Raw genomic sequence first — 57,671 nt, 5'->3', positions numbered from 1 at the left:
ACGCCGCCGAGGCCGCCGCCGCGGGCGCCGACGTCCTGGTCAACAACGCCGGGCTGCAGCTGGTCCGCCCGATCGAGGAGTTCCCGCCCGACGTCTTCCGCACGGTCCTCACCGTGATGCTGGAGGCGCCGTTCCGCCTCATCCGCGGCGCCCTGCCGCACATGTACGGGCAGGGCTGGGGCCGCATCGTGAACATCTCCTCCGTGCACGGCCTGCGCGCCTCGGCCTACAAGTCGGCGTACGTCGCCGCCAAGCACGGCCTGGAGGGCCTGTCCAAGACCGCGGCCCTGGAGGGCGCCCCCCACGGCGTCACCTCGAACTGCGTCAACCCCGGCTATGTGCGCACGCCCCTGGTGGAGAAGCAGCTCGCCGACCAGGCCCGGGCGCACGGCATTCCCGAGGAGCGGGTGCTGACCGAGGTGCTGCTGCAGGACAGCGCCCTGAAGCGGCTCATCGAACCGGAGGAGGTCGCCGCCGCCGTGGCCTACCTGTGCGGCCCGCAGGCTTCCTTCATGACCGGCGCCTCGCTCGTCCTGGACGGTGGCTGGACCGCACACTAGTGCGACCACAGGCGGCCGTGTGCCGGGTGCGCCCCGAGTTCTCCACAGGGCTGACGGGCCGGCCGTGCGATGAGGAATCCTGTGAGCATGTCCCGCGATCACGCGCAGTCCACCGAGCGCCCCGGCGAGGGCCCGCCGGCGCCCCCGGGCGCCGCGGAGACCCCGTTCCTGGAACTGCTGGCCCGCGGCGCGTCCGCCGACGCCTATGAGCAGCCGGTGCTGCTGGCCCGCGCCGAGGGCCGCCCGCCCGAGTGGATCGCCGCGCTCGAACACGCCAAGCCGCTCGCCCTGCGGGTCCGCTCGGAGCTGGAGGGACGCCGCCGCCGGGAGGCCGAACTGTCGGCGCTCTTCGAGACCGCCCACGACCTCGCGGGACTGCGCGACCTGGACGCCGTGCTGCGGGCGATCGTGCAGCGCGCCCGCTCCCTGCTCGGCACGGACGTCGCCTACCTCAGCCTCAACGATCCCGCGCGGGGGGACACCTACATGCGGGTGACCGAGGGCTCGGTCGCCGCCCGCTTCCAGCAGCTGAGGCTCGGCATGGGCGAGGGCCTCGGCGGCCTCGTCGCCCAGACGGCCCGCCCGTATGTGACCGACGACTACTTCAAGGACGACCGCTTCCAGCACACCACCGCCATCGACGCCGGCGTGCGGGACGAGGGCCTGGTCGCCATCCTCGGCGTGCCCCTCACGCTCGGCGACCACGTGATCGGCGTGCTCTTCGCCGCCGACCGGCGGGCGCGCGTGTTCGAGCGCGAGCAGATCGCGCTGCTCGGCTCCTTCGCCGCACTGGCCGCCGCCGCCATCGACACCGCCAACCTCCTCACCGAGACCCGTTCGGCCCTGGCCGACCTGGAGCGCGCCCACGAGATCATCCAGGACCGCAGCGCCGTGATCGAACGAGCCTCGGACGTCCACGACCGGCTCGCCGCGCTGGTGCTGCGCGGCGGCGGGGTGCACGAGGTGACCGCGGCCGTCTCCGAGGTCCTCGACGGCACGGTCGAGTTCACCGACGCCACCACCGCCCCCGCCCGGGCCCTGGAGGCCTTCCGCACCGAGAACCACGCCGTGCGGCACGGGGACGACTGGTACGCCGCCGTCACCGCCGGCGGCGAGCTGCTCGGCGCGCTGGTGCTGCGCGGCCACCCCGCCCTCGACCCCGTCGACCAGCGCACCCTGGAGCGCGCCGCGATGGTCACCTCCCTGCTGATGCTCGCCCGCCGCTCCGCAGCCGAGGCCGAACAGCGCGTCCGCGGCGAGCTGCTCGACGACCTCCTCGACGCCCGCGACCGAGACCCCCGCCTGCTGCGCGAACGCGCCTCTCGGCTGGACGCCGACCTCGACGCCGCCCACGTCGTGCTCGCCGCCCGCCTCGACGGCGTCACCGCCGACGCAGATGTGGAGGCGGACGCCCGCCGCCGCCTGTGGTCCGCCGCCTCCCACCTCGCCGCGACCCGCCACGGACTCGCCGCCGCCCGCGACGGCGGAACCGTCCTGCTGCTGCCCCTGGAACCGGGCGACACCGCCACCGGCCTGGCCCGCCGCACCGCCCGCCACCTCGGCACCGCCGTGCACGACGCGGTCACCGTCGGCGCCTCCGCCCCGGTCGAGAGCCTGCGCGACGACCGGGACGCCGTGCCCACCGCCTACCGCGAGGCCCGCCGCTGCCTGGACGCCCTGCGCCTGCTCGGCCGCACCGGGGACGGCGCCGCCGCCGAGGACTTCGGCTTCCTCGGTCTCCTCCTCGCCGCGGACCGGGACGTCGAGGGCTTCGTCGACCGCACCATCGGCCAGGTGGTGGCCTACGACGAACGCCGCGGCACCGACCTGGTGCGCACCATGGACGCCTACTTCGCGTGCGGCATGAGCCCCGCCCGCACCAAGGACGCGCTGCACGTGCACGTCAACACGGTCGCCCAGCGCCTGGAGCGGATCGCCCGCCTCCTCGGCGAGGACTGGCAGAGCCCGGCCCGCGCCCTGGAGATACAGCTCGCCCTGCGCCTGCACCGCCTGGCGGCCCCCGAACACCGCTGACCCCCGCACGCCGGAGGCGCACGGGGGCCGGCGGTCCGGGAACGGACCCGGGCATCACACGGTGCGGGCGTCCGCCTTCCGCGCCGTCGCCGCCGCGTCCTCCACGGACGCCGGGACGACGTCGGCGAGATCCCGGTTGCGGGTCTCCTTCGCCGCCGCCACGGCCACGATCGTCACCAGCGCCGCGGCGATCACGTACAGCGAGATCGGCGTCGAGCTGCCGTAGTCGTTCAGCAGTGCGGTGGCGATCAGCGGGGCGGGCGCACCGGCCGCGACCGAGGCGAACTGCGCGCCGATGGAGGCGCCGGAGTACCGCATCCGCGTCGCGAACATCTCGGAGAAGAACGCGGCCTGCGGTGCGTACATCGCCCCGTGCAGCACGAGGCCCACGGTGACGGCGAGCAGGAGACTGCCGAAGCCGCCGGTGTCGATGAGCGCGAAGAACGGGAACATCCACAGTCCGACGCCGGCCGCGCCGATCAGATAGACGGGACGGCGGCCGATCCGGTCCGACAGCGCGCCCCACAGCGGGATGACCGCGAAGTGCACGGCCGACGCGATGAGCACCGCGTTGAGCGCCGTCTGCTTGGAGACGCCGACCGAGGTGGTGGCGTAGACGAGGATGAACGCGGTGATGACGTAGTAGCTGATGTTCTCCGCCATGCGGGCGCCCATGGCCACCAGGACGTCCCGCCAGTGGTGGCGCAGTACGGCGACGAGCGGCATCGTCTCCGCCTCCGCGGTGGCGTCCGCCTTGCGCGCCTCGGCCGACGCGAGCGCCTGCTGGAAGACGGGAGACTCGTCGACGGACAGCCGGATCCACAGACCGACGATCACCAGCACACCGGAGAGCAGGAACGGAATGCGCCAGCCCCAGCTGGTGAACGCGGCGTCGGACAGCACGGCGGTGAGCAGCGACAGCACGCCCGTCGCCAGCAACTGCCCGGCGGGCGCGCCCGTCTGCGGCCACGACGCCCAGAACCCGCGCCGCCGCGCGTCCCCGTGCTCCGACACCAGCAGCACGGCGCCGCCCCACTCGCCGCCGAGCGCGAAGCCCTGCACCAGCCGCAGCACCGTCAGCAGCACGGGTGCGGCGCTGCCGATCGTCGCGTGCGTGGGCAGCAGACCGATCGCGAAGGTCGCCCCGCCCATCAGCAGCAGGCTCAGCACCAGCAGCTTCTTGCGCCCGAGCCGGTCGCCGTAGTGCCCGAACACCAGAGCGCCGAGCGGCCGTGCGGCGAAGCCGACCGCGTACGTCAGGAAGGACAGCAGCGTGCCGACGAGCGGGTCGGACTCGGGGAAGAACAGCTTGTTGAAGACGAGCGCCGCGGCGGAGCCGTACAGGAAGAAGTCGTACCACTCGATGGTCGTCCCGATGAGGGACGCGGCGACGATGCGCTTGAGATTGGACGGGGCCGGCGGAGCGGCTGCGGGCGACGACATCGGCACCACTTCCTGGCGTTTCGACGGGGACGGTTGTTTGTCGCCACACCGTAGGAATCCGCAGGTCAGGCGCACATGTGGTGGGACAACATAGTTCGGGGGTTGGCTATGCGCGTGGCCACCATGCCGACGTGGGGAGAGGCGGCTCAGGGGGCAGTGGTGGTCGAAACGAACGCTGTCCCGGATGCGGGATTCTGACCGAGCACCAGGAGATCCGCGTGCCCGTGGACGTCGGCCGTGGTGCCGACGAAGGGCGAGGGGTGTACCGGGTGCACGTCTGGGGGTGCGTGCACCGCAAGGTCGACGCCTTCCTGCTCCACGGCTCTCTGCCGGACCGCGGCGGCTCGTGCGGCGCGGAGGAGAGGACGAGTGAACGGCGGCGCGCATCGCAGCGTTTCGCCGTGAACATCCCGAATGCCCAGTAAGCGAATCGGACCTATGGTGCTGTCATGGAGCACTCACTCAGCCCTGCGGCCCTCGCCGAGCTGCGCCGCCCGCGCCCCTACCCCGCCGTGTCGGTGCTGACCCCGACGCACCGGCGTGAGCCGGACAACGCCCAGGACCGGGTGCGGCTGCGCAATGTGGTGGCCGAGGCCAAGCGGCAGTTGGAGGCCGACCCGGCGGTCACCCGCGAGCGGCGCGCCGACGTGGTCCGCGAACTCGACGAGGCCCTCGGAGAGGTCGATCTGACGTACGCCGAGGACGGTCTGGTGATCTTCGCGGCGCCGGGCGAGCACCAGGTGTGGTCGCTCGCCCGCCCCGTGCCCGAACGCGTGGTGCTCTCGGACACCTTCCTCACCCGCAACCTGGTCTCCGCGCAGGCCACGGAGCGGCCGTTCTGGGTACTGTCGGTCTCCGCCGACCGGGTCGCCCTGTGGAACGGCGGCGGGGGCCGGGTCGCCGAGGAGCACGTCGGCGGCTTCCCGCTCACCCGGCGCGAGCGGGACTTCGACCCCGAGCGCCAGGAGCGCCAGGGCGACACGCCGAGCAGCTACCGCGACGAGGACACCCGGCACTTCCTGCGGGAGGCCGACGCCGCGATGGCGCGGATCCTGCGGGACAGCCCGCGCCCGCTGTACGTCACCGGGGAGCGGGCGGCGCTGTCCCTGCTGGAGGAGGTCGGCACCGTCGCACGGGACGGCGTGCACGTCCCGCACGGCGGCCTCGCGCACGGTTCGCCGGAGGCGGTGTGGCGGGCGGTGCGGCCGCTGGTCGCCGCCGAGGAACTGAAGAACCTCGACGCCGTGACCCGGGAGTTGGAGGCGGCCCGCGGTCAGCGGGAGTTCGCGGCCGGCGTGGACGAGGTGTGGCGGCACGCCCAAGAGGGCCGGGTGCGGCTGCTGGCCGTCGAGGAGAACTTCCGGACGACCGTGCGCGACGACGGCGGCCATCTGGTCCCTGCCGGGAGCGAGGACCTGGACTCCCGCGAGGACATCGTGGACGAGATCGTCGAGCGGTGCCTGGACACCGGCGCCGAGGTGCGTTTCGTCCCCGACGGCGCCCTCGGCAACGCCGGCGGGATCGCCGGCGCGCTGCGTTACTGAGACGCCGCCCGTCACCAGCGCCTGCGCGGGGAGGCCGCCGCCGACGGCCTGGGCGACCATGTGGCGCCGGTCGGCATCATGCCGATCGCGGCCGAGCCCGGGCGGTTCGCGGCCGTCGCGGCGTACGACCGCGCCGGTGCGCGCTGCGGCTTCTCCCTCCGGGCGGGGCCCGACGCCTGCGGGAACATATGCCGGGGCATGACGAGCGGGCCCGCCACACCAAGGCGCGAGGTGTGTACGGGCCCTCCCTCGACCTTCGGCCGGGGCGCCCCCGGGGAGCCGGGCCGCGGGAACGGTCAGACGGTGGTCTTCACCGACTCCTCGTTCGTGTCCTCAGTGGTCTCACCGGCGTTGCGGGCGCGGACGAACTCGAGGAAGGAGTTCAGCTCGCGCTTGACGACAGGGGCGAGGAGGTAGAGGCCGATGATGTTGATGACGGCCAGCATGAACAGCACGGCGTCGGCCATGTCGATCAGGGTCTGGAGCGTCAACAGCGAGCCGGCGACGGCGAACAGGGTGTAGAGGACCTTGAACGTCAGCTCGCTGCCCCTGCTGCGGCCGAAGAGGTGGGTCCAGGCCTTGAGGCAGTAGTAGCCCCAGGTCAACACGGTGGAGATGGCGAACAGCAGCACCGCGACGGTGAGGATGTACGGGAACCACGGCATCACCGTCGCGAAGGCGTCGGACGTGATGGTGACACCGCCGATGGACTCGCCCGCGCGCGCCTCGGCCCAGCTCGCGGGGTTGGCGATGACGATGGTCAGCGCCGTCATGGTGCAGATGATGACGGTGTCGATGAACGGCTCCAGCAGGGCGACCAGGCCCTCGCTCGCCGGGTGCTTGGTCTTGACCGCGGAGTGGGCGATCGGGGCGGAGCCGAGACCGGCCTCGTTGGAGAACGCGGCCCGCTTGAAGCCGATGATCAGTGCGCCGAGCACACCGCCGGCCACGCCCTCGGGGTTGAAGGCGCCCTCGACGATGGTGGCGACGGCCGCCGGGACGGCCGTGACGTGGAACAGGATGACGACCAGGCAGGCGGCGATGTAGATGCCCGCCATCGCGGGGACGAGCTTGCTCGTGACGTTGGCGATGGAGCGGATCCCGCCGAGGAGCACGATGCCGACGAGCGCGGCGACGAGGACGCCGAAGAAGACCGCGCCGGCGGAGGAGCCCAGCATGCCGTCCTCGCCGCCGGTGACGGACACCAGCTGCGCGTAGGACTGGTTCACCTGGAAGAGGTTGCCGCCGAAGAGGCCGAAGAACAGGACGAAGAAGGAGGCGAGGAGCGCGAGGACCTTGCCGAGCTTCCTGCCGTTCTTGCCGAAGCGGTCCGCCAGGCCCTTGGGCAGGTAGTGCATCGGGCCGCCGGAGACGGTGCCGTCGGCGTGGACCTCGCGGTACTTCACGCCGAGGGTGACCTCGACGAACTTGGTGGCCATGCCGAGCAGGCCGCACAGGATCATCCAGAACGTGGCGCCGGGACCGCCGATCGAGACGGCGACGGCCACACCGGCGATGTTGCCCAGGCCGACCGTGCCGGAGACGGCGGCGGTCAGGGCCTGGAAGTGGTTGACCTCACCTGCCGACCCCTTCTCGTCGTACTTCCCGCGGACCACGTCGACGGCGAGCCTGAACTTGCGGATCTGGACCAGTCCGAACCAGGCGGTGAAGACCAGACCGGCGACGACGAGCCAGGCGACGATGAGCGGGAGCTCCGTACCGGCGACCGGGACGGAGTAGAAGACCACTTCCCCGAGCCAGGTGGCTATGGGCTCGAAGAATCCGCTGACGGCCTCGTCGACGGATGTGGTGAGGGAGTCGAGTGACACGGTGGTTACCTCGATGGCGCAGGACCGGCGCATGAGTCTGCGCCGGCGGGATGTGCGGTCTTGGAGCGAACTCCGTTGTCCGATCGGCGACCCCGGGGCCATGCTCGACGGACTCGAAGCGTGATCACCCTGGTCGTGCTGCCGACGCGCGTCGGCGGCTCCGCGCTGTGACGAGGGGTGGTGCCACCTGCGGAGTTGCGCTGTTCTACCACGACCTTTACGACTTCTTTAGTGATGCACATCACATAACCGCGAGTAGTCCTCGAAAGTCCCAGCGAGCGCAATCAGACCGTTATCCGGAGAGCCCGGTCCGTTCACCGGACGGCTCTGTGCTCCGTCGGCTTTTTGCCGTGCGCCTTTCGCCTCCCCGGGGGCGCCGAGCGGGGGTCCTTGCCGGACGAGGGGCCGCGGCGGTCGCCGACTGCACCCCCGCTCACCGTCCCGAACGCACGGCGCGCCGCCGGGCGTGGGGGAGAAGTGGCGGTCCTGTGCCCGGCCCCGCGCCGGCGATCGTCCGGCTCCGAATCCGCGAGGCGCTCGGCGAGACCACTCGGCGTGCCCGGGGAGGCGGAATCGCCGCATCTCAGCATCGCCGTATACCCCCAGGGGGTATATAGTGGCGGTGTGGCCGCCACCGGCCACACTGGAAGTCGAATGGGGATGAAAGGTCATGGACCACAGCGCGCACCACGCCGGGGCCGCCCCCGCGGGCGGCAACGGCCACCACGGTCACCACGGCCGCATGGAGCACGGCGGCCGGGGCGGGGGCGCTTCCTGGTCGACGGCGGTGCGGGCGACGCTGCACTGCTTGACCGGGTGCGCCATCGGCGAGATCCTCGGCATGGTCATCGGCACCGCCCTGCTGTGGGGCAACGTGCCCACCATGATCCTCGCGATCACGCTGGCCTTCGTCTTCGGCTACTCGTTCACCCTCTTCGCGGTGATCCGCGCCGGGCTCTCCCTCAAGGCCGCGATCAAGGTGGCGCTGGCCGCCGACACCGTCTCCATCGCGGTCATGGAACTGGTCGACAACGCGATCATCGCCCTCACGCCGGGGGCGATGGACGCGCACCTGTCCGACGGGCTGTTCTGGTCGGCGCTGCTCGGCGGCTTCGCCGTGGCGTTCGTGATCACCACGCCGGTCAACAAGTGGATGATCGGCCGCGGCAAGGGCCACGCCGTCGTCCACGCCTATCACTGACCTCGCGCGCTGTTCCCGCGCTCGTCGATGTGACAGCCGCAATCATTTGGGAGCGCTCTCACGGCTCGCCGTCTGCGTCTATTGTGGTTGTACAGATCCAGCCAGATCCCTCGCAGAGCGATCGCAGACGCACAAAAGGAGCGCCCGCCTTGCCGGAGCAGACCGTGAGGCCCCGTCCCACGCTGGAAGCCGTCGCGGCGCGCGCCGGCGTGTCCCGTGCGACGGCCTCGCGGGTCGTCAACGGGGGCGCGGGCGTGCGTCCCGCGCTGGTCGACAAGGTGCGCCTGGCGGTCGAGGAACTGGGTTACGTGCCCAACCACGCGGCCCGCACCCTGGTCACCCGGCGCAACGGCGCGGTGGCGGTGATCATCGCCGAGCCGGAGTTCCGGGTCTTCTCGGACCCGTTCTTCGAGCAGCAGATCCGGGGCATCAGCCGGGAACTGACCGCCCATGACGCGCAACTGGTGCTGCTGTGGGCGGAGGGCTCCGGCGATCACGAGCGGATCGGGCGCTATCTGGAGGGCGGGCACGTCGACGGTGCGCTCGCCTTCTCCCTGCACGACGACCGGCTGCCGGCGCTGATCGCCCGCACCGGCGTTCCGGCGGTCCTGGGCGGCCGGCCGGCCGCGGGCGACGGTCTGACCGTGCCGTTCGTGGACTGCGACAATCGCGGCGGCGCGCGGGAGGCGGTGCGTCACCTGGTCTCCCTGGGCCGCGGGCATGTCGCGCACATCGCGGGCCCGCGCGACCAGACGTCGGCGGTGGACCGGATCCACGGTTACCGCGACGTCCTGGTCGACGTCGACCCGCAGCTGCTGTGCCAGGGCGACTTCACCGAGGCGAGCGGCGCCCGCGCGATGGCCGAGCTGCTGGAGCGGCGGCCCGAGACCGACGCGGTCTTCGCCGCCAACGACACGATGGCCCTGGGCGCGCTGCGCACCTTGCGTGAGCGCGGGCTGCGGGTGCCGCAGGACGTGGCGGTGGTCGGCTTCGACGACATGGAGCCCGTGGCCCTGGCCGCGGATCCGCCGCTCACCACGGTCCGCCAGGACATCGAGGGCATGGGCCGGATCATGGTCAGACTGCTCATGCGGCTGCTGGACGCGCCGGGCGGCGACGTGCCCGACTCCGTGATCACCCCGACCACCCTGGTCCGCCGGGCCTCCGCCTGACGGGACCCGGCCGGCCGGCTCGCGGGGGCACGGGCAGGGGTGTGCCGGCCGGAGGCCGAGGGGCCGAGCCCGCAGCCCCAAGACTGCCTGCCCGGTCCACCCGGTCCCCGTCCGCACGACGCGCGGGCACCTGGAGCCTCGTCCCGCAGCGGCCCACCGTGGACGTCCGTCCGCACGACAACGGCGGGCACCGGGCCGGAGCCCGGTGCCCGCCGTCACTCACTGTGCCGGGGCGGTGCGTGCGTCACTCGTAGGGGATGACCACCACGGACGTGTCCGTGCCGGTGCGCAGGCGCGCGTCCGCGTTGCCGATCGCGCTCCACACCTCCAGCCGCACCGTTCCCCCGCGCAGGTTGCCGAGGGCGCCCGTGGCGGACTTCAGGCCGCGGGCCTGGCTGTACTCCTCCCAGCCCGTGACCGGGTCGGTGGCGAAGTAGTTGTACGTCTCGATCCGGTCGAAGGTGCCGTCACCGGTGAGGTCGTAGCTGACGCGGGCCTGCTGGCCGAGGCCGACCGCGGTGCCGGCGTCCACCGGGAGGCGGAAGGCCGTGGACGCGCCGCTCTTGAGGGTGGCGTTGACGCCCTTGACCTCGTAGACGAGCGGCTTGTTGGGCGTTCCGTCGTAGTTGCGGCCGCCCGCGGAGGGGATGGTGTCGCTGCCGGCCGTGGCGCCGGTGGCCGTGGTGAGCGTGCCGCCGGTGCGGAGCTGGAAGGTGTTGCCGGTGGACGGCTCGGGGTTCTGGCCGCCGGAGTCCGTGCCGGTGCCGGTCGCGGTGGACCGCGCGGGCACCGACAGTGTCTTGCCGTCGGAGAAGGTGACCGTGCGGGCCGTGGAACCGTAGTTGTGGGCGGCGTAGGTGCGAACGCCGTTCTTGCTGAACACCGCGGACGTGGGAAGGTCGCCGGTGACCGAGGGGTCGGGGGCGCCGAGCGCGTCCAGGGTGGTGATCCAGTGGTAGGTGTGGGCCTTGGACTCGCCCTGCTCCGGGGTGTATCCGGCGTTGCCGGCGTCCCACTTGGACTTCGCGGTGGCCGGGTCGGCCAGCGACTCGAACTCCCAGAGGATGTCGCGCCATTCGACGGCGGGGCCGCCGTTCTCGCGCTCCAGCTCGGCCAGGTTGCGCCGGATCGCCGCCTTGTGGCCGCCCAGGTGCAGGGATCCGCCTGCGGTCACGGGCAGGACGTTGATGCCGTGGATCTCCTCGGGGTTGGCGGTCCACCAGGTGGAGTAGGACCCGCCGCTGCCCCAGACCATGCCCACGGTGTCGTGGGTGAAGGAGCCGGGGAAGACCTGCTGGTCGGCGTCGAACCAGTACTGCGCGATCGCCTCGCCCTCGGTGGCCAGCAGGTAGCTGCCGAGGTCGCGCAGGGCGGTGTCGCCGGTGGCCGAACCCCACAGCACCAGCGCCGCGCTGAGGTTGGTGGACTCGGAGGAGGACTCCTGGTTGTTGCCGGCGGCGAAGCCCTGGTGGCCGGAGGCCCAGCTGTGCCCGGCGTAGACGTCGAAGCCGCGCAGGAACGGGAAGGCGCTGTCGCTGCGGCTGGGGTTGGCGCTGTCGCGGATCAGGGTCTTGACCATGCCGCCCCAGGCGGAGTCGGCGGCCCAGGCGGCGTCGTACTGGGCGACGATCGCCGCCGCGTAGACGTAGTAGCCGTAGTGGAAGTGGTGGTCGTTGAGCTCCGCGTCGCTGCCGTAGGAGGCGGGGTAGCCGATGAGGGTCTTCCACGCCTTGTCGTAGGAGAATTCGCTCGCGCCGCCCGCGGTGAACCACTCCTGGAGCCGGCCCTTGAGCAGGCCGATGAACTTGTCGCGGACCGCGGTCTCACCGATCTGGTCGGCGAGCGGCACCAGCTGGGCGAGCTTGCCGAGCGCCTTGCCGGTCCAGTAGGTGTCCGTGGCCCCGCTGAACGGGTCGGACGCGTTGGCGACCTCGTTCAGGTACGTGCGCAGGCGGGCGGTGTCGACCGCGCTGTTCCTGGGCAGGCCCGGTAGGACCGGGGCGACCTTCTGCCGGGTGGTGAAGGACGCGCTCTCCCTGACCTTCATGGTGCCGCGGGGAGAGACATAGGTGTACGGCGTCAGGGCGTCGGTTGTGTGGAGCCACTGGTGCCGGTACAGGGCCTGGAGGGTGCCGCGCTCGGTGCCCTCCTTGGCCTCGGTCGTGAGCTTGTAGGTGGCGCTGACCGTGCCGCCGGAGGTGCTCCAGTCGACCTGCGACCCGGTGACGAAGCTGAACGCGTACTTGCGGAACGTCGCGAGCGCGTCGGTGGAGGGCAGCACGGCGACGGAGAAGTAGTCCTTGCCGCCCAGGCCCGCGGTGATCGTCGTGCCGGAGACGTTCCAGTCGGTGCCGGTCGGCGAGAACAGGGCGTAGTGGTGACCGCCGACCGTGATGCCGAGGACGTTGCCCTGGTCGGAGAAGACGCTCGGCGTGGCGGCGGTGGTGATCTGGGCGTTGCCGCCGGTGCCCTGGGCGTAGACGAAGGGCAGGCCGTGGCCGATGGTCGTGCGCAGGGTGCGGGCGCCGTCGGACCAGTAGGGGGTGACCGTCCAGTCGGACCAGGAGTCGGCCTTGGTGTCGGGGGAGTTGAGCCCGCTCAGGCCGAGGGTGAGGTCCCGCTTGTGGGTGTACTCGTACTGGCGGCCGTCGCCGACGATGGCGGGGCTGGTGGGGTAGCCGACCTCCAGTCCGCCGGAGACGGCCTGGTAGGTGAGCGGGTGGCCGTACATGGGGGTGGAGTACGGGTTGTCGCCGTAGCGCTGGAAGGCCAGCGAGGACCACCAGTCGTTGGTGGGCACGGGCTTGCCCTGGGCGGCCTGCGTGACCTTGGGGGTGACGGGCGTGCCGGTGTTGGTCGTGGGGCCGGTCGTGCCCGACGGCCGGGTGTCGGAGTAACTCCCGGCGCCTACGGTGATGGTGGCGGCTGCCGCGGGCGTGGCGGCCGGGCCGAGGCCGACGCCGGCCAGTGCGGCGGCGAGGACCAGTGCGGCGGCCGGCCGTGGTCGGGGAGCTGGCATGGGGAACACCTCATGTCATCGCGGGTGACGGGGACTCGTCGGCGGCACTGCCGCGGGGCCACCGGCGGGCGCGGTCTGGCGCCCTGGGGGAGTGGTGGAACCGCAACGGAACCGTCGGTGGGGCGAGTTCGAGACCCCGGCCTGAGAGCGCTCTCAGGTGGGCGAAACGTAAGACTCCTGAAATCCGCTGTCAATAGATCGCGCACGCCTTGGATGCTATGGGTGCAAACCGGATATTCCGGTGCGTGGCCGCTTCGTTGCCATTTCAAGACTTGACGGGACGCTGGACGGGCGGGCACGCTCCCCCCACGTTTTGAGAGCGCTCTCAAGAACCGCGGCGCTCGTTCCACCCCGGAGCCAAGGAGGCTTCCCATGCCCATTGCCCGAGCCGCCAAAAGGGCCACCGTCCGTCTGGGGGCGGTCGCGCTCGCCGGGGCGCTCCTCGCCGCCTGCGGAGGTTCGTCGGACAGCGCCTCCACGGCCGACGGAAAGGTCACCATCACCGTCGACCTCTTCGGCTCCTTCGGCTACAAGGAGTCCGGGCTCTACGCCGAGTACGAGAAGCTCAACCCGGGCGTGACCATCAAGCAGACCGACACCGAGGACGAGGCCGACTACTGGAAGTCCCTCCAGACCCGCCTCGCGGGCGGCGGTGGCCTCGCCGACGTCCAGGGCATCGAGGTCGGCCGGATCGCCTCCGTCGCCCAGCAGCAGGCCGACAAGTTCGAGGACCTGCGCAAGTACGGGGCCGACAAGCTCAAGGGCGAGTTCGCCGAGGCCAAGTGGGCGGCGGCCACGGGCGCCAACGGCGAGGTGCTCGGCCTGGGCACCGACGTCGGCCCCGAGGCGATGTGCTACCGCACCGACCTCTTCGAGAAGGCCGGCCTGCCCACCGACCGCACGGAGCTGGCCCAGAAGTGGTCCACGTGGGAGGGCTACCTGGACCTCGGCAGGCAGTACCAGAAGAAGGCCTCGGACAAGAGCGCCTGGATCGACAGCGTCGGCAGCCTCTACTCCGTCATGATCGGTCAGGAGAAGGAGCGGTACTACGACGCCTCCGGGAAGCTGATCTGGGAGACCAACCCGGCCCTGAAGGAGGCCTGGAACACCTCGGTCGAGGCCGCGCAGGACGGGCTGAGCGCGAAGCTCGACCAGTGGTCGCCGCAGTGGAACCAGGCCTTCGCCGCCGGCTCGTTCGCGACCCTGCCCTGCCCCGCCTGGATGCTCGGCTACATCAAGGGCCAGGCCGGCGAAGCCGGCAAGGGTACCTGGGACGTCGCCGCGCTGCCCGGCGGCGCGGGCAACTGGGGCGGCTCCTACCTCGCCGTGCCCCGGGCCGCGAAGAACAAGGAGGCGGCGTACAAGCTGATCGCCTGGCTGACCGCGCCCGAGCAGCAGGCCAAGCTCTTCCAGAAGCACGGCAGCTTCCCGTCCGCCACCGGCGCCATCGAGAAGATCGCCGACGCGAAGGACCCCTACTTCTCCGACGCGCCGATCGGCCAGATCTTCGGTGACGCCGCCAAGGAATCCCCCGTCCAGGTCCTCGGCGTCCACGACCAGAACGTGAGCCAGCAGATCACCAACGCCCTGAGCGAGGTCGAGCGCAAGGGCCTGGCCCCCGACAAGGCGTGGGAGAACGCCAAGAAGGGCGTCGCGAACATCATCGGCTGACCCGGGAAGCCGCCGCCGGGCCGGGCGCCGTCCGGCCCGGCGGCGGCCACCGGCCTGCCGAAGCCACCCCGCACCCCTGTTCCGACCACCCGAAGGGCCGCACCGTGACCCTCACCGCCTCTGCCCCACCGGCCTCGCCGAAGCAGGCGGCGCCGTCCGGGCCCGCCGCCGCCCGGCGGGCCTGGCAGAAGTTCTCCCCCTACGCCTACATCGCCCCGTTCTTCACCCTGTTCGCCGCCTTCGGCCTCTTCCCGCTGATCTACACGGCGTTCGTGTCGCTGTACCGCGTGGAGCTGCAGACCCCCGGCGACATGCAGTGGCGCGGCCTGGACAACTACACCGCGCTGCTCCAGGACGACTACTTCTGGCTCGCGCTGCGCAACACGTTCACCATCGGCGTGCTGTCCACCGTGCCCCAGCTGGTGATGGCGCTCGGGCTCGCGCACCTGCTCAACTACAAGCTGCGCGGCCGCACCTTCCTGCGCACCGCCATGCTGCTGCCGTACGCCACCTCCGTCGCCGCGGCGACGCTGGTCTTCGCCCAGCTGTTCGGCCACGACTTCGGGCTGGTCAACTACGTCCTCGGACTCGTCGGCATCGGCCCCTTCGACTGGCAGACCGGCACCGTCGCCTCCCAGATCGCCGTCTCCACGATCGTCATCTGGCGCTGGACCGGCTACAACGCGCTGATCTACCTGGCGGGCATGCAGTCCATCCCCGCCGAGCTGTACGAGGCCGCCGAGATGGACGGCGCCTCGCGGTGGCGGCAGTTCTTCCACGTCACCCTGCCCGGACTGCGCCCCACCATCGTCTTCACGGTCGTCGTCTCCACCATCGGCGCCACCCAGCTGTTCGGCGAGCCGCTGCTGTTCGAGGGCTCGATCTCCGGCGGTATCTCGCACCAGTACCAGACGCTCGGCCTCTACATGTACGAACAGGGCTGGGGCTTCTTCCACCTCGGCCGCGCCGCCGCCGTGGCCTGGATGATGTTCCTGCTCATCGTGGTGCTCGTCGGGGCCAACGCCCTCGTCGCGCGCCGCCGCTCCCGCAAGGAGGCCGTCCGATGACCGCACTGGCCACCCCGCCGGCTGCACCGCCCGAGCGCCCGACTCGGGCGGAGCGCCCGCGGCGCCGCTCCGGCGCGGGCCGCACCATGCAGGGCGGAAAGCTCGCCTACGCCATCCTGATCATCGCCGTGCTGGTCTCCGCGTTCCCGTTCTACTGGACGATCGTGGCCGCCAGCCGCTCCAACGCCGACATGGCGCGGGTGCCGCCCTCGCTGCTGCCGGGCCCGAACCTGATGCGCAACTTCGAGGCGGTGCTGGAAGAGGCCGACATCGGCAAGGCGCTGCTCAACTCGCTGATCGTGTCCGGCTCGATCACCGTGGGCACCGTGCTGTGCTGCACGCTCGCCGGGTTCGCCTTCGCCAAACTGCGCTTCCGGGGACGGGGCGCCCTGCTCACGATCACCGTGGGCACCATGATGATCCCGCCGCAGCTGGGCGTCATCCCGCTGTTCATGCTGATCGCCGAACTGCAGTGGGTCAACCAGCTCCAGGCGGTGATCCTGCCCGGCCTCGTCTCGGCCTTCGGCGTCTTCTTCATGCGCCAGTACCTGGTGCAGTCGCTGCCGGACGAGCTGATCGAGGCGGCCCGCGTCGACGGCGCCTCCACCGCCCGGATCTTCTGGTCGATCGTGGTCCCCGTCGCCCGGCCCGGCATGGCCGTCCTGGGCCTGCTCACCTTCATGGCCGCCTGGAACGACTTCTTCTGGCCCATCGTCGCCCTCTCCTCCTCCGAGCCGACGGTCCAGGTCGCCCTGCGCCAGCTCGGCGGCGGTTATGTCCACGACCAGTCCGTCATCATGGCCGGCACCCTGCTCGGCACGCTGCCGGTGCTCCTGGTCTTCGGCCTGCTGGGCCGGCAGATCGTCGGCGGCATCATGCAGGGCGCCGTCAAGGGCTGACGCGCGCGTCACGCCATGCCGCCCCGCGCCGGCCGTCAAAGGCCGACCCGCGCCAGGCCGCCGCCCCGCCCCGCGCCACCGGCATCGCGCGGGCCACGGCCGCCGCACCCCACCACCCGAGCCCCCTCACCACCTTGGAGCCCCCACCTCATGACCGCGCTCGACGCACGCCCCCACACCACCGCGACGCTCACCTTCCCGGCCGGCTTCCGCTGGGGCACCGCCACCGCGGCCTACCAGATCGAGGGCGCCGCCACCGAGGACGGCCGCACCCCGTCCATCTGGGACACCTTCAGCCGCACGCCCGGCAAGGTGCGCAACGGCGACACCGGCGACATCGCCGCCGACCACTACCACCGCGTCGACGAGGACGTCGCCCTCCTGCGCCGCCTCGGCGTCACCGACTACCGCTTCTCCATCGCCTGGCCCCGCGTCCAGCCCACCGGCCGGGGCCCCGCCGTCCAAAAGGGCCTGGACTTCTACCGGCGGCTCACCGACGAACTGCGCGACGCCGGGATCCGGCCCGTGGCCACCCTCTACCACTGGGACCTGCCGCAGGAGCTGGAGGACGCGGGCGGCTGGCCGCACCGCGAGACGGCGTACCGCTTCGCCGAGTACGCGGGCCTCATGGCCGAGGCGCTCGGCGACCGGGTGGCGACCTGGACCACCCTCAACGAGCCCTGGTGCGCCGCCTTCCTCGGCTACGGCAACGGGGTCCACGCGCCGGGCCGCACCAGCGCGCTCGCCTCGCTGCGCGCCGCCCACCACTTCAACCTGGCGCACGGACTGGCCGTACGGGCGCTGCGGGCCGCGCTGCCCGCCCCGGCGGAGGTGTCGCTGACACTCAACCTCCATGTGGCGCGCGCCCACACCGACGCGCCCGAGGACGTGGACGCGGCCCGCCGGATCGACGCGGTCGGCAACCGGATCTTCCTCGACCCGGTCTTCCACGGGCGGCTCCCCGCAGACCTGGTCCGCGACACCGCGCAGGTCACCGACTGGTCCTTCGTGGCCGACGGCGACCTGAAGACGGCCTCGGCCCCCATCGACTCGCTGGGCGTCAACTACTACTCGCCCGCCATGGTCGCGGCCGGCACGTCCGAGTCGCCGTCCCCGTGGGCGGGCGCGGAGCAGCACGTGCGCTTCGTGCCCCTGCCGGGGCCGCGTACGGCGATGGACTGGCCGGTGGACGCCGACGGACTGCACGAACTGCTCGTGCGGCTCAGGGACGACCTGCCCGGAACGCCGCTGCTCGTCACGGAGAACGGTGCCGCCTACGACGACTACGCGGACCCCTCCGGCGAGGTGAAGGACCCCGAGCGCGTGGCCTACCTGCACGCCCATCTGGCCGCGGTGCACCGGGCCATCGCGGACGGCGCCGATGTGCGGGGCTACTTCCTGTGGTCGCTGCTGGACAACTTCGAGTGGGCCTACGGCTACAGCAAGCGCTTCGGCATCGTCCACGTCGACTTCGCCACCCAGCGCCGCACCCTCAAGTCGAGCGCCCGCTGGTACGCGGACGCCATCGCGCGAAACGGTGTGCCGGCCCTGTGAGACCGGCCGCGTAACGACAGCTCACCACGCCGTCGACAACCCCGGGACCAAGATGAACTGATGGGCGCTCAACTGCCCGGTACGGGGCGGTGACCATCGCCGCGGGCGCCCCCTGCCAAGGCGCCGGCGGCGACCGGGAGCGGGTGGACCGACACCGTCGGTCCACCCGCTCCCGGCTTTCCGCAGCGGACCGGACGGCGCCGACCGCTCGCCGCGGATCTCCGCCTGCGTCGGCCCGCTCGCGGCGGACTCGGCTGAACCGATTAAGGAGAAAGCGCTTGCACAACCGTTGACACCCAAGGCTCGCCGACACCAATCTGTGGCACACGGCTCAAAGAAAACCAGCCAACTGCGACCCCCATCGCGGCAGTTGGCCTCACGTCCCTTGAATATTGAACCGGTTTAACCGGCGTATCCCCGGGTGCCGCCCCTGCAACCCTTCGGCGTCCGCGACGAACGCCGCAGCCGGTGAAAGGAACGCACAGTGAGCACACGGAACACCCACCGGGCGAGACGCGGCCGCACGGCCGCCTCGCTCGCGGCGGCCACGGCGTTGATCGGCGGCGGCCTCACGGTCGTGATGACGACCGGTTCGGCGTCGGCGGCGCCGGCGGCCGGGTCGTACACCCTGAAGAACGCGAACAGCGGTCTGTGTCTGACGGTGCCCGGCGCGAGCGCCTCCGCGGGCGTCCAGCTGACGCAGGACGCCTGCACCGGGGCCGCCGCGCAGACCTGGAAGCTCACGGCGTCCGGCAGCGGGTACACCCTGACGGCCGCGAACAGCGCGAAGTGCGCCGGTGTCCGGGACGCCTCCACCAGCGCGGGCAAGCCGGTCGAGCAGCAGAACTGCGCCGGCACGGCGACCCAGGTGTGGAAGCTGACGCAGGTCGGCGGCGACACGTACCAGGTGATCAACAGCAACGGCGACAAGTGCCTGAACGTCAAGGACAGTTCGAAGGCCGCCGGCGCCCTGGTCCAGCAGAACTCCTGCGACTCGGTCACCAGCAAGCGCTGGACCTTCGCCGCGTCGGGGACGGTCCCCACGGATCCGACGACTCCGCCGCCGACCGACCCGACCACGCCGCCGCCCACCGACCCGACGACGCCGCCCCCGTCGTCGTGGCCGACGGCCAACGGCAGCCAGGCCGTCTCGTCCACCATCGAGGTCTCCGGCACCTACGACGGCGGAATGAAGCGCCTGTACGGCAGTGGCGCCCTCGGCAGCGGCGACCAGAGCGAGAGCCAGCCGCCGATGATCCGGCTCGCCGACGGCGCGACCCTGCAGAACGTCATCCTGGGCGCCCCCGCCGCCGACGGCGTGCACTGCGCCGGCGCCTGCACGCTCAAGAACGTCTGGTGGGAGGACGTCGGCGAGGACGCCGCCACCTTCCGCGGCAGCTCCGCCTCCACCGTCCGCACGATCGAGGGCGGCGGTGCGCGGAAGGCCTCCGACAAGGTCTTCCAGCACAACGGCGCCGGCACCCTGGTCATCCGGGACTTCCAGGTGGAGGACTTCGGCAAACTGGTCCGTTCCTGCGGCAACTGCTCCACGCAGTACACCCGCCACATCCAGATCCTGAACACCAAGGTGACGGCCCCGGGCGACACCCTGGTCGGCATCAACACCAACTACGGTGACACGGCGCGCTTCTCCGGCATCACCATCCACCGGGACTCCGGCCGCGACATCGACATCTGCACCAAGTACCGGGGCACCACCAGCGGCGAACCCACCAAGATCGGTACCGGCCCGGACAGCACGAACTGCCTCTACAGCACGTCCGACATCCGTTACGTCGACTGACCCACCGCGACACCCGTCGGCCCTCGCGGCCCGGCGGCCCGGAAAGCCCTTGCGGCCCCGGCCGGACTCCCGTCCGGCCGGGGCCGCTGGCGTTTCCCGCAGCGCGATCGCAAAACGGTCCGCGCCGAGTCGACTCGTCTTTGTCGAGCAATTACGAAAACAGCGCGATATCTTGCGTCCGCTTGTCGCGGGTGGTTGAGTGTGGCCCGCCCCACAACGCACCGGCGATGGGGAGACCTCCACGTTCAGCCCGAAGGGGAGCACTCATGAGAAGTGCCCGGTTCCGCCGTACGCGCCGCGCCGGCGCGGTCACCATCGTTTCCGCGCTCACGCTCACCGCGCTGGCCGCCTGCGGCACGAGCAGCAGCGACAACGGCAGCGGTGGTTCCGGGGGCGGTGCGTCGTCCGACCCCGCCGCTCCGTTGGACCCGAAGACCGAGGTGACGCTCACCATCGACTGCATGCCGCCGACGGCGAAGGCGGCCGAGCTCCGGCAGTGGAAGCAGGACGTCGCCGAGTTCAACAAGACGTACCCGAACGTCACCATCGAGGGCCGCTCCACCCCGGGCCAGTGTCTGGAGCCCCCGCGGTTCACGGCCATGCTGAAGGCGAAGTCGCAGCCCGACGTCTTCTACACCTACTTCACCGACCTGCCCCAGGTGCTCTCCGAGGACGGCGCGCAGGACATCACCGCGTACGTCAACGACAGGACCGTGCCGCTGCTCAAGGACATCGACCCCGACGTCCTCGATTCGCTGAAGCAGGACGGCAAGCTCTACGGCCTGCCCACCAGCAACTACACCATGGGCCTGCTCATCAACCGCAAGCTCTTCGAGCGGGCCGGCCTCGACCCCGACAGCCCTCCGCGCACCTGGGAGGAGGTCCGCACCGCGGCGAAGCGGATCGCCGGACTCGGCGACGGCATCGCGGGCTTCGGCGAGTACAGCGCCGGCAACACCGGTGGCTGGCACTTCACCGCGCAGCTCTACAGCATCGGCGGCGACGTCGTCGACGCGAGCGGCGAGAAGGCGGCGTTCAACGACGAACTGGGCAGGCAGGTCGCCCGGAACCTGCACGCGATGCGCTGGCAGGACGACAGCATGGGCAAGACCCAGCTGCTGAAGTGGGGCGACCTGCAGAAGCAGATCGCCACCGACAAGCTCGGCATGTACCTCGCCGCGCCCGACGACATCCAGTACATGGTCCAGCAACTCGGCGCCCGATACGAGAACTTCGGCATGGGACCCATCCCCGGCCGGCAGAACACCCTGGCCGGCGGCAACAGCTACATGATCAAGAAGGGCATCTCCCCGGACAAGATCAAGGCCGCGATCGCCTGGCTGAACTTCAAGAACCTCACCGTCGGCAAGGGCCAGTTCGACTGGAGCCGCGCCAAGGCCGACAAGCTGCCGGTCGGCATTCCGCAGCCCAACTTCTGGCTGAACGAGTCCAAGGCCGAGGACGACGCGGCCCGTGCCGAGCACGCCACCATGCCGGTGGAGAACTTCAAGACCTTCATGGACAACCCGGTCCCGGGCAAGGCCGAGCCGCCCAAGGCGCAGGAGATCTACAAGGTCCTGGACAACGTGATGTCCGGCATCCTCACCAACGAGGACGCCGACGTCGACAAGCTCCTGTCCACCGCCGAGTCGCAGGTCGACCAAGTGCTGGCCAACCAGTGACCGACCGGGCGGGACGGGCCGCCGTGCCCGTCCCGCCCGCCCGGCAGCGAAGACGGCAGACCAGTACGAGGAGTGACGATGCCGGCCCCCGGCCCGACCCTGAGCAAAGCGGCGCCACCCCGCCGCTCCGTGCCGCCCCCGGCGGCCCCCGCGGCACCCGGCGCCGCGTTCGCCAGGAACCTGCGCCACAACCTGACGGCCCATGGATTCCTGATCGGCGCGGTCGTCTGTTTCGCGCTGTTCTCCTGGTATCCGATGGTCAGGGAGGTCTTCCTGGCCTTCCAGAAGACCGAGAGCGGGCAGACCGACTGGGTCGGGCTGGACAACTTCGCCACGGTCCTGAACGACCCGGCCTTCTGGCAGGCCTGGCGCAACACCCTGCTGTTCACGGTGCTCGCCCTGATCCTCGGCTTCGCGGTGCCGTTCGCCGCCGCGATCGTCATCAACGAGTTCCGGCACGGCCAGGGCTACTTGCGGCTCCTGGTCTACCTGCCCGTGATGCTGCCCCCGGTCGCCTCCGTCCTCCTCTTCAAGTACCTCTACGACCCCGGATACGGGCTGCTCAACGAGCTGTTCGGCGTCCTCCACCTGCCCGAGCAGCAGTGGCTCCAGGACCCCGACCTGTCGATGCTGTCCGTCGTCGTCGCCTCGACCTGGATGAACATGGGCGGCGCCACGCTGATCTACCTCGCCGCCCTCCAGGGCATCCCCGGCGAGCTGTACGAGGCGGCCGAACTGGACGGGGCCGGCCTGCTGCGCAAGATCTGGCACGTCACCATCCCGCAGACCCGCCTGATCCTGTCGCTGATGCTGCTCATGCAGGTCATCGCGACCATGCAGGTCTTCGTCGAGCCCTTCCTGCTGACCGGCGGCGCCGGACCCGAGGGGTCGACCACGACCGTCGTGTACCTCATCTACCAGTACGCCTTCAACTTCAACGACTACGGCGCCGCCGCGGCCCTCGGCCTGCTCCTGCTCGTGCTGCTGTCCGGATTCTCGGCGGTGTACGTCAGGCTCAGCCGCGCCCAGGACGAATAGAACCGGGGGGACCACCATGTCCACACGCACGCTCGTCTCGCCGGCCGTCCTCGCCAGGCCGCGCGGCAGGGCCGTCTACTGGACGGTCTTCGCCCTGGTCGTCGCCGGGTTCACCCTCGCCTTCCTCGGTCCGATGTACTGGCTCGTCTCCAGCGGGTTCAAGGACCCCCAGGAAGTGATCCGGACCCCGCCGACCCTCGTACCCGGATCGTTCGAGCCCGCCAACTACGAACAGGCCTGGCAGGTCATGGACCTCGCCAAGCTGCTGGGCAACACCCTCTACTACGCGTTCGGCGCGCTCGCCTTCCAGCTGGTCCTCGACGTCGCCGCCGCGTACTCCCTGTCCAAGCTTCGGCCGGTGCTGGGCAAGGCGATCCTCGGCATGATGCTGGCGACCCTGATGATCCCGGCCACGGTCCTCGTCGTCCCGCAGTACCTCACCGTGCTGGACGTGCCGATCGTCGAGCGGAACCTGCTCAACACCCCGTGGGCGATCTGGCTGCCGTCCGTCACCAACGCCTTCAACATCTTCCTGCTCAAGCGGTTCTTCGACTCGATCCCCAAGGAACTGCTGGACGCGGCTTCCATGGACGGCGCCAAGCCGCTGCGCGTTCTGTGGTCGATCGTTCTGCCGATCTCCCGGCCCGTCCTGGGCGTGGTGTCGATCTTCGCGGTCGTCGGGGTGTGGAAGGACTTCCTCTGGCCGATGCTCACCCTGCCCGACCCGGCGAAGCAGACCCTCAACGTCGGCATCTACTCCCTGTCCAACGGCGTGCCCGTGAACGTGCTGATCGCCGCCCTCACGATCGCCTCGCTGCCGACCGTGCTGATCTTCCTGGTCTTCCAGCGCAACATCATGGGCGGCCTCACCGCCGGCAGCCTCAAGGGCTGACCGCCCGCCCCCCCTCTTCCCAGCCTCCGCCGCCGGCCCGTCCGACGCCCCGCTTGGCCGGGCCGGCGACGGAGATCCGCCCTGCCCGAAAGGACCGCACCGTGGCAGCCCCCCTTCCGCCCCGCACCGACGACTGGTGGCGCGACGCCGTCATCTACCAGGTATATCCGCGCAGTTTTGCCGACGGCGACGGCGACGGCACCGGAGACCTCGCGGGCGTCCGGGCGCGACTGTCCCACCTCGCCGAACTGGGCGTGGACGCCGTCTGGTTCACTCCCTGGTACCTGTCGCCGCTCGTCGACGGCGGCTACGACGTCGCCGACTACCGCACCATCGACCCCGCGTTCGGCACCCTGGCCGAGGCGGAGAAACTGATCGCCGAGGCCCGCGAACTCGGCATCCGCACCATCGTCGACATCGTGCCCAACCACGTCTCCGACCAGCACCCCTGGTTCCGGGCCGCCCTCGCAGCCGGCCCCGGCAGCCCGGAGCGGGAACTCTTCCACTTCCGCCCCGGCCGCGGAACGAACGGCGAACTCCCGCCCAACGACTGGCCCTCACAGTTCTCCGGCGCCACCTGGACCCGCGTCCCCGACGGCGAGTGGTACCTGCACCTGTTCACCCCCGAGCAGCCCGACCTGAACTGGGACCACCCCGCGGTGCGCCGCGAGCACGAGGAGATCCTGCGCTTCTGGTTCGAGCGGGGCGTCGCCGGCGTACGGATCGACTCCGCGGCCCTGCTCACCAAGGACCCCGGCCTGCGCGACTTCGTCGAGGGCGTCGACCCCCACCCCTACATCGACCAGGACGAGATCCACGACATCTACCGCTCCTGGCGGGCGATCGCCGACGAGTACGGCGGCGTCTTCGTGGGCGAGGTCTGGCTGCCCGACGCCGAGCGCTTCGCCCGCTACCTCCGCCCCGACGAACTGCACACCGCCTTCAACTTCTCTTTCCTCACGTGCCCCTGGGACGCCGGCTGCCTGCGCCGCGCCATCGACGCCACCCTCGCCGAGCACGCCCCCGTCGGCGCCCCCGCCACCTGGGTCCTGTGCAACCACGACGTCACCCGCACCGTCACGCGCTACGGACGCGCCGACACCGGCTTCGACTTCGCCAGGAAGCGCTTCGGTACCCCGACCGACCTGCAGCTCGGCACCCGCCGTGCCCGTGCGGCCGCCCTGCTCACCCTCGCTCTGCCCGGCTCGGTCTACCTCTACCAGGGGGAGGAACTCGGCCTGCCCGAGGCCGACATCCCGCTCGACCGCATCCAGGACCCCATGCACTTCCGCTCCGGCGGCACCGACCCCGGCCGAGACGGCTGCCGGGTCCCCCTGCCGTGGGAGGCGGAGGCCAGATGGTACGGCTTCGGCGCCGGCGACGAGCCGTGGCTGCCGCAGCCCGACGACTGGGCCCCCTACGCCGTCGACCGCCAGGCCGCCGCCCCGGACTCGATGCTCGCGCTCTACAAAGAGGCGCTGCGGCAACGGCGTTCGGGCGCGGGCTTCGGCGACGGACCGCTGACCTGGCTCCCCGTCGGCGAGGACGTCCTCGCCTTCGCCCGGCCGCAGGGCCTGCTGTGCGTCGTCAACCTCTCGGACGTGCCCGCCGTGCTCCCCGAGCACGAGCGGCTGCTGCTCGCCAGCGGACCGCTGGACGCCGAGGGGCGGCTTCCGGCGGACACGGCGGTGTGGCTGCGCGCCCGGTCGTCCGACCTCGCAACGTGACGGCACCGCATGGTCGCGGGGAGCGTGAACGACGCAACTGGCTTGCGTAGTTTGCGATATCCTTGCGTTCATGACGCGAGGACTTGCGCTGGTGGCGAAGAAGGTGGGGGTGAGCGAGGCCACGGTCAGCCGTGTCCTCAACGGCAAGCCGGGGGTCTCCGAAAGGACCCGCCAGGCCGTGCTCACGGCCCTCGACGTGCTCGGATACGAGCGGCCCACGCAACTGCGCGGGGAGCGCGCCCGGCTCGTCGGCCTGGTGCTCCCGGAGTTGCAGAACCCCATCTTCCCGGCGTTCGCCGAGGTCATCGGAGGCGCCCTCGCCCAGCAGGGGCTCACGCCCGTCCTGTGCACGCAGACCAGAGGCGGTGTCTCCGAGGCCGATTACGTGGACCTGCTGCTCCAGCAGCAGGTCTCCGGTGTGATCTTCGCCGGGGGCCTGTTCGCGCAGGCCGACGCGCCGCACGAGCACTACCGCCGGCTGGCCGAGCGGAAGATCCCGGTCGTCCTCGTCAACGCCTCGATCGAAGGGCTCGACTTCCCCTGCGTCGCCTGCGACGACGCCGTCGCCGTCGAGCAGGCGTGGCGGCATCTCGCCTCGCTCGGCCACGAGCGGATCGGTCTCGTCCTCGGCCCCGACGACCATGTGCCCTCGCGCCGCAAGCTGGAGGCCGCCCGGGCGGCGGCGCGGACCACGGGTACGCAGTGGGACGACCTGCTCGTGCAGCGGTCGATCTTCTCGCTGGAAGGAGGGCAGGCCGCGGCCTCGCGTCTGCTGGCGCGGGGCGTCACCGGCATCGTGTGCGGCAGCGACCCGCTCGCGCTCGGGGCCGTCCGGGCCGCCCGCCGCCACGGCCTGCGGGTTCCGTCCGACGTGTCGGTCGTCGGTTTCGACGACTCGGCCTTCATGACCTGCACGGAGCCGCCGCTGTCGACGGTGCGCCAGCCCATCGAGGCCATGGGGCGCGCGGCCGTCGACCTGCTGTGCGCCCAGATCCTGGGAACGCAGGCGCACCCCGGCGAACTGCTCTTCGAGCCGGAACTCGTGGTCCGCGCGTCGACCGCCCCGCCGCCGGCCGGCTGATCGCGTCCCCCTTCCCCCACCTGCCCGGATCCGGGCCCTTCCCGGCCCCTTCTCGGCCCTCCCGGTCCGCGTCACCTCACGGCACCGGTGTCACCGCCGCCCCGTCGGCTCCGACGCCGGTGCCGTCCGCGTTCTCGGGACGGCCGTCGACGTCGGCGGGCCGACCGGTGCCGCGGATGACCGGACCGTTGACAAAGCCGTCACGCGGTAGAAACCTGTCTCCCCGATGACGCAAATCTGACGCAGATTTACTCAAAATCCTAGCCCTGCGTCGCCACTTCCCATCAGCCATGCCGGGCGCACGCCCGCGTGGTGGAGAGGCGCCCCATGAGAGGCACACAGACACGCAGACGGACAGGGGTCGGCCTGCTGACGGCGGGACTGATCGCCGTCGGTCTGCTTCCCGCCCCGGCGCAAGCCGCGCCCCAGGCGGCGGCGGAGACCAACCTCGCCCTCGGCAGAGCGGCGACGGCCGGCGGAGCCCATGGCGGCTACCCGGCGTCCAACGTCACCGACGGAAGCCAGCAGTCGTACTGGGAGGGCCCGTCGGGCTCCTTCCCGCAGTGGGTGCAGGTCGACCTCGGCGCAGCGGTCCCGCTGGACCGCGTCGCGCTGAAGCTGCCCACCGGCTGGGAGGCGCGCTCCCAGTCCCTGGCCGTCCTCGGCAGCACCGACGGCAACTCCTTCGGCACGCTCGCCGCCGCGGCGGCCCGCTCCTTCGACCCGGCCGCGGCCAACACCGTGGCCATCGACCTGCCCGCCGAGAAGGCGCGGTACGTGCGCGTGCAGGTCACGTCCAACTCGGGCTGGAACGCAGCCCAGCTGTCCGAGCTGGAGGTCTACGGCGACGAAGGGCCCGTCGACCCGCCGGTCGAGGGCACGAACCTCGCCCGGAACAAGCCGATCGAGGCGACGTCCGTGACGCAGAACTACACCGCGGCCAACGCCAACGACGACAACACCGGCACCTACTGGGAGTCCGCGGGCTTCCCGTCGAGCCTGACGGCGAAGCTCGGCGCCGACGCGGACGTCGAGGCCGTGGTCGTCAAGCTCAACCCCGACCCGGTCTGGGGGCCGCGCACCCAGTCGCTCCAGGTCCTCGGCCGCGCGTCGGGTGCCTCCGGCTTCACCTCCCTGAAGGCCCGCGCCGACTACGCCTTCAGCCCGTCGGGCAACAAGAACACCGTGACCATCCCGGTCACCGGCCGCGTCGCCGACGTACGGCTCACCTTCTTCTCCAACACCGGTGCCCCCGGCGCCCAGGTCGCCGAGTTCCAGGTGCTCGGCAGGGCCACGCCCCAGCCCGACCTCGTCGTCACCGACCTGACCTGGTCGCCCGCCTCCCCGTCCGAGGCCGACGACGTCACGGTGCGGGCCACCGTACGCAACGCGGGCAGCGCACCGGCCCCCGCCACGACGGTCGCCGTCAGCGTCGAGGGCACCGTCGCCGGCTCCGCCCCGGTCGCCGCCCTGGCCGCGGGCGCCTCCACGACCGTCGGCGTCCCCGTGGGCCGGCGCCCGCAGGGCTCGTACACCGTCTCGGCCGCCGCGGACCCGACCGACACCGTCGTGGAACTGGACAACGGCAACAACAGCCGCACCGCCGCGACGAAACTGACCGTCGCGCAGAGCCCGGGCCCGGACCTGCGCGTCACCGGCATCACCACCAACCCGGCGACACCCGCGGTCGGCGCCGACGTGTCCTTCACGGTGGCGGTGAACAACCGCGGCACCACCTCCGCCCCCGCGGGCACCATCACCCGCCTCACCGTCGGCGACACCACGCTCCAGGGCACCACCGGCGCCGTCGCGGCGGGGGGCACGACCACCGTCGCCCTCTCCGGCACCTGGACCGCCAAGAGCGGCGGCGCCACCCTGACCGCCACGGCCGACGCCACCGGCGCCCTCACCGAGACCGACGAGAACAACAACGTCTTCGCGCGCTCCCTCGTCGTCGGACGGGGCGCGGCCGTTCCCTACACCGAGTACGAGGCAGAGGACGGCAGTTACGACGGAACGCTCCTCACCGCCGACCGCAAGCGCACCTTCGGGCACACCAACTTCGCCACCGAGTCCTCCGGCCGCCGTTCCGTGCGGCTCGACGACACCGGCGACCACGTGGAGTTCACCTCCACCGGCGCCGCCAACTCCATCGTGGTGCGCAACTCCGTCCCGGACGCGGCCACGGGCGGCGGGCGCGAGGCGACCCTCAGCCTCTACGCCGACGGGAAGTTCGTCCGCAAGCTGACCCTGTCGTCCAAGCACAGCTGGCTGTACGGCACCACCGACGACCCGGAGGGACTGACCAACACCCCCGGCGGGGACGCACGCCGGCTGTTCGACGAGTCCCACGCGCTGCTGACCCAGAGCTATCCGGCGGGCACGAAGTTCCGCCTCCAGCGGGACGCCGGCGACACCGCCGCCTTCTACGTCGTCGACCTGATCGACCTGGAGCAGGTCGCCCCGCCCGCGGCCAAGCCCGCCGGGTGCGTCTCCATCACCGAGTACGGCGCCGTCCCCAACGACGGCATCGACGACACCGACGCCCTCCAGCGGGCCGTCACCGCCGACCAGAAGGGCGAGATCCCCTGCGTGTGGATCCCCGCCGGTCAGTGGCGCCAGGAGCAGAAGATCCTCACCGACGACCCGCACAACCGCGGCCAGTACAACATGGTGGGCATCCGGGACGTCACCATCCGCGGCGCCGGCATGTGGCACTCCCAGCTGTACACCCTCACCCCGCCGCACCAGGCGGGCGGCATCAACCACCCGCACGAGGGCAACTTCGGCTTCGACATCGACCACAACACCCAGATCTCCGACATCGCCATCTTCGGTTCCGGCACCATCCGCGGGGGCGACGGCGGCGCCGAGGGCGGCGTCGGCCTCAACGGCCGCTTCGGCAAGGGCACCAGGATCAGCAACGTGTGGATCGAGCACGCCAACGTCGGCGTCTGGGCCGGCCGCGACTACAGCAACCTCCCCGAACTCTGGGGCCCTGGCGACGGCCTCGAATTCACCGGCATGCGCATCCGCAACACCTACGCCGACGGCATCAACTTCGCCAACGGCACCCGCAACTCGACCGTGTACAACTCCTCGTTCCGCAACACCGGCGACGACGCCCTCGCGGTGTGGGCGAGCAAGTACGTCAAGGACACCTCGGTCGACGTCGGCCACGACAACCACTTCCGCAACAACACCGTCCAGCTGCCGTGGCGCGCCAACGGCATCGCGATCTACGGCGGTCACGGCAACACCGTGGAGAACAACGTCGTCGCCGACACCATGAACTACCCGGGCATCATGCTGGCCACCGACCACGACCCGCTGCCGTTCTCCGGGCAGACCCTGATCGCGAACAACGGCCTGTACCGTACGGGCGGCGCGTTCTGGAACGAGGACCAGGAGTTCGGCGCGATCACCCTCTTCGCACAGGGTCCGGACATCCCCGGCGTCATCATCCGGGACACCGACATCGTCGACTCCACCTATGACGGCATCCAGTTCAAGACCGGCGGCGGCGCGATGCCGGACGTGAAGGTCAGCAACGTCCGCATCGACAAGTCGGTCAACGGCTGCGGCGTCCTCGCGATGAGCGGGGCCAGGGGCAGCGCCACCCTCACCGACGTCACCATCACCGACTCGGCGGAGAGCGACATCTGCGTCGAGCCGGGCTCGCAGTTCGTCGTCCACCGCGGCTGACACCCGTGCGCCGGTCCGCCGGCGCACGGCTCCCCCCTCCCTCCCCGTCGACCTGCGAGGACAGATGAGAATCCCCACCTGGAGATCACGGTGCCTGAGCGCCGTGATCGCGACGAGCCTGCTGGCGCTGGGCGGTCCGCTCGCGACCGCCCGCGCGGCGGGCGGGCCCAACATCGCGCTCGGCGACACCACGTCGTCGAGCAGCTCCCACGCCGAGTACCGCGCCGCCCACGTCACGGACGGCGACCAGGGCACCTACTGGCAGAGCGCCGGCTCCGGCCTGCCCCAGTGGGTGCAGGCCGACCTCGGCACGACCACCCGTGTGGACGAGGTCGTCCTCAAGCTGCCCGCCCACTGGGAGAGCCGCAACCAGACGCTCTCCGTGCAGGGCAGCACCGACGGCACGAGTTTCACCACGCTGAAGAGTTCCGCGGGTTACGCCTTCACCCCGGGCGCGGGCAACACGGTCACCGTGTCCTTCCCGGCCACGCAGACCCGCTTCGTCCGCGTCGACATCACCGCCAACACCGGCTGGCAGGCGGCCCAGCTCTCCGAACTGGAGGTGTACTCGGCGACCGAGTCCCCCGCCGACCTCGCCGCCGGACGTCCCCTGACGGCCAGCAGCCACACCCAGGTGTACACGGCCGCCAACGCGGGCGACGGCAACCGGGCCACCTACTGGGAGAGCGCCAACAACAGCCTGCCCCAGTGGATCCAGACCGACCTCGGCGCCTCCCGCGCCGTCAACCGCGTCGTGCTGAAGCTGCCGCCCGGCTGGGAGAGCCGCACCCAGACGCTGAAGCTCCAGGGCAGCACGAACGGCACCGACTTCACCGACCTGTCCGCCTCCCGGGACCACGCCTTCACCGCGGCGAACGACAACACGGCGACGATGACCCTCGACACCGCCACCACCCGCCACGTGCGTGTACTGTTCACCGCCAACTCGGTGCAGAACGCCGGCCAGTTGTCGGAGCTGGAGGTCTACGGCCCGCAGACCGGCGACACCCGGGCGCCGACGGCCCCGGCGAACCTGGCCCTCACCGAGCCCGCCGCCGACCGGATCCGGCTCACCTGGACCGCGTCGACCGACAACGTCGGCGTCACCGGCTACGACGTCTACGCCAACGGCGAACTGCTGACCGGACTCCCCGGGAACGTCACCACGTACACCGACACCCGGCCCGCGAACGCCACCGTGTCCTACCGCGTGCGCGCCAGGGACGCCGCCGGCAACCAGTCCGCCGACAGCAACACCGTCACCCGCATCGGCGACGCCGGCGACACGCAGGCGCCGACGGCCCCGGCGAACCTGGCCCTCACCGAGCCCGCCGCCGACCGGATCCGGCTCACCTGGACCGCGTCGACCGACAACGTCGGCGTCACCGGCTACGAGATCTACGCCAACAACGTGCTGCGCGACACCGTCGCCGGGAACACCACCACGTACACCGACACCCAGCCGGCCTCCGCCACCGTCACCTACCGCGTCCGCGCCAAGGACGCCGCCGGCAACCGGTCCGCCGACAGCAACGCGGTCACCAGGAACGGTTCCGGCAACACCGGCCCCAACCTCGCCGTCGGCAAGCCGATCGAGGCATCCTCCACCGTGCACACCTACGCCGCGGCCAACGCCAACGACAACAGCACCGCCACCTACTGGGAGGGCGCCGACGGCGGCTACCCCCACACCCTCACCGTCAGGCTGGGCGCCAACGCCGACCTCGACCGGCTCGTCCTCAAGCTGAACCCGGACAGCGCCTGGTCCGCCCGCTCCCAGACGATCGAGGTCCTCGGCCGGGAACAGGACGCCACCGCCTTCTTCGGCCTGGTCGCCGCCAAGAGCCGCGCCTTCGACCCGGCGACCGGCAACACCGTCACGATCCCGGTCACCGGCCGCGTGGCCGACGTCCGGCTGAGGTTCACCGCCAACACCGGCGCCCCGGCCGGCCAGCTCGCCGAGTTCCAGGTCGTCGGCGTCCCGGCGCCCAACCCCGACCTCGTCGTCACCGGCCTGACCACCACGCCCGCCGCCCCCGTGGAGTCGGACGACATCACCGTCTCGGCCACCGTCCGCAACGACGGCCCGGCCGCCGCGCCCGCGCACACGCTCGCGCTGCGCCTGAACGGCACCGAAGCGGCCACCGCACCGGTCGGCGACCTCGCGCCGGGCGCCCAGACCACCGTCACCGCATCCCTGGGCGCGCGCGACGCCGGCTCGTACGAGCTGAGCGCGATCGCCGACAGGACGAACAGGGTCGTCGAACAGAACGAGACCAACAACACCTACACCCGCCCCACCGCCCTGGTCGTCAAGCCGGTCGCCGGCTCGGACCTGGTCGCCGGCCCGGTGACCACCACCCCGTCCAGCGCCGCCGCCGGCGACAGCGTCACCTTCACGGCGCCGGTGCGGAACCAGGGCACCGAGGCCGCCGCGGCAGGCGCCCACGCAGTGACGCTCACCCTCGTCGACGGCAGCGGCGCCACGGTCAGGACCCTGACCGGCACGCACACCGGCGCCCTCGCCGCCGGCGCCACGGCCGAGGTGACCCTCGGCCCCTGGACCGCGGCCAACGGCTCGTACACCGTGCGGACCGTCATCGCCGCCGACGCCAACGAACCGCCGGTCAAGCGGGAGAACAACACCTCCACCCAGCCGCTGTTCGTCGGACGCGGCGCGAACATGCCGTACGACATGTACGAGGCGGAGGACGGCACACCGGGCGGCGGCGCCCAGGTCGTCGGACCGAACCGGACCGTCGGCGACATCGCGGGCGAGGCCTCCGGCCGCAGGGCGGTGACCCTCGACGCGACGGGGGAGTACATCGAGTTCACCACCCGCCGCCCGACGAACACCCTGGTGACCCGCTTCTCGATCCCCGACGCGCCGGGCGGCGGAGGCATCGACTCCACGATCAACGTCTACGTCGACGGGGTCCTTGAGAAGGCGATGCCGCTGACGTCCAAGTACGCCTGGCTGTACGGCGCCGAGACCTCGCCCGGCAACTCGCCGGCGGCGGGCGCCCCGCGGCACATCTACGACGAGGCGCACCTCCTGCTCGGCGAGACCGTCCCGGCGGGCGCGCGGATCCGGCTGCAGAAGGACGCCGCGAACACCACCACGTACGCCATCGACTTCGTGAACCTGGAGCAGGTCGCCCCCGCGGCGAACCCGGACCCGGCGACGTACGCCGTGCCGGCCGGCACCACCCACCAGGACGTGCAGAACGCGCTCGACAGGGTCCGCATGGACACCACCGGCAAGCTCGCCGGGGTCTACCTGCCGCCCGGCGACTACCAGACCGCCGGCAAGTTCCAGGTGTACGGCAAGGCGGTGAAGGTGGTCGGCGCCGGCCCCTGGTACACGAGGTTCCGTGCGCCGGGCGCCCAGGAGAACACCGACATCGGCTTCCGCGCGGAGGCGACGGCCAAGGGCTCGCTCTTCAAGGGCTTCGCCTACTTCGGCAACTACACCTCGCGCATCGACGGGCCCGGCAAGGTGTTCGACTTCGCCAACGTCTCCGACATCGTCATCGAGGACATCTGGAACGAGCACATGGTCTGCCTCTACTGGGGCGCCAACACGGACCGGATCACGATCAGGAACTCCCGCATCCGCAACATGTTCGCCGACGGCGTCAACATGACCAACGGCTCCACCGACAACCTGGTCAGCAACAACGACGCCCGCGCCACCGGCGACGACAGCTTCGCGCTGTTCTCGGCGATCGACGCGGGCGGCGCCGACATGAAGAACAACGTCTACGAGAACCTGACCAGCACCCTCACCTGGCGCGCCGCCGGCCTGGCCGTCTACGGCGGCTACGACAACACCTTCCGCAACATCCGTATCGCGGACACCCTCGTCTATTCCGGCATCACGATCTCGTCGCTCGACTTCGGCTACCCGATGAACGGCTTCGGCGCCGGGCCCACGACCGTCGAGAACGTGTCGATCGTGCGGGCGGGCGGCCACTTCTGGGGCAACCAGACCTTCCCCGGCATCTGGCTCTTCTCCGCCTCGAAGGTCTTCCAGGGCATCCGTGTCAACCACGTCGACATCGTCGACCCCACCTACAGCGGCATCATGTTCCAGACCAAGTACAGCGGGAGCACGCCGGAGAACCCCGTCAAGAACACCGTCTTCACCGACATCTCCATCACCGGGGCCCGCAGGAGCGGCGACGCCTGGAACGCGAAGTCCGGCATCGGCGTCTGGGCCAACGAGATGCCCGAGCCGGGCCAGGGTCCCGCCGTCGGCGAGGCCACCTTCAACTGCCTTCGCATGAACGGCAACGCGGAGGACGTCCGGAACACCACCAGCACCTTCAAGCTCCACGTCAACCCCTGCTGAGCCGGGGCTCCGGCCCCTCGCGGGAGTGGGACCGGCGCCCGCCGCGATCCGCGGCGGGCGCCGGTCCCTTGTCGCCTTCCAGGGCTCAGCGCGCTCTGTGCACGTCGCCCAGGGTCGAGGCGGAGACCGCGTCGCCGTGCGGGAGGTCGCCCGGCGGAATGCCCGGATGGTGGCCGGCGGACCGGGAGACGGGCGCGGTGCCGGCGGGCACGGCGCCGACTTCGAGGGTGAGGCGGGAGACGATGCGGTAGCGGTCCCCGCGGTAGAGCGAGTGGACGTACTCCACCGGGCGTCCGCCGGTGTCGGTGGTCAGGCGCTCGAAGAGCAGGGCGGGGGAGAGCTCCGGCACGTCCAGGACGGCCGCCTCCTCACGGGTCACCACGGTCGGTTCGATCGACTGCGTCGCCTCGCTCACGTGCACGCCGTGGTGCGTGCGCAGATGCTCGTACAGGTCCCCCTGTTCCAGTTCCGCCGCGGTGAGACCGGGGACCAGGCCGGCGGGGATGTGCAGGTGCTCCACGGCCATCGGGGCGCCGTCGACCAGACGCAGCCGGGCCACGTAGACGATGTCCGCGGCGGGGGACAGACGCAGCCTGCGGCCCACCCGGGCGCCCGCCGGCAGGACGGCGAACTCCAGCAGCCGGCTCGACCAGACCCCCGACGCCGGGGGCACCCCGAGCGAGTGGTGGCCCGCCACCAGTTCCTGGGTGATCTTCTCCGGCGCGACGAAGACGCCCCGGCCGTGCGCGCGGACGAGGACACCGGAGGTGACCAGTTCGTCCACGGCCGACCGCAAGGTGGGGCGGGACACCCCGAGCCGCGCGCACAGGGTCCGCTCGGAGGGGAGGGCGTCTCCCGGCCGGCGTGCCTCCACCATCTCCAGGACGGCGTCACGGACCCGCTCGCGTTTGAGCACGCTTGCCCTCATCTCCCCTCCGCCGACCCCTGCCGCCGCGACGACAGGACGGACTGGTCAATACCAGTTAAACGCCGATCGCTCATCGGCGGAAGCGTTTCTGCTCCTTCGGCTCGAGGCAAATGCCGTTGTTTCAAGGGGGGTTGACGACCCGATTGGTCTATGCCACTTTCTTCCCTCATCGACAGGTCACCTGTCCAGTGGACAACCGGTCGGCCGGACCGACTCCGCCCCCACCCCCCACGCACGCCCCCACCGGGCCTGGACATCACGGAGGACACCACTGTGACCAGCAACGACACCCGACCCTCCCGACGCCGCACCCGCCTGCGCGCCGCCGTCGCCACGGCCGCCGCGACCGTCCTGGGCGCCGCCGCTCTCGCCGCCCTGCCGGGCACCGCCGCCGCAGCGGGCGGACTGTCGGTGCAGTACCGCACCAGCGCCCCCGGCGCCACCGCCGATCAGAGCGAACCCTGGTTCAAGGTGCGCAACACCGCCGACACCGCCCTGCCGCTGAGCGAGGTCAGGCTCCGCTACTACTTCAAGGCCGACTCGCCCGGCGCGGTCTACCGCTTCGCCTGCTCCTGGGCGGCCAAGGGCTGCGCCAACATCACCGGCGTCTTCGGCACCCTCGCCAACCCGACCGACACCGCCGACCGCTACCTGGAGATCGGCTTCACCTCCGGCGCGGGCTCCCTCGCGCCGGGCGCCGACACCGGCGACATGCAGCTGCGCTTCCACCAGTCCACCTGGCAGCCGCTGCGGCAGAGCGACGACTACTCCTTCAACGCCGCCCAGACCGCCTACGGCGACTGGACCAAGGTCACCGCCACCCGCGCCGGCCAGCAGGTCTGGGGCGTCGCACCGGCCGGCGGCGGCCCCACCGACCCGCCGCCCACCACGCCCCCGCCCGGCGGCTCCGGCACCCTGTGGGACGACTTCAGCTACACCTCGCACACCGACCCGAGGATCTCCGCCAACGGCTGGAGCGTCCGCTCCAACTCCGGCGGCCCCGGCGTCCCCGGCGCCATCTGGGACCCGTCCAACGTGACCTTCTCCACCAGCAACGGCAACACCGTCATGCGGATGGAGACCTCTACGGCCGGCACCCCCGCCACCACCGAGCAGACCGAGATCCTCACCAAGGCGACCAAGTTCCGCAACGGCACCTATGCCGCCCGCGTCAGGTTCAGCGACGCCCCCCAGTACGGCCCGGACGGCGACCGCCTCGTCCAGACCTTCTTCACCATCAACGACCTCAAGGCCCCGATGGCCGACGACTACGCCGAGTACGACTTCGAGTACCTCCCCAACGGCGGCTGGGGCGAGCCCGCGAACATCCTCTACACGACCTCCTGGGAAACCTACAACCCCGACCCGTGGCAGGCGGTCAACCAGCACACCGAGAGCCGCCAGAGCTACGCGGGCTGGCACGACCTGGTGCTCACCATCGACGGCAGCTCCATCAAGTACTACGTCGACGGCCGGCACTTCGGCACGCACGACGCCGCCTACCTGCCCGAGCGGCCCATGTCGATCAACTTCAACCAGTGGCTGATCGACCTCCAGGGCCAGACGTCGACCACGCCGAGGGCGTACGAGGAGCAGGTCGACTACGTCCTCCACGTCAAGGACCAGGTCCTCACTCCCGCCCAGGTCCAGGCGAAGGTCGACGCCTACCGCTCGGCCGGCACCGCCTTCGAGGACACGGTGCCCGCGGGCTGACAGGGCGCAGGTCCGCGCGACACGCGGGCGGAACCGTCCGGTGGCGGGATGTACGGGCCCCGCCGCCGGAGGGCTCCGCCCGTCCGTCTTCCCCCGCCCCGTCCCCGCCGCCCCCTCCCCGACACGCCCTCTCGCCGTCTCCGTCCTGCCCTTCTGCCGTCCCCGTCCCGTCCGTTGACAGATCATCACGTCACTTCCATCATGGGAGCGCTCCCACCGGCGGGATCATGCCGCCGCTCGCTCGTGCACCACACGTCGCACCGCACCGCAGCCACGCACCGTTCCCCGTGCCGCCTGCTCCTAGGGAGGACCCCCGCATGCCCCACCCCCACAGATCCGGCCGGCCGGCCGGCACCGGTCTGCGCCGCCTCGTGCGGACCGCCGCCGCCCTGGCCGCCGGTCTCGCCCTGCTGTCCCCGCCGGGCGCGGCCGGCGTCGCCTCGGCGGCGTCGCAGGAGGAGCCCGCCGCGGACGTCGCGGTCCGGATCAACACCCAGGCCGCGCTGGGCCGCATGACCGACGTCGCGCGCGGTGTCAACGCCGCCATCTGGGACTCGCACATGAACGACCCGGAGGTCGCCGACCTGATGAAGGCGGCCGACGTCGGGGCGATGCGCTACCCCGGCGGCTCCTACGCGGACATCTACCACTGGGAGACCCATACGGCGCCCGGCGGATACGTCGCCCCCGGCACCGGCTTCGACGCCTTCATGGGCACCGTCCGCGCCACCGGCGCCCAGCCCATCCTGATCGCCAACTACGGTTCGGGCACGCCCGAGGAGGCGGCCGGCTGGGTCCGGTACGCCAACGTCACCAAGGACTACGACGCCAAGTACTGGGAGATCGGCAACGAGATCTACGGCAACGGCCACTACGGCAGCGGCTGGGAGCACGACGAGCACCCCGACAAGAGCCCCAAGGAGTACGCCCGTCAGGTCCGCGCCTACGCCGAGGCCATGAAGGCCGTCGACCCGACCATCAAGATCGGCGCGGTGCTCACCACCCCGGGCCACTGGCCGGACGGCGTGGTCGGCGCGGGCGATCCGGGCGACTGGAACCACACCGTGCTCTCCCAGGTCACCGACGTCATCGACTTCGTGAGCGTGCACTGGTACGCGGGCGGCGCCGACACCACCGCCGAGGCCGCCATGAACCGGCTCACCAGGCTCCCCGGCGAACTGCGCGAGGTCCGCAACCAGTTGGACCGGTACGCCGGCGCCGACTCGCCGCGCATCGGCATCGCCCTCACCGAGATCAACACCAACACCGGCGGCGCCATGCTCACCGCGCGCCCCAACGGCCTGTTCGCCGCCGACGCGTTCATGACGGCGCTGGAGAACGGCGTCTTCACGGTCGAGTGGTGGGACACCCACAACGGACCGGGCCGCATCACCACCGTCGACGGCGAGACCGACTACGGCGACATGGGCATGCTCTCCAGCGGCGGCTGCACCGGTGACGTGTGCGAACCGGCGCCCAACACGCCGTTCCACCCGTACTACGGCATGAAGATGACCAGCGAACTCGGCGGTGCGGGTGACACGTTGGTCGCCGCCGCGTCCTCCGCGCAGGACGTCTCCGCGCACGCCGTGCACCGCCGCGACGGCAGGCTCAGCGTGCTGCTGATCAACAAGGACCAGGACGCCGCACGGACCGTGGACCTGGACTACGCGGGCTTCACCCCGTCCGCCGCCGCACCCGAGGTCAGCCGCTACGCGCGCGGCGACAGCGACATCACCGACGTCGCCGCCGGCCCCGCCGCCGCCTCCCAGGTCACCGTGCCGCCGTACGGGATGCTCGCCGTCACCCTCACTCCCAAGGCCGGCACCGGGCCCGCCGCCTCCGCGGCAGGCACCCCGGGAACCCCGCGCCTGGAGTCGGTGACCGACACCACCGCCCGCCTGTCGTGGCAGGGCGCGCCCGGCGCGGCCCGCTACCTGGTCCAGGCACGCGACGGCGCCCACACCCGGCTGATCGGCGAGGCCACCGGCACGTCCGTCACCCTGCGGAACCTGCCCCCGGGCAGCTCCCACACGGTCAACGTGCTCGCGGCCGACGCCTCCGGCCGCCTGTCCGCCCCGTCCGATCCGCTCACCTTCACCACCGGCACCCCCGGGGAGGCGTCCTGCGCGGTGACGTACCACCGTGACACGAGCTGGGGCAACGGCTTCGTGGCCACGGTCACCGTGCGGAACCTCTCCGACACCCCGATCACCGGCTGGACCGTGGACTGGGACTGGCCGACCGACCGCCAGTCGGTGTCCAACGGCTGGAACGCCACGTTCCAGCAGACCGGCCGGCACGTCCGGGTGACGGCGCCCGACGGCGCCGGAGCGCTCGCCGCGGGCGGCACGTCGTCGGCCTCCTTCGGGTTCGTCGGCGCCAACGACGGGCCCAACCCCGATCCGACGGTCTTCCGCCTGAACGGCGCCGTCTGCTCGGCCGGCTGACACCCGCTCCGCCCGGGAGCGGTGGCAGGACCACCTGCTCCCGGGCGAACCGGCCGGCCCGGTCCGACTGCGGATTGCCGGTGCGGACGCCCGCCCCGGGAGCCCGCCGAGGACCGCCGGGGCTCGTGTCTCCTGCGAGACGTATCCGGAGCGGGCCCTCTCCAGGGCCGGGGTAGACCAGGGGAAGGGATCAGCTCCAGCCGAACCGGCGGTCCACCACCGCCGCGAACTCCTCCGGGGTGAGGACGGCGTCCCCGTTCTGGTCGGCGGCGTCGAAGAGGGCGGAGGACGCCTCGGCGTCCTGGACGCCCCAGAACGGCAGGACGCCCGAAGCGGCCAGGGAAGGGCCCTTCGTGCGCAGGGCTACGATCACCTCTTCCCTGGTCAGCGTGCCGTTGTGGTCAAGGTCGAGGGCCTCGAACAGCTTGCGGGCCTTGTCGCTCATACCTCGTCCTCGTCGTTCGGCGGCAGCGGGCCGGTCCGTCCCGCTCATGGGGAGAACGCCTCGTGCGGCGGTCCGGTTCCGTCTGGCTCCGGGCTGGGGGGCGACGCGTACGAAGCCGGGTGTCCGTCCGACGCGGCGGTGGGGCTCAGGCGTGCTGCTACGCGGCCTCGCGCAGGTCGAGCAGTTGCCGCGTGTGCCCGGGTACGTGGTTTTCGGCCAGACCGTCGATGAGCCCCGCCAGCGGCACCGGCTGGTCCAGCACCACGGCGTCGTGGGACAGCAGGAGCGTCGGCACCGGGACCGAGGCGTCCTCCTCGCCGAGGCGGTCCGCGATGTCGCACAGGACGCCCGCCTGGGCGCGGACGTGCACGACGAGGTCGGCGCGCCCCGTGTGCCCGGCGACGATGCGGCGCAGGTTCCAGGTGTCGAGGCAGACGCGGTTGTCGAAGGAGGGCCGTCTGCCGGCGACCACGTCGAGGGCGACCGCCGTGACCGAGGCGTCGACGCTGAGGAGGTGAGCCAGGATCAGGTCGGCGTTCCATCCTCCGTCGTCGGGCTCGCCGAGACCGGGCAGGGCCGCCGTGTCGAGCAGGGCCTCGTAGGCGTCCCGCAGTGCTGTCGTGTCCATGGCTGTGCCTCTCTCAGTCGTGGTCCGGCGGATCCGGGTCCCCCTCCGCCGCCTCGGCGACCCGTTTGACGTGCGCCAGCCGGCGGTCCCACTCGGACGCGAGCGAGGCCATCCAACGGGCCGTCGCGTCCAGGGCCGCGGGGCGCACGGCGTACCGCACCTCGCGGCCGGCCCGGCTCGCCGACACCAGTCCGGCGGCGTCCAGGACGGCCAGGTGCTTGACCACGGCCTGCCGCGAGACGGGGAGTCGCCCGGCGAGCGTCGTGGCGGTGGCCTCGCCCCGCGCGGCGAGCAGATCGAGCAGCCGGCGCCGCGTCGGGTCGGCCAGCGCGCCCAGGACGCCGTCGACGGTCTCGGCTGCCCCGTCGGCGCCGGGGCGTTCCTCCGTCATATGGCTCCCTCGCGCTCGGTCCGGCCCTCGCCCACAGCGGAACTCCTCCGTCGCCGTCGTTCGATGCAACCCAAGAGTTGCACAGGTCAGAGCCTAGTGCAACCGAACGGTTGCGTAACTGTCGTGGCGCGTTCTGTTTGTCGGGGGACCGTCACGAGCAGCCTCTTGCTGCGATTAATATGCAACAACAGTTGATCAGCAATAAAGGGTGTGAGGTTCATGACGACCCGACGGATACGAGGCGCCGCCGTCGTGGCGGCGCTGGCGGGCGGCATCGCCGGCTGTTCGGCCCCCGGCGGCGGCACGGGCGGTGAGGAGGCCGGCGCGTCCGTCGTGATCGGGGTCGCCTCCGAGCCGGACACGCTCAGCCCGCTCCTCGGCTACGGCAAGGACGGCAACTCCAAGATCTTCGACGGGCTGCTCACCCGCGACGCCGACCTGAACCTCAAGCCGGCCCTGGCGGCCTCGCTGCCCGAGGTCGGCGACGACGGCCGTACGTACACGTACACCCTGCGCGACGGTGTGAAGTTCAGCGACGGCGAGCCGCTCACCTCCGCCGACGTCGTCTTCACGTACCGCACCATCCTCGACGACCGGACGAACAACACCGCCAAGAGCGAACTGGACGCCGTCGAGGAGGTGCGGGCGGCAGGCGACGACAAGGTCGTCTTCACCCTCAAGTACCCCTACGCGCCCTTCGCCGCGCGCACGGTGCTGCCGATCGTCCCCGAGCACATCGCCGGCGGACAGAACCCCAACACCGGCTCCTTCAACACCAGGCCGATCGGCACCGGCCCCTACGTCCTGACCGGCTGGAGCAGGGGCGAGAAGCTCACCTTCAAGGCCAACCCGCACTACTGGGGCGGCAAGCCCGAGGTCGAGAAGTTCACCATGGCGATCGTCGAGGACGACGACGTACGCGCCACCCGGCTGCGCTCCGGCGACCTCGACGGCGCCGTCCTCCCGCCCAACCTCGCCGCCACGTTCAGGAACGACGACGGGAGGCGGACCCACGTCGCCGAGTCCTACGACTACCGCACCGTCACCCTCCCCACCGCGAACGCGGTCACCGGCGACCGCGCCGTCCGGCAGGCCCTCGACGCCGCCGTGGACCGCGAGGCCATGGTCGACAAGATCCTCGACGGCGCGGGCCGCCCGGCGTACGGGCCGCTGCCCGGCGACGACCCCTGGTACGCCCGGGGAATCGAGCGCGCCCAGGACCTGGACCGGGCCCGGAAGATCCTCGACGAGGCGGGCTGGAAGCCGGGCGGCGACGGCGTCCGCGTCAAGGACGGCCGCAGGGCCGCCTTCACCCTGCTCTACCCCTCGGGCGACAAGGTCCGCCAGGACCACGCCCTCGCCTACGCCTCCGACGCCAAGAAGGCCGGCATCGAGGTCGAGGTCGAGAGCGCCACCTGGGAGGTCATCGAGCCGCGGATGAAGGACGACGCCGTCCTCGCGGGCTTCGGCAGCACCGGCGACCCGGACTTCGGCCTCTACACCATGCTGCACTCCTCCCTCGCCGGGGACGGCTTCAACAACATGGGCCGCTACGCCAACCCGGCCGTGGACAAGGCGCTCGACACCGGCCGCCGCAGCCAGGACCCGGCCGTGCGCGAGGCCGCCTACGACACGGTCCAGCGCGAACTGGTGAAGAACCCCGGCTACACCTTCCTCACCCACATCGACCACGTCTACGTGCTCGCCGACCGCTGGGACGGCCTGACCACCCAACTCGAGCCGCACGAGCACGGCTTCGCCAGCGGCCCGTGGTGGAACATCGAGGACTGGCGGCCGAAGAAGTGACCTCACCGCCCTGGGGAGCGATGGCGCGTCTGGCGGGACGGCGGACCCTGTTCGCCGCCCCCGTCCTCCTCGTCGTCACCTTCGGCGTGTTCGCCATCGCCGCCGCCTCCCCGTTCGACCCCGTCAAGGCCTACGCAGGCACCGCCGCGCTCGGCGCCGACCAGGAGACGCTGGACCGGCTGCGGGCCAACCTCGGCGTGGACGAGCCCTTCGCCGTGCGCTGGTGGGAGTGGCTGACCTCCGCCGTCACCGGCGACCTCGGCCAGTCCGGCGTCATGCGGCAGCCGGTGACGCAGGTCATCGGTGAACGCCTGGTGTGGTCCACGCTGCTGTGCGCGGTCGCGTTCGCCGCCGCGGTGCTCGTCGGCACGCTGCTGGGCGTGCTCGCCGCCCGCCGCCCCGGCTCGTGGCTCGACCGCGCCGTCACCTCGCTCGCCTACACCCTGGAGGCCGCACCGGTCTTCTGGACCGCCCTGCTCGCCGTCTGGCTGTTCGCCCTCCAACTCGACGTGCTCCCCGCCGGGGGACTGACGGACACCGCCAGCGAACGGGTCACCGCGGGACAGGTCGCGCACCACCTCGTGCTGCCCGCCGGCGTCCTCGCGCTGTCCCAACTGCCCTGGTTCACCCTGTACGTCCGCCAGGGAGTGGGCGACGCGCTCGCGGAGGACCCGGTCCGCGGCGCCCGCGCCCGCGGGCTGAGCGAACGCACCGTCCTGCTCGGTCACGCCCTGCGCTCCGGACTGCTGCCCGTCCTCACCCTGATCGGCTCCCGCGTCCCCGAACTCATCACCGGCGCCCTGCTGGTGGAGAGCGTCTTCAGCTGGCCCGGCATCGCCGCGGCCACCGTCGAGGCGGCCACCGCCGTCGACTTCCCGCTGCTGGCCGCCCTCACCGCCCTCGCCACCGTCGCCGTCCTCGCCGGCAACCTGCTGGCGGACCTCCTGTACGGCCTGATCGACCCGAGAGTGAAGCTCAGTGAAATGTGACTCCCATGGCTGAGGCCGCGGCCGAGACCACGTGGCGTTCGCGCGTCCCCGACCGCCGCTTCGCGCACACCGTCCGGGCGCGCACGTCCGCCGCGCTGGTGGCCGTGACCGTCCTCGCCGTGCTGCTCGTGCCCCCGCTGGTCCAGCTCGACCAGCAGGCGGTCGACCTCGCCGCGAAACTCCGGCCACCCAGCTGGGCGCATCCCTTCGGCACCGACGACGTCGGCCGGGACCTGCTGCTGCGCTGCGTCTACGGCCTGCGCGTCTCGCTGCTCGTCGGGGTGGCGGCGGCCCTGACGGCGACCGTGATCGGCACCGCCGTCGGAGCCACCGCGGGCGCCTTCGGCGGCTGGGTCGACCGTGCCGTCATGCGGCTGGTCGACACCTTCTCGTCCGTGCCGCATCTGCTGCTCGGCATCTTCATCGTCGCCATGTTCCGGCCCGGCGTCTGGCCGGTGGTGGTCTCGGTCGCCCTCACCCACTGGCTGTCGACCGCCCGCATCGTGCGCGCCGAGGTCCTCTCCCTGCGCCGGCGCCCCTACATCGACGCGGCCGTGTCCGGCGGCGCCTCCCGGTGGCGGGTGGCGGTACGGCATCTGCTGCCCGGCGTGCTGCCGCAGGCCGCGCTGGCCGCCGTACTGATGATCCCGCACGCCATGTGGCACGAGTCGGCCCTGTCGTTCCTCGGGCTCGGGCTGCCCACCCACACCGCGAGCCTCGGCACCCTGATCCAGAACGCGCGCGGCTCGCTGCTGGCCGGGCAGTGGTGGCCGACCCTCTTCCCAGGGCTGTTCCTCATCGTGCCGACCCTCGCCGTCGCCGGTCTCGCAGGGGCCTGGCGGGAGCGGATCAACCCCCGCCGCCGATCGGAGCTGATGCTGTGACCGAGCCAGAGACCGTCCTGTCGGTCACCGGTCTGTCCGTGCGCTTCCTCATGCCGGGCGGGCGCCGCGTCGCCGCCGTCACCGACGCGCACTTCGACGTGGCGGCCGGGGAATGCCTGGCGCTGATCGGCGAGAGCGGCTGCGGCAAGTCCGTGCTCGCCTCCGCCCTGCTCGGCCTGCTGCCCGGCAACGCCCGCACCGCCGGCGAGGCGCGCCTCGGCGACCTCGACCTGCTCGCCGCGGACGAGCGGACCCTCGCCCGCACGGTACGGGGCCGGCGCATCGGCCTCGTACCGCAGAGCCCGGCCGCGCACCTGACCCCGGTGCGCACCATCCGCTCCCAGCTGGAGGAGACGGTCGCCGAACTCACCGGCGCCCGCGGCCGCGCCGAGATCCGCGCCGCGGCCCGGGCCGCCGCCGAACGGGCCGCGTTCCCCGCCGATCACCTCGACCGCCATCCGCACGAACTCTCCGGCGGCCTCGCCCAGCGCGCCGCCACCGCCCTCGCCCTCGTCGGCGGCGCGCCCCTGCTGCTCGCCGACGAACCGACGACCGGACTCGACCGCGACCTCGTCGAGCGCACGGTCGACGAACTGCGGCGGCACGTCGACGGTCCGGACGCGACGGGCCGCGGACGGGCCCTGCTGATGATCACCCACGATCTGGCCGCCGCGGAGCGCATCGCCGACCGGGTCGCGGTGATGTACGCGGGCCGCATCGTCGAACTCGCCGACGCCACCGCCTTCTTCGGCGCCCCGGGACCCCGCCACCCCTACAGCCGCGGCCTGCTGAGGGCCCTGCCCGACCGCGACTTCACCCCCATCCCCGGCATGCCGCCCGAGCTGGGCGATCTCCCGGGCGGCTGCGCCTTCGCCGCCCGCTGCGCACGGGCCACCGACGCCTGCGCCGCCCTGCCGCCGACGGTGGACGGGATCGCCTGCCACCACCCGTACGTGCCGGAGGACGTCCGTGCTTGAACTGCGCGCCATCACCGCCGGATACGACCGGCGCGCCCCCGTGTTCCGGGACGTCTCCCTGACCGTCGCCCCAGGCGAGGCCGTCGGCCTGCTCGGCCCCAGCGGCTGCGGCAAGTCCACCCTCGCCCGCGTCGCGGCCCTGCTGCACCGCCCCGACTCCGGCACCGTCGTCCTCGACGGCGTCCCGGTGCGGCGCTGGCGCCATCGCGCCCCGCGCGGGCAGCGGACCGCCTTCGGCGTCGTCTTCCAGCAGCCACGGCTCTCCGCCGACCCCCGGCTGCCGCTCGCCGACCTGATCGCCGAACCGCTGCGCGCCACGGGCCGCCGCGCCGAGGCCGCCGCACGGGTCGCCGAACTCGCCACCGCCGTCGGCCTGACCGGCGACCTGCTGCACCGACGCCCCCACGAGGTCAGCGACGGCCAGCTGCAGCGCGCCTGCCTCGCCCGCGCCCTGGCCCTGCGCCCGCGCTGGCTGATCTGCGACGAGATGACCGCGATGCTGGACGCCTCGACGACCGCGGCACTGGTCGCGGCCGTCGAGGACTACCGCGCCACCACGGGCGCGGGCCTGCTCGCCGTCGGCCACGACCGCACCCTCCTGCACCGCTGGTGCGACCGCACGGTCCACTGGGAGGGCTGACCTCGGGCGCCCACCGCGTTCGCCGTTCGTGCCAGTGCCCCGCTCCCCGCCGGTGGGCACCGGCGGGGAGCGGAGGCTACCGGGGCGCCGGTCAGGTGGTCGTGGGCGGGTTCCACAGGTCGCACTTGTGGTGCTGCGGGAAGGCCGTTCCGGAGGTGATCGCCTCGGGGGCGAGGGTCTGCACGTTCGGGTGGAGGCTCCAGCGCGGCGCGTCGGCGGCGTAGGGGACGCCGGTCTTCGCGAAGTTGGTCCAGTAGCCGAGCATCCGGTCGGCGAGGGCGTTCTGTTCGGGGGTGCCCGAGACGCCGCCGAAGACGTAGCGGATCTCGGAGCCGTGCGGGGCGCCGAGCGGGAAGCTCACGGGCAGGCCGAGGTAGTCCATGGCGTGCCGGTCGGCGAACTCGTACTGGTACGAGCGGACGTGTCGGGCCGCCAGGCGGGCCGTGCGGGACTGGAGGCACGCGAACTGGGAGTCCGTGAAGATCGCGCCCAGGGCCTCGGCGGGCGTGCCGTACTCCGAGAGGGGGTAGCGGGCGAGGATCGCGTCCGTCCGGTCGCCGTAGACCGCGCGGACGGCCGACGGAAAGGCGCTGGCGGTGAGTTGGCGGCCCGCCAGGTCGTACGTGGTCGCCACGGTGAGCCTGCCCTCGTCGGCGGTGGTTCCCTGCAGGAGGGGTACGCGGTGGAACCGTCCGCTCTCCAGCGCCTCCGGCACCTGCAGCGGCAGGACCAGGCCGTCGACGTTGGGCGTCCAGCGGGCGGTCGGGCTCGACGCGGCGGCGAGCAGGTCCGCGGCGGGCCTGGCGCGCAGGCAGGCGACGTCCGCGCAGCCCAGCGAGTCCGCCCAGGCCGTTCCGGAGCGCTGCTGGGACTCCTGCGTCGGCAGGGGGAAGCCGCAGCCGGACTGGGCGACGGCCCGGTCGAACAGCCCGGCCGTGCGCGGCGAGACCAGGTTCTGGCAGACGCTGCCGCCGCCCGCCGACTCGCCGAAGATCGTGACGTTGCCGGGGTCCCCGCCGAACGCCGCGATGTTCTCCCGCACCCAGCGCAGGGCCGCCTGCTGGTCGAGCAGGCCGTAGTTGCCGGACAGGCCCAGCGGCGACTCCGCGGCCAGGCCCGGGTGGGCGAGGTAACCGAACGCGCCCAGGCGGTAGTTGAAGTTCACGACGACCACGTCGCCGCGTGCGGCCAGCTTGCCGCCGTCGTAGAAGGCGCCGGAGCCGACGGTGAAGCCGCCGCCGTGGATCCACACCATCACCGGGCGCTTGTGCGCCGACGGCCGGGTGGGCGTGTAGACGTTCAGGTAGAGGCAGTCCTCACTGGGCGTGCCGGGTCCCGCGAGGTCGCCCCAGGGGGTGGATCCGCCGCGCTGCATACAGGGGTCGCCCGGCGCGGTGGCGTCCCGGACGCCGGACCAGCGCTCGGGCGCGGCCGGCGGCTTCCAGCGCCGCTGGCCGACCGGCGGGGCGGCGTACGGGATGCCGAGGTAGGACGTCGCGGTCTCGGCGGCCGTGCCCCGCACCTGCCCGTAGCGGGTGGTGACGGTCGGGCCCTCGGCAGCCGCGGCGGGCGTGAGGGACATCCCCGCGGCCGAGAGCAGCAGGCCGGCCAGTAACGCTCCTGTTCGACGCGTCCACGACATATTGCGGGCGGGTGGACCGGACATCGGCACCTCCATGCAGGATGAGCGGCGGTTACGGTCCCCGAAGTCTCCTGACCCGCCCGGCGCCCGGGACCGCGTGAATCACCAGTCGCGTCGGAGGGGGCGAGAGGCCGGCAGCATCCCCGACCGGCGTGCGCACCCGCCGTCACGCGGAGCCGCCGTCGTGTGCGGGGAGAGGCGATCACCCGCGCTCCCTCGTCGCGCGGAGTCCCGCCGGACGTCCTATCATCGAGAGGTGAATGTTGAACGGGAAACCTTCCTCGGCGGGGAGGCCGTACGGTGAGCAACACCGAGGCACGTCCCGCCGAGTTGACCTGCGGGACCGAAGCCGAGGGGACGCCGGGCCGGCCCGTGGAGGTGCTCACCCCCAGGGACGTGCCCCTGGGCGGACCCCGCGCCATGCGGGTGCGCCGCACGCTGCCCCAGCGGGCCCGGACGCTCATCGGCGCCTGGTGCTTCGCCGACCACTACGGACCCGACGACGTCTCCGCGAGCGGCGGCATGGACGTCGCCCCGCACCCGCACACCGGGCTGCAGACCGTGAGCTGGCTGTTCAGCGGGGAGATCGAGCACCGCGACTCCCTCGGCAGCCACGCCCACGTCCGGCCCGGCGAGCTCAACCTGATGACCGGCGGCCACGGCATCTGCCACTCCGAGGTCTCCACGCCCGCCACCACCGTCCTGCACGGAGTGCAGCTGTGGGTGGCGCTGCCCGCCGAACACCGTGACGCGGCACGGGACTTCCAGCATTACGAGCCCGCGCCCGTGACCTTGCCCGGCGGCGCCGTCCGCGTCTTCCTCGGCGAACTGGCCGGCGACGCCTCCCCCGTGCGCACCTTCACCCCGCTGCTCGGCGCCGAGATCACCCTCGACCCGGGTGCGACCGTCGCCCTCGACGTCGACCCGGCCTTCGAACACGGCGTCCTCGTCGACGCCGGCGACCTCCGCATGGACGGGACGCCGCTGCGCCCCGCCGAACTGGGCTACGCCGCCCCCGGCCGCACCACGCTCACCCTGGCCAACGAGGCAGCCGAGCCGGCCCGGCTGGTCCTGCTGGGCGGCCCGCCCTTCGGTGAGGAGATCGTCATGTGGTGGAACTTCATCGGGCGCAGCCACCAGGACATCGTGGAGGCCCGGCAGGCATGGGAGGCCGAGTCGGACCGCTTCGGCCGCGTCGAGGGCTACCCCGGAGACCGGCTCCCGGCGCCCGCCCTGCCCAACGCCACGATCAGGCCGCGCAGGAACCCGGCGCCGTAGGGCATTGTGGGCACATGCGTATGGACCCGGACCTCGCCGTGCTGGTCGGGCTCCAGGCGTCCGGGAAGTCGACCTTCTACGCGCAGCGGCTGTCCGGCCGGTACGCGCTGGTGAGCAAGGACCTCTTCCCGCGGAGCGCGCGGAACAAGCAGAGCCGGCAGATGCGGCTGGTGGCCGAGCACCTGGCCGCCGGGCGCTCGGTGGCCGTCGACAACACCAACCCCTCGCCGAAGGAGTGGGGCCCGCTGGTCGAGGCGGCCCACGCCCACGGCGCCACCGCGACGGCGTACTGGTTCCCGCCCGACGCGGCCGGCTCGCTGCGCCGCAACGCCGCCCGCGAGGGCCGGGAGCGGGTCCCGGACGTCGGCGTCCTCGCCACGCTCCGGCAGTTGTGCGAGCCCTCACGGGCGGACGGCTTCGACGCCGTGCACGAGGTCCGCTTTGACGGCCGCGGCGGCTTCGAGGTGACGGGCCGAGCCCTTGCATGGCGCCGGGCCACGGGGTTACCCGAAAGGCATGACGAAACCAGACAAAAAGCCTGAATCCGAGAACCGTGCCTCCGAGACCCCTACCTCCGAGACCCCTGCCACCGAGATCCGTGCCTCCAAGATCCCTGCGTCCGAGATCCGCGAGTCCGAGGAGGAACGCGCCGACGCCCGGCCGTTCAGCTATCCCTACCCGGAACGTCGCTCGAACGTCCGCGCGGTCCGGCACGTGAGCCGCGAGGAGGCCGACGCCGACAGCGTGCCGGGCGTACCCGGCGGCTACGGAACCAGCGGCGGCGGGCAGCCGAGCCGTACCGGCAGCGGCAGCGGCGGCGACGAAGCCGACCGGCACTGAACGCCCCGCCGCCCCTCAGCCGTCGGGTTGTTCACCCGCTTCGCGCGCGGTGAGCAGGCCCTTCTCGGCGACCGCGGCCAGCGACAGGGTCCGGTACCCCATGGAGTCGAACAGCACGGTGATCCGGTCTCCCTCCTCGCTCATGATCGTGCCGTCGCCCCACTCCCGGTGCCGTACGGGCGTCCCCGGCGGGTAGGAGTCGGCCGCGGCGTGCCGGGGCGCCTCGGCGGGCGGGGCGGCGCCCGAGCGGCACACGTCGCAGGCGTCGCACGGGGGGTCGTACGCCTCCCCGAAGTAGCCGAGGAGGAAGCGGCGCCGGCACCCCGTCGTTTCCGCGTACCCGACCACCATCTCCAGCCTCGACCGCTCCAGCCTGCGGTGCGCCTCCGCCGTCTCCACCGCCCGCCGCGCAGCCTCCCGAGACGTGACGCCGGGCACGGCCCGCACCTCGCCGTCGGCGTCGCCGCGCACGGCGCCCGCCTCCTCCAGCAGGTTGGCCGCGGCCGTCACCCGGCGGCGCGACAGGTCCGTCCGCTCGCCGACCTCGTCCAGCGCGACCGCACCGTCCTGCTCGTGGATCTCCTCCGCGACCTCGCCGAGGGTCTCCTCGTCGGGCGCCCGGGCGGCGAAGAGGCGCTGCAGGCCCCGGTCCTCGGGGCGGTAGTGCAGCACCGCGAGAGCAGGCTCACCGTCGCGGCCCGCCCGGCCGATCTCCTGGTAGTACGCGTCCAGGGACCCCGGCATCGACGCGTGCAGCACGAACCGCACGTCCTCCTTGTCGATGCCCATCCCGAAGGCGGACGTGGCCACCACCACGTCCGTCTCGCCGCTCAGGAAGGCGTCGTGCACCCGCGAGCGCACACCGGCGGCCAGCCCGGCGTGGTAGGCCGCCGCCGTCAGACCCCGCTCGATCAGCTCGGCCGCGTACGCCTCGGCGTCCTTGCGGGTCGCGGTGTAGACGATCCCGGGCCCCGGCTCCGCCGCCGCGCGCTCCACCACCGTCCGGCGCTTGTCGGCGTCCTCCTGGAACCGGCGTACCTCCAGGGCGATGTTCGGCCGGTCGAAACCGGCCACGACCAGCGCGGGGTCGTCCATCTCGAGGCGCTCCACGATCTCCTCGCGCACCGGGGGAGCGGCGGTGGCCGTCAGCGCGAGGACCGTCGGCCCGCCCACGCGCGCGATCGCCCCGGCCAGGCGCAGATAGTCAGGGCGGAAGTCGTGGCCCCACGACGCCACGCACTGCGCCTCGTCGACGACGAACAGCGAGGGGCGGGCGCGGGCCAGCCGCTCCACCACCTCGTCCTTGGTCAACTGCTCGGGGGAGAGGAACAGATACTCGGCGTCCCCGCGCCGCACCGCCTCCCACGCCGCCTGCGTCGCCCCCTGGGACTGGGCGGAGTTGACCGCGACGGCGTCCGCGGCGCCGTGATCCGGCAGGCCCGCGATCTGGTCCCGCTGGAGGGCGATCAGCGGCGACACGACGACGGTGGGCCCGGGCAGCAGCAGCCCGGCCACCTGGTACACCGCCGACTTTCCCGCGCCGGTCGGCATGACCACCAGCGTGTCGCGGCCCGCGACGACCGCCTCCATCGCGGCGAGCTGGGCGGGCCGCAGCTCACGCCAGCCGAACACCTCCGACGCGGCCCGCCGCAGACGTTCCGCCGGCGCGAGGGCGTTCTCCCGTGGCATGGCCCGCCTCTTCTCCGTCGACCCGTGTGTGGGTGTCCGCAGTACCCCGATCCCGGGAAGCCAAGACGACCCCGGCGTCAGCCCGCCGGCGCCGGCGCGACCGGCGTGGCGTACACGACGAGATTGCGCCGGTACCGTCCGGTCTCCCGGTCGTAGGGCCGGGCGCAGGTGACCAGTGCCAGCCGGTGCCCGCCGGCGCCGGCGAAGAGGTCCGCGGGCAGCCGCTCCTGCCGGTAGGTGCGGCGGGCCGTGACCCGGTAGGCGCGCACCCGGCCGTCGGCGCCGGTCACCTCGACCCGGGCGCCGGGCGGTGTCCGGTGCAGCGCGGCGAACGGGCCGAGGCCGTCCTCGCGGGTGTCGACGTGCCCGGCGATCAGCAGCGTCCCGTCGGCCGCGCCGGCCGCCGCCCCCAGCGCCCACCATCCGCCGGTCCGCGGGTCGTCGGGGAGGGCCAGCGACCCGTCACGGTGAGCGGCGACCGGAACGACGGCGGCCTCCAGGCCGTGCGGTCCGCGCAGGCGCGTCGGGGGCGAGACGGCCGCCGTGCGTCCGGCGTCCGCCGGGCGGGCATTCGGCTCGTCGGGGAGCAGCCATCCGGCGGCCAGCGCGCCCAGCCCGCACGCGGTCGTGAGCACGGCGGCCGACCGGTGGCGTGCCACGCGTCAGCGCCGGTCGGCCGAGGGCCGCCGGGTACGCCAGAGCCAGACGGCCCCACCTGCGGCGAACAGCCCACCGCCCGCGGCGAGCATCCCTGCCGCGACCGGGGCGCCACCGTCCACGGCGAGGCGGCGGTCGGCGTCGTCGGGGGTGTCGCCGACAGGGGTGAGCCCGACGAGGCCGCGGTCGGTGTCGTCCGGGGTGTCGTCGGCGGGGAGGTGGCGCCGGTCGGTGGCTGGGTCGGCGGTGTCTCCGTCGTCGGGGGTGTCGCCGGCGGGTGTCAGGCCGCGGTTGTCGTCGGGGGTGTCGCCGGCGGGTGTCAGGCCGCGGTTTTTGTCGTCCGGAGTGTCCCCGGCGGGGGTGTCGTCGTCGGGCGTGAGGGTGCGGTCGGTGTCGTCCGGGGTGTCGTCGTCGGGCGTGAGGGTGCGGTCTGTGTCGTCCGGGGTGTCGTCGTCGGGCGTGAGGGTGCGGTCTGTGTCGTCCGGGGTGTCGTCGTCGGGCGTGAGGGCGCGGTCTGTGTCGTCCGGGGTGTCGTCGTCGGGCGTGAGGGCGCGGTCTGTGTCGTCCGGAGTGTCGTCGTCCGGCGTGAGGGCGCGGTCCCTGTCGTCCGGGGTGTCGTCGGCGGGCGTCAGGAGCCCCGCGCTGCCCGCACGGACCGTGCCGGCCTCTCGCACCTCGTGGCAGACGCCGCCGCGCACCATGTCCAGGTGCATCGCCACCACCGGACGCGCGGCCCGTGCGGCGGCCTTGACCTCGGCGTTCGTCCCGGCGGTCAGCTCCTGGTCGATCAGCGCGAGCGTCTTGCGATGGGCCGCGTCCTGCGAGGCCAGCCAGGCCGCGTCGTACGCCGGACCGCCCGCCTTCGCCCGTACGGCGGCCAGGGCCTTCTTCTGCTCGGCGGACGGCGAACCGGGCAGCGTCACGCCCAGCGCGCCCGCGAGCGCCCGCAGATCCGCGTCCAGCTTGGAGTGGTCCCGCACCAGGACGGCGCCGGCCCGTTTCACACAGTCGGTCGTGGCGTGCTTCCGGGCGTCCTGCCCCGCGGCGATCTCCGCGAGATTGCCCTGGTGCGCCCGCATCACGAGCATCTCGTCCTGCGCGCTCACCTCGGCGGCGAACGCCTGCGGCGTGGATATGCCGGCCAGGGCCATCACCACGGCGGCCGTCAGCAGTCTTCTGCGCATCGGTCTTGCTCCCTTCGGGACGGGGCGCGTGGACAGCGCCCGGCGTCCCCGGCGTCCATGCCTGCCCGCGCGCCCCGCATTCCTCCCGGGCGCGGCGTGCCGACCACCCGCACGGCCGACGCGGGCGGGTTTCGGCCGGGCCCGGGAATCCGGCATGTTTGCCGCCGGGCCGGGTACGCGTCGCACGCCGCACCCCGGTGCGGACTCGCGCCGGGTCGGCCGTTCGACCGCCGCTACCAGGGGATGTGCCATGCAGACACCCGCCAACGACGACGACAACGCCACCACCGCCCAGCGCGCGCTGGACGCGCTCGTGGAGAACACCGAGGACCGGGCGGCGCTGGACGCGCTCGCCGGCAGTGACGTGCTGATCCCCGTGCCCGACGACGTTCCCGAGGAGGACGCCACCGACCCCGCGGCCCTTGCGCTGCCCGTACTGGAGGAGCCGGGCGGACGCCCGGTGGTGCCGGTGTTCACCTCGGAGCTGGAGATGGCGGAGCTGCTGCCGTTCGTCTCGCGCTACCGCATGGTCCCGCTCGGCGCGCTGGCCTCGCAGTGGCCCTCCGACGACCTGTCCCTCACCATCGACGCCAGCTCCGCCCACGGACTGACCCTGACCTCGGACGGAGTGCGCGCGCTGCTGGCCCGGCCGCAGGGCTGAGCCGGGCGTTCACCTCGCGGGAACGCCCTCGTCACGCGGGGTCCGCCGGGCCGACGCGCGGACCGAGGACGGCCGGAAATCCCCCCTCCGGCAGGGTGGGCACGCGGTGCCGGAGGGGAAGACCCCAGCCGGAAGGACCGGACCGCAGCGAGGAACGCCGGGGGTCGTCTTGAGGGTCGTACTGCTCGGCACCGCCGCCGGTGCCGGCTTCCCGCGGTGGAACTGCGGATGCCCGCCGTGCTCCGCCGCCCGGGACGGCAAGCTGCCCTCCCGCGCCCCGGAGGCGGCGGCCGTCACCGGCAACTCCCGCGACTGGTGGCTGCTCAACGCCACGCCCGACGTCCGCACGCAGCTCGCCGCGGCCTCGGCGCTGTGGCCCGGCGCCGGACCGCGCAGCCCTGTGGTCCGCGGCGTGCTGCTCACCGACGCCGAACCCGAGCACGTCTCCGGGCTGACCGTGCTGCGCGGACAGCCCGGCCTGAAGGTGTACGCCACCCCGCCCGTGCTGGCCGCGCTGGCGCCGGCCCGCGCCATGGTCGACCGCTACGCCCCGTGGGGCTGGGAGGACAGCCTCACCGAGGGCGGGTTCGTGCTCTCCGGTGGACTGGTCGTCACCGCCCACTCCACCGGCCGGACCCCGCCCGGGTACCTTCCCGGCCGTCCGGACGACGGCTGGACGACGGCGTACCGCATCGAGGACCTCGCCACCGGGGGAGTGCTGCTGTACGCGCCCCGCATCGGCGACTGGGGCCCCGAACTGGCCGAACTCCTCACGAGCGCCGACTGCGCCCTGCTGGACGGCGCCTACCTCGCGGCCGACGCGACCGCCGCGCGGGCCGTCGCCGACGCCGGCGGACCGCGCCGGGTCCACATCGGCCTGGACGACGCCGATCCGCTTCTCGACCCGGCCTCGGCGGACCGCGCGGAACTGGCCGGGGCGGGCGTGGAGGTGCTCGACGACGGGGCCGAGTTCGTGCTGTGACGTCCTGTGCGGGCCGCCCGCGCCGGTCACATCGGCAGGGCCGTGCCCTCCGGTACGGCGATGCCGAACTCCTCGTCCAGCACGCGCCGCGCCTCCCGCTCGCTCAGCAGCCGGCGCTCCTTGACCGTGCCGTCCGCGTGCGTCTCGGTGAGGAGCGCGCCGTCGAGGAGGAGGTCGCGGTCGGCGGCGGACCGGTGGGCGTAGACGCGCCGGGTGAACGGCGAGCGCGGATGCGCGCCGACGTACCAGTTGAAGACCTCGTAGTCGGACCGCTCGAACGGCTCCAGCGTGAAGAGGTACTGGTCGGTCCAGGTTCCGCCGTCCCTGCCCGTGTGCTCCTGGTACGACCACTGCTCTAGCGGGCCCTCGTGCGGCAGGCGCACGAGCCGGTTCAGGCGGACCCCGTGGCGGAACTCGGCGCCGTCCGCCAGCGGCGCGGGCTCCCGCAGCGTGCCGGGTCCGAAGCCGACGTCGGCCAGGTACGGCCGCGGGTCGCCGGGCACGCCGACCAGCAGGGCCATGTGGGTGCGGGGCCGCCGTTCGTACGCGTCCGCGTCCGCGCCGGCGACGACCCGTGCGGCCAGCCGGGTGACCCGGAAGCCGAGGGTGCGCAGGACGTGCTCGAACAGCAGGTTGTGCTCGTAGCAGTAGCCGCCCCGCCGGCTATCCACCAGCTTCGCCGTGATGTCGCCGATGTCCAGGGAGGGCGGCTCGCGGCGCAGGGCGTCGAGGTTCTCGAACGGAATGGCCCGTACGTGGGCCAGGTGCAGGCTCCGCAGCGTGGCCAGGTCGGCGCGCGGCGCGCCCGGCCCGCCGATCCGTCGGAGATAGGCGTCGAGATGGAACTGTTCGGTTCCGGACATGCGTGCACTGTAGGCACGAGCCCGTCGCGAACACCGCGGTCCGGGGGCGGAGACGACGTCCGGCTTTGGTCGTAGGGCGGTCGTAGGGGGGCGGTGCGCGGTGGTGGGGCGGCCGGAGGGCGGTGGTACGGCGTGACCGGACCCGGCGGACGCGGGACCGCCGCCCGCGCCCGGCTCACCCCTCCCGGCCGCTCTCCCCGCCCTCCGGGCCCGCCAGCGTCCGCGCCAGCGCGGCCCGTTGCAGCGGTCGCACCCGGGTGTGCAGGTCACGGCCCTTGCGGGTCAGCGTGACGAACACGCCCCGCCGGTCCTCGGCGCACGCCGAGCGCTCGACCAGGCCCTCCTTCTCCAGCCGGCCGATGAGCCGGGACAGGGCGCTCTGGCTCAGGTGCACCCGGCCGACGAGGTTCTGCACCCGGCACTGCTCGCCGCCCCCGGAGGAGGAGGCGGAGGCCGCCAGGATGTCGAGAACCTCGAAGTCGCTCGCGCCGAGGCCGTGCGGATGCAGCACGCGGTCGATCTCGCACATCGTGCGGGCGTGCACGGACAGGATGTCCCGCCACCGCTCCTCGAGAGCCGACTCGGCCGTGTTCGTTCCCATATCCGCACGGTAACACCGAACCCGGCTTTCGTTGAGCGCACAACTAGCTCGGTCGGCCCGGGTCCTGGAGCAGCCCGATCAGGTTCCCGTCCCGGTCCTTCACGGAGGCGATCCGCCGGCCTTTCCCGACCTCGCGGATCTCCTGGAGCGGCTCCGCCCCGGCCTCGACCAGCGCCGCGAAGCGGGCCTCGATGTCGTCGACGTGCCAGTAGGGCACCGGCCCGGTCAGGCCCTGGGCGTGCCCGTTGGGGTCCAGGCCGACGTCCTGGCCGGCGTCCTTGTAGCCGACGTAGTAGGGCTCGTCGGCGTACGGCTCGGTGCCGAGCAGGGCGCCGAACAGGGCCTTCGCCCCGTCCAGGTCCTTCACGGGGTAGATGATCGTCTTCAGGCCGGCGGTCATGGTCGTTCCTCCCGGGTGCGTGGCCGGCGCCCTGTGACGCCGGTGGTTCCACGCTAGGCCGGGGGAGCGGGTGGACGCTTCTCCGATCCTGACCGGTTGCGCCGGGCGCCCCTGCCGCCCGCATGCCGCGACGGCGTCACGTCGACTCCCGCTTCACCAGCTCCGTCGGCAGGATCACCGCCGACGGGTCCTCCCCGCCGATCTGGGCGAGCAGGACACGGACCATCTCCGCGCTGATCCGGTCCCAGGGCTGCCGTATGGTCGTCAGCTCCGGGCTCGCGGCCACCGCGGCCGGGGAGTCGTCGAAGCCGCCGACCGCGACGTCCTCGGGGACCCGGCGGCCCGCGCGCTGCAACGCCGTCAGCACGCCCTGGGCCATCAGGTCGGAGGCGACGAACACCGCGTCCATGTCCGGCGCCCCGGCGAGCAGCCGCTCGGCGCCCGCCTCACCGCTGGCCCGGCTGTAGTCGCCGGAGACGATGAGCCGTTCGTCGATCTCCATGCCCGCCTCGGCGAGCACCTCCTTGTACCCGGCGAGGCGCTCCACACCGCCCGGCGTGTCGAGCGGGCCGGTGACCACGCCGACCCGGCGGCGGCCCAGCGACAGCAGATGACGCACCATGTCGCGGGCGCCGTCCCGGTCGTCGGCGGCGACGTAACTCACCTTGGAGGCCAGGCCGATGGGCTTGCCGCAGGCCACCAGCGGCACCCCCGCCTCGCGCAGCCGTTCGGCCACCGGGTCGCCGG

44 protein-coding genes and 2 pseudogenes (2 of these 46 cut by a window edge) are annotated in these 57,671 nt (G+C 72.4%); 31 read left to right on the top strand and 15 right to left on the bottom strand.

Annotated features, from left to right (window positions below):
• Together ACZ6KF_RS10345 and ACZ6KF_RS10340 are read left to right on the top strand one after the other, a co-directional pair.
• A protein-coding gene (locus ACZ6KF_RS10345; RefSeq protein ID WP_356630181.1) for a 3-hydroxybutyrate dehydrogenase crosses the window boundary here: on the top strand, nucleotides 1–560 show its 3' portion. 241 nt of this gene lie to the left of the window's left edge; the window shows 560 of its 801 coding nt (coding positions 242–801); its start codon lies off the left edge, out of view; its stop codon occupies nucleotides 558–560.
• Between the two features lie 87 nt (nucleotides 561–647).
• Nucleotides 648–2,594 carry a helix-turn-helix domain-containing protein gene (locus tag ACZ6KF_RS10340; protein ID WP_469238057.1) on the top strand — a complete coding sequence of 649 codons (1,947 nt, stop codon included), beginning with the start codon at nucleotides 648–650 and terminating at the stop codon, nucleotides 2,592–2,594.
• A gap of 54 nt (nucleotides 2,595–2,648) precedes the next feature.
• Here ACZ6KF_RS10340 and ACZ6KF_RS10335 read toward each other — a convergent pair whose 3' ends face one another.
• Nucleotides 2,649–4,037: an MFS transporter gene (locus ACZ6KF_RS10335; protein ID WP_469238055.1), complete on the bottom strand. Its 1,389-nt coding sequence runs from the start codon at nucleotides 4,035–4,037 to the stop codon at nucleotides 2,649–2,651.
• Between the two features lie 218 nt (nucleotides 4,038–4,255).
• On the opposite strand from ACZ6KF_RS10335, the gene ACZ6KF_RS10330 reads away from it, so the two are divergent.
• Nucleotides 4,256–4,462 (top strand): hypothetical protein, encoded by a 207-nt coding sequence (locus tag ACZ6KF_RS10330; protein WP_469238053.1) that lies wholly within the window; start codon nucleotides 4,256–4,258, stop codon nucleotides 4,460–4,462.
• A 24-nt stretch (nucleotides 4,463–4,486) separates the two neighbouring features.
• Nucleotides 4,487–5,581 (top strand): baeRF3 domain-containing protein, encoded by a 1,095-nt coding sequence (locus ACZ6KF_RS10325; protein WP_469238050.1) that lies wholly within the window; start codon nucleotides 4,487–4,489, stop codon nucleotides 5,579–5,581.
• A gap of 296 nt (nucleotides 5,582–5,877) precedes the next feature.
• On the opposite strand, the gene ACZ6KF_RS10320 is transcribed toward ACZ6KF_RS10325, so the two are convergent.
• A complete protein-coding gene (locus tag ACZ6KF_RS10320) occupies nucleotides 5,878–7,410 on the bottom strand; it encodes an alanine/glycine:cation symporter family protein (RefSeq protein WP_469238048.1) in 1,533 nt (510 codons plus the stop codon).
• Nucleotides 7,411–8,080: 670 nt separating this feature from the next.
• Here ACZ6KF_RS10320 and ACZ6KF_RS10315 point away from each other — a divergent pair.
• The gene (locus ACZ6KF_RS10315) at nucleotides 8,081–8,611 is read left to right on the top strand and encodes a DUF4396 domain-containing protein (protein ID WP_356630170.1); all 531 of its coding nucleotides are present in this window, start codon (nucleotides 8,081–8,083) and stop codon (nucleotides 8,609–8,611) included.
• A gap of 149 nt (nucleotides 8,612–8,760) precedes the next feature.
• On the top strand, nucleotides 8,761–9,783 hold the full coding sequence (locus ACZ6KF_RS10310; RefSeq protein ID WP_356630168.1) for a LacI family DNA-binding transcriptional regulator: 1,023 nt from the start codon (nucleotides 8,761–8,763) through the stop codon (nucleotides 9,781–9,783).
• A 244-nt stretch (nucleotides 9,784–10,027) separates the two neighbouring features.
• On the opposite strand, the gene ACZ6KF_RS10305 is transcribed toward ACZ6KF_RS10310, so the two are convergent.
• Nucleotides 10,028–12,802, bottom strand: coding sequence for a glycosyl hydrolase (locus tag ACZ6KF_RS10305; RefSeq protein WP_469159388.1), 2,775 nt, complete (start codon nucleotides 12,800–12,802; stop codon nucleotides 10,028–10,030).
• A 372-nt stretch (nucleotides 12,803–13,174) separates the two neighbouring features.
• Between ACZ6KF_RS10305 and ACZ6KF_RS10300 the strand changes: the two genes are divergently transcribed.
• From ACZ6KF_RS10300 to ACZ6KF_RS10240, 13 genes and pseudogenes are all read left to right on the top strand, one after another.
• Nucleotides 13,175–14,473 (top strand): ABC transporter substrate-binding protein, encoded by a 1,299-nt coding sequence (locus ACZ6KF_RS10300; protein WP_356635164.1) that lies wholly within the window; start codon nucleotides 13,175–13,177, stop codon nucleotides 14,471–14,473.
• A 104-nt stretch (nucleotides 14,474–14,577) separates the two neighbouring features.
• Nucleotides 14,578–15,540, top strand: a complete 963-nt coding sequence (locus tag ACZ6KF_RS10295; RefSeq protein ID WP_356635162.1) for a carbohydrate ABC transporter permease — start codon at nucleotides 14,578–14,580, stop codon at nucleotides 15,538–15,540.
• Nucleotides 15,537–16,439 carry a carbohydrate ABC transporter permease gene (locus tag ACZ6KF_RS10290; RefSeq protein ID WP_356635160.1) on the top strand — a complete coding sequence of 301 codons (903 nt, stop codon included), beginning with the start codon at nucleotides 15,537–15,539 and terminating at the stop codon, nucleotides 16,437–16,439. The genes ACZ6KF_RS10295 and ACZ6KF_RS10290 overlap by 4 nt, the downstream gene beginning before the upstream one ends.
• A 150-nt stretch (nucleotides 16,440–16,589) precedes the next feature.
• Nucleotides 16,590–17,993 (top strand): GH1 family beta-glucosidase, encoded by a 1,404-nt coding sequence (locus ACZ6KF_RS10285; protein ID WP_356635158.1) that lies wholly within the window; start codon nucleotides 16,590–16,592, stop codon nucleotides 17,991–17,993.
• A 580-nt stretch (nucleotides 17,994–18,573) separates the two neighbouring features.
• A pseudogene (locus ACZ6KF_RS10280) lies at nucleotides 18,574–19,014 on the top strand (RICIN domain-containing protein); the annotation flags it as partial.
• Between the two features lie 78 nt (nucleotides 19,015–19,092).
• Nucleotides 19,093–19,797 (top strand): annotated as a pseudogene (locus tag ACZ6KF_RS10275) (pectate lyase); the annotation flags it as partial.
• Between the two features lie 266 nt (nucleotides 19,798–20,063).
• Nucleotides 20,064–21,479: an extracellular solute-binding protein gene (locus ACZ6KF_RS10270; RefSeq protein ID WP_469238046.1), complete on the top strand. Its 1,416-nt coding sequence runs from the start codon at nucleotides 20,064–20,066 to the stop codon at nucleotides 21,477–21,479.
• Between the two features lie 78 nt (nucleotides 21,480–21,557).
• Entirely contained in the window at nucleotides 21,558–22,517 is a 960-nt protein-coding gene (locus ACZ6KF_RS10265; protein ID WP_469159387.1) for a carbohydrate ABC transporter permease, read from the top strand.
• A gap of 16 nt (nucleotides 22,518–22,533) precedes the next feature.
• Entirely contained in the window at nucleotides 22,534–23,409 is an 876-nt protein-coding gene (locus ACZ6KF_RS10260) for a carbohydrate ABC transporter permease (RefSeq protein WP_356635150.1), read from the top strand.
• 101 nt (nucleotides 23,410–23,510) lie between these two features.
• Nucleotides 23,511–25,136: a glycoside hydrolase family 13 protein gene (locus ACZ6KF_RS10255; RefSeq protein WP_469238043.1), complete on the top strand. Its 1,626-nt coding sequence runs from the start codon at nucleotides 23,511–23,513 to the stop codon at nucleotides 25,134–25,136.
• A gap of 70 nt (nucleotides 25,137–25,206) precedes the next feature.
• Nucleotides 25,207–26,217, top strand: a complete 1,011-nt coding sequence (locus tag ACZ6KF_RS10250; protein WP_356635146.1) for a LacI family DNA-binding transcriptional regulator — start codon at nucleotides 25,207–25,209, stop codon at nucleotides 26,215–26,217.
• Between the two features lie 327 nt (nucleotides 26,218–26,544).
• A complete protein-coding gene (locus ACZ6KF_RS10245; RefSeq protein WP_469238041.1) occupies nucleotides 26,545–29,922 on the top strand; it encodes a CARDB domain-containing protein in 3,378 nt (1,125 codons plus the stop codon).
• A gap of 64 nt (nucleotides 29,923–29,986) precedes the next feature.
• Nucleotides 29,987–34,276: a discoidin domain-containing protein gene (locus ACZ6KF_RS10240; RefSeq protein WP_469238039.1), complete on the top strand. Its 4,290-nt coding sequence runs from the start codon at nucleotides 29,987–29,989 to the stop codon at nucleotides 34,274–34,276.
• A gap of 85 nt (nucleotides 34,277–34,361) precedes the next feature.
• Here the strand turns inward: ACZ6KF_RS10240 and ACZ6KF_RS10235 are convergent, their stop codons facing one another.
• Nucleotides 34,362–35,204, bottom strand: a complete 843-nt coding sequence (locus ACZ6KF_RS10235) for a GntR family transcriptional regulator (RefSeq protein WP_356635140.1) — start codon at nucleotides 35,202–35,204, stop codon at nucleotides 34,362–34,364.
• A 273-nt stretch (nucleotides 35,205–35,477) separates the two neighbouring features.
• Between ACZ6KF_RS10235 and ACZ6KF_RS10230 the strand changes: the two genes are divergently transcribed.
• Nucleotides 35,478–36,917 (top strand): cellulose binding domain-containing protein, encoded by a 1,440-nt coding sequence (locus tag ACZ6KF_RS10230; RefSeq protein WP_356635138.1) that lies wholly within the window; start codon nucleotides 35,478–35,480, stop codon nucleotides 36,915–36,917.
• Between the two features lie 317 nt (nucleotides 36,918–37,234).
• The gene (locus ACZ6KF_RS10225; protein ID WP_356635136.1) at nucleotides 37,235–39,367 is read left to right on the top strand and encodes a cellulose binding domain-containing protein; all 2,133 of its coding nucleotides are present in this window, start codon (nucleotides 37,235–37,237) and stop codon (nucleotides 39,365–39,367) included.
• Between the two features lie 190 nt (nucleotides 39,368–39,557).
• Here ACZ6KF_RS10225 and ACZ6KF_RS10220 read toward each other — a convergent pair whose 3' ends face one another.
• From ACZ6KF_RS10220 to ACZ6KF_RS10210, 3 genes are all read right to left on the bottom strand, one after another.
• Entirely contained in the window at nucleotides 39,558–39,812 is a 255-nt protein-coding gene (locus tag ACZ6KF_RS10220) for an EF-hand domain-containing protein (protein ID WP_356635134.1), read from the bottom strand.
• Between the two features lie 157 nt (nucleotides 39,813–39,969).
• Nucleotides 39,970–40,440 carry a hypothetical protein gene (locus tag ACZ6KF_RS10215; RefSeq protein WP_469159381.1) on the bottom strand — a complete coding sequence of 157 codons (471 nt, stop codon included), beginning with the start codon at nucleotides 40,438–40,440 and terminating at the stop codon, nucleotides 39,970–39,972.
• Between the two features lie 13 nt (nucleotides 40,441–40,453).
• Nucleotides 40,454–40,831: an ArsR/SmtB family transcription factor gene (locus ACZ6KF_RS10210; RefSeq protein WP_356635130.1), complete on the bottom strand. Its 378-nt coding sequence runs from the start codon at nucleotides 40,829–40,831 to the stop codon at nucleotides 40,454–40,456.
• A gap of 219 nt (nucleotides 40,832–41,050) precedes the next feature.
• On the opposite strand from ACZ6KF_RS10210, the gene ACZ6KF_RS10205 reads away from it, so the two are divergent.
• From ACZ6KF_RS10205 to ACZ6KF_RS10185, 5 genes are read left to right on the top strand one after another with little or no spacing between them, the layout of a single operon-like run.
• Nucleotides 41,051–42,637, top strand: coding sequence for an ABC transporter substrate-binding protein (locus tag ACZ6KF_RS10205; RefSeq protein WP_469159380.1), 1,587 nt, complete (start codon nucleotides 41,051–41,053; stop codon nucleotides 42,635–42,637).
• A gap of 20 nt (nucleotides 42,638–42,657) precedes the next feature.
• Entirely contained in the window at nucleotides 42,658–43,626 is a 969-nt protein-coding gene (locus ACZ6KF_RS10200) for an ABC transporter permease (protein WP_469159379.1), read from the top strand.
• A gap of 5 nt (nucleotides 43,627–43,631) precedes the next feature.
• Nucleotides 43,632–44,510: an ABC transporter permease gene (locus tag ACZ6KF_RS10195; RefSeq protein ID WP_356635124.1), complete on the top strand. Its 879-nt coding sequence runs from the start codon at nucleotides 43,632–43,634 to the stop codon at nucleotides 44,508–44,510.
• Entirely contained in the window at nucleotides 44,507–45,487 is a 981-nt protein-coding gene (locus tag ACZ6KF_RS10190) for an ABC transporter ATP-binding protein (protein WP_469238037.1), read from the top strand. Before ACZ6KF_RS10195 ends, ACZ6KF_RS10190 begins: the two co-directional genes overlap by 4 nt.
• Nucleotides 45,480–46,127 (top strand): ABC transporter ATP-binding protein, encoded by a 648-nt coding sequence (locus ACZ6KF_RS10185; RefSeq protein ID WP_469238035.1) that lies wholly within the window; start codon nucleotides 45,480–45,482, stop codon nucleotides 46,125–46,127. Before ACZ6KF_RS10190 ends, ACZ6KF_RS10185 begins: the two co-directional genes overlap by 8 nt.
• A 91-nt stretch (nucleotides 46,128–46,218) precedes the next feature.
• Here the strand turns inward: ACZ6KF_RS10185 and ACZ6KF_RS10180 are convergent, their stop codons facing one another.
• Nucleotides 46,219–47,793, bottom strand: a complete 1,575-nt coding sequence (locus ACZ6KF_RS10180) for a carboxylesterase/lipase family protein (RefSeq protein WP_469238032.1) — start codon at nucleotides 47,791–47,793, stop codon at nucleotides 46,219–46,221.
• A 276-nt stretch (nucleotides 47,794–48,069) separates the two neighbouring features.
• Here ACZ6KF_RS10180 and ACZ6KF_RS10175 point away from each other — a divergent pair, with 276 nt between their 5' ends.
• The 3 genes from ACZ6KF_RS10175 to ACZ6KF_RS10165 are packed head-to-tail and all read left to right on the top strand — an operon-like array spanning nucleotide 48,070 to nucleotide 49,887.
• Nucleotides 48,070–49,047: a pirin family protein gene (locus ACZ6KF_RS10175; RefSeq protein ID WP_356635116.1), complete on the top strand. Its 978-nt coding sequence runs from the start codon at nucleotides 48,070–48,072 to the stop codon at nucleotides 49,045–49,047.
• A 14-nt stretch (nucleotides 49,048–49,061) separates the two neighbouring features.
• The gene (locus ACZ6KF_RS10170) at nucleotides 49,062–49,589 is read left to right on the top strand and encodes an AAA family ATPase (RefSeq protein ID WP_356635114.1); all 528 of its coding nucleotides are present in this window, start codon (nucleotides 49,062–49,064) and stop codon (nucleotides 49,587–49,589) included.
• Nucleotides 49,564–49,887, top strand: coding sequence for a hypothetical protein (locus ACZ6KF_RS10165; RefSeq protein WP_469238030.1), 324 nt, complete (start codon nucleotides 49,564–49,566; stop codon nucleotides 49,885–49,887). Before ACZ6KF_RS10170 ends, ACZ6KF_RS10165 begins: the two co-directional genes overlap by 26 nt.
• Nucleotides 49,888–49,902: 15 nt before the next feature.
• On the opposite strand, the gene ACZ6KF_RS10160 is transcribed toward ACZ6KF_RS10165, so the two are convergent.
• The 3 genes from ACZ6KF_RS10160 to ACZ6KF_RS10150 all read right to left on the bottom strand — a co-directional run bounded on the left by ACZ6KF_RS10160 (nucleotide 49,903) and on the right by ACZ6KF_RS10150 (nucleotide 53,417).
• Entirely contained in the window at nucleotides 49,903–51,576 is a 1,674-nt protein-coding gene (locus ACZ6KF_RS10160) for a RecQ family ATP-dependent DNA helicase (protein ID WP_469238028.1), read from the bottom strand.
• Nucleotides 51,577–51,653: 77 nt separating this feature from the next.
• A complete protein-coding gene (locus tag ACZ6KF_RS10155) occupies nucleotides 51,654–52,211 on the bottom strand; it encodes a class F sortase (protein ID WP_356635106.1) in 558 nt (185 codons plus the stop codon).
• Nucleotides 52,212–52,238: 27 nt separating this feature from the next.
• Entirely contained in the window at nucleotides 52,239–53,417 is a 1,179-nt protein-coding gene (locus ACZ6KF_RS10150) for a DUF4142 domain-containing protein (RefSeq protein WP_469238025.1), read from the bottom strand.
• A 250-nt stretch (nucleotides 53,418–53,667) separates the two neighbouring features.
• On the opposite strand from ACZ6KF_RS10150, the gene ACZ6KF_RS10145 reads away from it, so the two are divergent.
• Together ACZ6KF_RS10145 and ACZ6KF_RS10140 are read left to right on the top strand one after the other, a co-directional pair.
• Nucleotides 53,668–54,078: an SseB family protein gene (locus ACZ6KF_RS10145; RefSeq protein ID WP_469238023.1), complete on the top strand. Its 411-nt coding sequence runs from the start codon at nucleotides 53,668–53,670 to the stop codon at nucleotides 54,076–54,078.
• Nucleotides 54,079–54,247: 169 nt separating this feature from the next.
• The gene (locus tag ACZ6KF_RS10140) at nucleotides 54,248–55,060 is read left to right on the top strand and encodes an MBL fold metallo-hydrolase (RefSeq protein WP_356635100.1); all 813 of its coding nucleotides are present in this window, start codon (nucleotides 54,248–54,250) and stop codon (nucleotides 55,058–55,060) included.
• 26 nt (nucleotides 55,061–55,086) lie between these two features.
• On the opposite strand, the gene ACZ6KF_RS10135 is transcribed toward ACZ6KF_RS10140, so the two are convergent.
• The 4 genes from ACZ6KF_RS10135 to ACZ6KF_RS10120 all read right to left on the bottom strand — a co-directional run.
• Complete coding sequence (locus tag ACZ6KF_RS10135) at nucleotides 55,087–55,923, bottom strand: arylamine N-acetyltransferase family protein (RefSeq protein WP_469238021.1); 837 nt, start codon at nucleotides 55,921–55,923, stop codon at nucleotides 55,087–55,089.
• A gap of 175 nt (nucleotides 55,924–56,098) precedes the next feature.
• On the bottom strand, nucleotides 56,099–56,524 hold the full coding sequence (locus ACZ6KF_RS10130) for a MarR family winged helix-turn-helix transcriptional regulator (RefSeq protein WP_356635096.1): 426 nt from the start codon (nucleotides 56,522–56,524) through the stop codon (nucleotides 56,099–56,101).
• A 43-nt stretch (nucleotides 56,525–56,567) separates the two neighbouring features.
• Nucleotides 56,568–56,924 carry a VOC family protein gene (locus tag ACZ6KF_RS10125; RefSeq protein ID WP_356635094.1) on the bottom strand — a complete coding sequence of 119 codons (357 nt, stop codon included), beginning with the start codon at nucleotides 56,922–56,924 and terminating at the stop codon, nucleotides 56,568–56,570.
• A 136-nt stretch (nucleotides 56,925–57,060) separates the two neighbouring features.
• Nucleotides 57,061–57,671, bottom strand: partial view of a LacI family DNA-binding transcriptional regulator gene (locus ACZ6KF_RS10120; RefSeq protein WP_356635092.1) — the 3' portion only. Its footprint extends 421 nt past the window's final position; 611 of the gene's 1,032 nt are visible here — the last part of the coding sequence; its start codon lies off the right edge, out of view — the gene reads right to left on this strand; it ends in the stop codon at nucleotides 57,061–57,063.

This window comes from Streptomyces sp. NPDC046379 (assembly GCF_055587785.1).
The sequence above is the reverse complement of the archived record's forward strand: the minus strand, read 5'-3'. Positions and strand labels throughout refer to the sequence as shown.

What these genes read in the sequence shown, in the direction of transcription:
- ACZ6KF_RS10125 (WP_356635094.1), bottom strand. Translation starts at nt 56,924, where the DNA reads ATGACCGCCGGCCTGAAGACGATCATCTACCCCGTGAAGGACCTGGAC.
- ACZ6KF_RS10205 (WP_469159380.1), top strand. Translation starts at nt 41,051, where the DNA reads ATGACGACCCGACGGATACGAGGCGCCGCCGTCGTGGCGGCGCTGGCG.
- ACZ6KF_RS10145 (WP_469238023.1), top strand. Translation starts at nt 53,668, where the DNA reads ATGCAGACACCCGCCAACGACGACGACAACGCCACCACCGCCCAGCGC.
- ACZ6KF_RS10150 (WP_469238025.1), bottom strand. Translation starts at nt 53,417, where the DNA reads ATGCGCAGAAGACTGCTGACGGCCGCCGTGGTGATGGCCCTGGCCGGC.
- ACZ6KF_RS10250 (WP_356635146.1), top strand. Translation starts at nt 25,207, where the DNA reads ATGACGCGAGGACTTGCGCTGGTGGCGAAGAAGGTGGGGGTGAGCGAG.
- ACZ6KF_RS10340 (WP_469238057.1), top strand. Translation starts at nt 648, where the DNA reads ATGTCCCGCGATCACGCGCAGTCCACCGAGCGCCCCGGCGAGGGCCCG.
- ACZ6KF_RS10290 (WP_356635160.1), top strand. Translation starts at nt 15,537, where the DNA reads ATGACCGCACTGGCCACCCCGCCGGCTGCACCGCCCGAGCGCCCGACT.
- ACZ6KF_RS10220 (WP_356635134.1), bottom strand. Translation starts at nt 39,812, where the DNA reads ATGAGCGACAAGGCCCGCAAGCTGTTCGAGGCCCTCGACCTTGACCAC.
- ACZ6KF_RS10265 (WP_469159387.1), top strand. Translation starts at nt 21,558, where the DNA reads ATGCCGGCCCCCGGCCCGACCCTGAGCAAAGCGGCGCCACCCCGCCGC.
- ACZ6KF_RS10235 (WP_356635140.1), bottom strand. Translation starts at nt 35,204, where the DNA reads ATGAGGGCAAGCGTGCTCAAACGCGAGCGGGTCCGTGACGCCGTCCTG.
- ACZ6KF_RS10260 (WP_356635150.1), top strand. Translation starts at nt 22,534, where the DNA reads ATGTCCACACGCACGCTCGTCTCGCCGGCCGTCCTCGCCAGGCCGCGC.
- ACZ6KF_RS10325 (WP_469238050.1), top strand. Translation starts at nt 4,487, where the DNA reads ATGGAGCACTCACTCAGCCCTGCGGCCCTCGCCGAGCTGCGCCGCCCG.
- ACZ6KF_RS10195 (WP_356635124.1), top strand. Translation starts at nt 43,632, where the DNA reads ATGGCTGAGGCCGCGGCCGAGACCACGTGGCGTTCGCGCGTCCCCGAC.
- ACZ6KF_RS10315 (WP_356630170.1), top strand. Translation starts at nt 8,081, where the DNA reads ATGGACCACAGCGCGCACCACGCCGGGGCCGCCCCCGCGGGCGGCAAC.
- ACZ6KF_RS10135 (WP_469238021.1), bottom strand. Translation starts at nt 55,923, where the DNA reads ATGTCCGGAACCGAACAGTTCCATCTCGACGCCTATCTCCGACGGATC.
- ACZ6KF_RS10180 (WP_469238032.1), bottom strand. Translation starts at nt 47,793, where the DNA reads ATGTCCGGTCCACCCGCCCGCAATATGTCGTGGACGCGTCGAACAGGA.
- ACZ6KF_RS10165 (WP_469238030.1), top strand. Translation starts at nt 49,564, where the DNA reads ATGACGAAACCAGACAAAAAGCCTGAATCCGAGAACCGTGCCTCCGAG.
- ACZ6KF_RS10300 (WP_356635164.1), top strand. Translation starts at nt 13,175, where the DNA reads ATGCCCATTGCCCGAGCCGCCAAAAGGGCCACCGTCCGTCTGGGGGCG.
- ACZ6KF_RS10335 (WP_469238055.1), bottom strand. Translation starts at nt 4,037, where the DNA reads ATGTCGTCGCCCGCAGCCGCTCCGCCGGCCCCGTCCAATCTCAAGCGC.
- ACZ6KF_RS10160 (WP_469238028.1), bottom strand. Translation starts at nt 51,576, where the DNA reads ATGCCACGGGAGAACGCCCTCGCGCCGGCGGAACGTCTGCGGCGGGCC.
- ACZ6KF_RS10285 (WP_356635158.1), top strand. Translation starts at nt 16,590, where the DNA reads ATGACCGCGCTCGACGCACGCCCCCACACCACCGCGACGCTCACCTTC.
- ACZ6KF_RS10245 (WP_469238041.1), top strand. Translation starts at nt 26,545, where the DNA reads ATGAGAGGCACACAGACACGCAGACGGACAGGGGTCGGCCTGCTGACG.
- ACZ6KF_RS10200 (WP_469159379.1), top strand. Translation starts at nt 42,658, where the DNA reads ATGGCGCGTCTGGCGGGACGGCGGACCCTGTTCGCCGCCCCCGTCCTC.
- ACZ6KF_RS10210 (WP_356635130.1), bottom strand. Translation starts at nt 40,831, where the DNA reads ATGACGGAGGAACGCCCCGGCGCCGACGGGGCAGCCGAGACCGTCGAC.
- ACZ6KF_RS10170 (WP_356635114.1), top strand. Translation starts at nt 49,062, where the DNA reads ATGCGTATGGACCCGGACCTCGCCGTGCTGGTCGGGCTCCAGGCGTCC.
- ACZ6KF_RS10130 (WP_356635096.1), bottom strand. Translation starts at nt 56,524, where the DNA reads ATGGGAACGAACACGGCCGAGTCGGCTCTCGAGGAGCGGTGGCGGGAC.
- ACZ6KF_RS10270 (WP_469238046.1), top strand. Translation starts at nt 20,064, where the DNA reads ATGAGAAGTGCCCGGTTCCGCCGTACGCGCCGCGCCGGCGCGGTCACC.
- ACZ6KF_RS10240 (WP_469238039.1), top strand. Translation starts at nt 29,987, where the DNA reads ATGAGAATCCCCACCTGGAGATCACGGTGCCTGAGCGCCGTGATCGCG.
- ACZ6KF_RS10215 (WP_469159381.1), bottom strand. Translation starts at nt 40,440, where the DNA reads ATGGACACGACAGCACTGCGGGACGCCTACGAGGCCCTGCTCGACACG.
- ACZ6KF_RS10225 (WP_356635136.1), top strand. Translation starts at nt 37,235, where the DNA reads ATGCCCCACCCCCACAGATCCGGCCGGCCGGCCGGCACCGGTCTGCGC.
- ACZ6KF_RS10305 (WP_469159388.1), bottom strand. Translation starts at nt 12,802, where the DNA reads ATGCCAGCTCCCCGACCACGGCCGGCCGCCGCACTGGTCCTCGCCGCC.